The organism is Vicinamibacterales bacterium, assembly GCA_041659285.1.
Lineage (GTDB): Bacteria > Acidobacteriota > Vicinamibacteria > Vicinamibacterales > UBA2999 > 12-FULL-67-14b.
Genome location: JBAZYO010000009.1, coordinates 1 through 57,671, shown reverse-complemented (window position 1 = coordinate 57,671; position 57,671 = coordinate 1). Strand labels below are relative to the sequence as shown.

The 57,671-nt window shown below is 65.9% G+C and carries 54 protein-coding genes, 1 pseudogene and 1 riboswitch (1 of these 56 running past the window's edge); of the genes and pseudogenes, 41 read left to right on the top strand and 14 right to left on the bottom strand.

Translation table 11 applies throughout. The features are described from left to right. The 17 genes and pseudogenes from WC815_15575 to WC815_15495 all read left to right on the top strand — a co-directional run. Positions 1-43: the 3' portion of an SIMPL domain-containing protein gene (locus tag WC815_15575; GenBank protein MFA5910200.1), read on the top strand. The gene continues 653 nt to the left of window position 1, outside the view; only the last 43 of its 696 coding nucleotides appear in the window; its start codon lies beyond the left edge, outside the window; it ends in the stop codon at positions 41-43. Between the two features lie 133 nt (positions 44-176). Next, the gene (locus WC815_15570) at positions 177-1,130 is read left to right on the top strand and encodes a cysteine synthase family protein (protein MFA5910199.1); all 954 of its coding nucleotides are present in this window, start codon (positions 177-179) and stop codon (positions 1,128-1,130) included. Then, entirely contained in the window at positions 1,130-1,558 is a 429-nt protein-coding gene (locus WC815_15565; GenBank protein MFA5910198.1) for a M67 family metallopeptidase, read from the top strand. Before WC815_15570 ends, WC815_15565 begins: the two co-directional genes overlap by 1 nt. A 79-nt stretch (positions 1,559-1,637) precedes the next feature. Next, positions 1,638-1,895: pseudogene (locus WC815_15560) on the top strand (MoaD/ThiS family protein). 33 nt (positions 1,896-1,928) lie between these two features. Beyond that, the gene (gene moeB / locus WC815_15555; GenBank protein MFA5910197.1) at positions 1,929-3,092 is read left to right on the top strand and encodes a molybdopterin-synthase adenylyltransferase MoeB; all 1,164 of its coding nucleotides are present in this window, start codon (positions 1,929-1,931) and stop codon (positions 3,090-3,092) included. Between the two features lie 119 nt (positions 3,093-3,211). Next, entirely contained in the window at positions 3,212-3,679 is a 468-nt protein-coding gene (locus WC815_15550) for an SUF system Fe-S cluster assembly regulator (GenBank protein MFA5910196.1), read from the top strand. Positions 3,680-3,712: 33 nt separating this feature from the next. Next, positions 3,713-4,858: an aminotransferase class V-fold PLP-dependent enzyme gene (locus WC815_15545; GenBank protein ID MFA5910195.1), complete on the top strand. Its 1,146-nt coding sequence runs from the start codon at positions 3,713-3,715 to the stop codon at positions 4,856-4,858. A 2-nt stretch (positions 4,859-4,860) separates the two neighbouring features. After that, on the top strand, positions 4,861-5,241 hold the full coding sequence (locus tag WC815_15540; protein MFA5910194.1) for an iron-sulfur cluster assembly scaffold protein: 381 nt from the start codon (positions 4,861-4,863) through the stop codon (positions 5,239-5,241). Further along, positions 5,238-5,567: an iron-sulfur cluster assembly accessory protein gene (locus tag WC815_15535; protein ID MFA5910193.1), complete on the top strand. Its 330-nt coding sequence runs from the start codon at positions 5,238-5,240 to the stop codon at positions 5,565-5,567. The genes WC815_15540 and WC815_15535 overlap by 4 nt, the downstream gene beginning before the upstream one ends. 7 nt (positions 5,568-5,574) lie before the next feature. Next, positions 5,575-7,020 (top strand): Fe-S cluster assembly protein SufB, encoded by a 1,446-nt coding sequence (gene sufB / locus WC815_15530; protein ID MFA5910192.1) that lies wholly within the window; start codon positions 5,575-5,577, stop codon positions 7,018-7,020. Positions 7,021-7,023: 3 nt separating this feature from the next. Continuing rightward, positions 7,024-7,785 carry a Fe-S cluster assembly ATPase SufC gene (gene sufC, locus WC815_15525; protein MFA5910191.1) on the top strand — a complete coding sequence of 254 codons (762 nt, stop codon included), beginning with the start codon at positions 7,024-7,026 and terminating at the stop codon, positions 7,783-7,785. Between the two features lie 2 nt (positions 7,786-7,787). Next, positions 7,788-9,167: a Fe-S cluster assembly protein SufD gene (gene sufD / locus WC815_15520; GenBank protein ID MFA5910190.1), complete on the top strand. Its 1,380-nt coding sequence runs from the start codon at positions 7,788-7,790 to the stop codon at positions 9,165-9,167. Continuing rightward, a complete protein-coding gene (locus WC815_15515) occupies positions 9,167-10,444 on the top strand; it encodes a cysteine desulfurase (protein MFA5910189.1) in 1,278 nt (425 codons plus the stop codon). The genes sufD and WC815_15515 overlap by 1 nt, the downstream gene beginning before the upstream one ends. Continuing rightward, positions 10,444-10,893 (top strand): SUF system NifU family Fe-S cluster assembly protein, encoded by a 450-nt coding sequence (locus tag WC815_15510; GenBank protein MFA5910188.1) that lies wholly within the window; start codon positions 10,444-10,446, stop codon positions 10,891-10,893. Before WC815_15515 ends, WC815_15510 begins: the two co-directional genes overlap by 1 nt. Before the next feature lie 14 nt (positions 10,894-10,907). Beyond that, positions 10,908-11,297 carry a DUF59 domain-containing protein gene (locus tag WC815_15505; protein ID MFA5910187.1) on the top strand — a complete coding sequence of 130 codons (390 nt, stop codon included), beginning with the start codon at positions 10,908-10,910 and terminating at the stop codon, positions 11,295-11,297. 112 nt (positions 11,298-11,409) lie between these two features. Then, the gene (locus WC815_15500) at positions 11,410-12,765 is read left to right on the top strand and encodes an aspartate aminotransferase family protein (protein ID MFA5910186.1); all 1,356 of its coding nucleotides are present in this window, start codon (positions 11,410-11,412) and stop codon (positions 12,763-12,765) included. Positions 12,766-12,813: 48 nt separating this feature from the next. After that, on the top strand, positions 12,814-13,308 hold the full coding sequence (locus tag WC815_15495; protein ID MFA5910185.1) for a hypothetical protein: 495 nt from the start codon (positions 12,814-12,816) through the stop codon (positions 13,306-13,308). A 44-nt stretch (positions 13,309-13,352) separates the two neighbouring features. Here WC815_15495 and WC815_15490 read toward each other — a convergent pair whose 3' ends face one another. After that, positions 13,353-13,733, bottom strand: a complete 381-nt coding sequence (locus tag WC815_15490; GenBank protein ID MFA5910184.1) for an OB-fold nucleic acid binding domain-containing protein — start codon at positions 13,731-13,733, stop codon at positions 13,353-13,355. Between the two features lie 109 nt (positions 13,734-13,842). Between WC815_15490 and WC815_15485 the strand changes: the two genes are divergently transcribed. The 3 genes from WC815_15485 (at position 13,843) to WC815_15475 (ending at position 16,255) form a co-directional block, all read left to right on the top strand. Next, positions 13,843-15,216 carry a tryptophanase gene (locus WC815_15485; GenBank protein ID MFA5910183.1) on the top strand — a complete coding sequence of 458 codons (1,374 nt, stop codon included), beginning with the start codon at positions 13,843-13,845 and terminating at the stop codon, positions 15,214-15,216. Positions 15,217-15,296: 80 nt separating this feature from the next. Continuing rightward, positions 15,297-15,713 carry a hypothetical protein gene (locus WC815_15480; protein MFA5910182.1) on the top strand — a complete coding sequence of 139 codons (417 nt, stop codon included), beginning with the start codon at positions 15,297-15,299 and terminating at the stop codon, positions 15,711-15,713. A 35-nt stretch (positions 15,714-15,748) separates the two neighbouring features. Beyond that, entirely contained in the window at positions 15,749-16,255 is a 507-nt protein-coding gene (locus WC815_15475) for a DUF4333 domain-containing protein (protein MFA5910181.1), read from the top strand. Positions 16,256-16,261: 6 nt separating this feature from the next. Here the strand turns inward: WC815_15475 and WC815_15470 are convergent, their stop codons facing one another. Then, positions 16,262-17,365 carry a peptidylprolyl isomerase gene (locus WC815_15470; protein ID MFA5910180.1) on the bottom strand — a complete coding sequence of 368 codons (1,104 nt, stop codon included), beginning with the start codon at positions 17,363-17,365 and terminating at the stop codon, positions 16,262-16,264. A 61-nt stretch (positions 17,366-17,426) separates the two neighbouring features. Between WC815_15470 and WC815_15465 the strand changes: the two genes are divergently transcribed. Continuing rightward, positions 17,427-18,548: a hypothetical protein gene (locus WC815_15465; GenBank protein MFA5910179.1), complete on the top strand. Its 1,122-nt coding sequence runs from the start codon at positions 17,427-17,429 to the stop codon at positions 18,546-18,548. 29 nt (positions 18,549-18,577) lie between these two features. On the opposite strand, the gene WC815_15460 is transcribed toward WC815_15465, so the two are convergent. The 6 genes from WC815_15460 to WC815_15435 all read right to left on the bottom strand — a co-directional run bounded on the left by WC815_15460 (position 18,578) and on the right by WC815_15435 (position 25,146). Then, on the bottom strand, positions 18,578-20,875 hold the full coding sequence (locus WC815_15460; protein MFA5910178.1) for a Tex family protein: 2,298 nt from the start codon (positions 20,873-20,875) through the stop codon (positions 18,578-18,580). 90 nt (positions 20,876-20,965) lie between these two features. Further along, positions 20,966-21,751: a cobalamin-binding protein gene (locus tag WC815_15455; GenBank protein MFA5910177.1), complete on the bottom strand. Its 786-nt coding sequence runs from the start codon at positions 21,749-21,751 to the stop codon at positions 20,966-20,968. 6 nt (positions 21,752-21,757) lie between these two features. After that, entirely contained in the window at positions 21,758-22,432 is a 675-nt protein-coding gene (locus tag WC815_15450) for a hypothetical protein (GenBank protein MFA5910176.1), read from the bottom strand. 28 nt (positions 22,433-22,460) lie between these two features. Further along, the gene (locus WC815_15445; protein MFA5910175.1) at positions 22,461-23,363 is read right to left on the bottom strand and encodes a helical backbone metal receptor; all 903 of its coding nucleotides are present in this window, start codon (positions 23,361-23,363) and stop codon (positions 22,461-22,463) included. Then, on the bottom strand, positions 23,360-24,361 hold the full coding sequence (locus WC815_15440) for an iron ABC transporter permease (GenBank protein ID MFA5910174.1): 1,002 nt from the start codon (positions 24,359-24,361) through the stop codon (positions 23,360-23,362). Before WC815_15440 ends, WC815_15445 begins: the two co-directional genes overlap by 4 nt. Next, the gene (locus WC815_15435) at positions 24,358-25,146 is read right to left on the bottom strand and encodes an ABC transporter ATP-binding protein (protein MFA5910173.1); all 789 of its coding nucleotides are present in this window, start codon (positions 25,144-25,146) and stop codon (positions 24,358-24,360) included. The genes WC815_15440 and WC815_15435 overlap by 4 nt, the downstream gene beginning before the upstream one ends. A 60-nt stretch (positions 25,147-25,206) precedes the next feature. Continuing rightward, a riboswitch (cobalamin riboswitch) is annotated at positions 25,207-25,381 on the bottom strand. Between the two features lie 69 nt (positions 25,382-25,450). Between WC815_15435 and mqnE the strand changes: the two genes are divergently transcribed. The 9 genes from mqnE (at position 25,451) to WC815_15390 (ending at position 37,668) form a co-directional block, all read left to right on the top strand. After that, positions 25,451-26,557 carry an aminofutalosine synthase MqnE gene (mqnE, locus tag WC815_15430; GenBank protein MFA5910172.1) on the top strand — a complete coding sequence of 369 codons (1,107 nt, stop codon included), beginning with the start codon at positions 25,451-25,453 and terminating at the stop codon, positions 26,555-26,557. A gap of 183 nt (positions 26,558-26,740) precedes the next feature. Further along, a complete protein-coding gene (nadA, locus tag WC815_15425; GenBank protein ID MFA5910171.1) occupies positions 26,741-27,910 on the top strand; it encodes a quinolinate synthase NadA in 1,170 nt (389 codons plus the stop codon). 36 nt (positions 27,911-27,946) lie between these two features. After that, the gene (locus WC815_15420; protein MFA5910170.1) at positions 27,947-28,549 is read left to right on the top strand and encodes a superoxide dismutase; all 603 of its coding nucleotides are present in this window, start codon (positions 27,947-27,949) and stop codon (positions 28,547-28,549) included. An 88-nt stretch (positions 28,550-28,637) separates the two neighbouring features. Further along, a complete protein-coding gene (locus WC815_15415) occupies positions 28,638-30,080 on the top strand; it encodes an alginate export family protein (GenBank protein MFA5910169.1) in 1,443 nt (480 codons plus the stop codon). 57 nt (positions 30,081-30,137) lie between these two features. Further along, positions 30,138-30,542 (top strand): hypothetical protein, encoded by a 405-nt coding sequence (locus tag WC815_15410; GenBank protein ID MFA5910168.1) that lies wholly within the window; start codon positions 30,138-30,140, stop codon positions 30,540-30,542. A 168-nt stretch (positions 30,543-30,710) separates the two neighbouring features. Continuing rightward, entirely contained in the window at positions 30,711-32,288 is a 1,578-nt protein-coding gene (locus WC815_15405; GenBank protein ID MFA5910167.1) for a sigma 54-interacting transcriptional regulator, read from the top strand. 182 nt (positions 32,289-32,470) lie between these two features. Further along, positions 32,471-33,760 carry an ammonium transporter gene (locus WC815_15400; GenBank protein ID MFA5910166.1) on the top strand — a complete coding sequence of 430 codons (1,290 nt, stop codon included), beginning with the start codon at positions 32,471-32,473 and terminating at the stop codon, positions 33,758-33,760. Continuing rightward, a complete protein-coding gene (locus WC815_15395; GenBank protein MFA5910165.1) occupies positions 33,757-34,122 on the top strand; it encodes a P-II family nitrogen regulator in 366 nt (121 codons plus the stop codon). The genes WC815_15400 and WC815_15395 overlap by 4 nt, the downstream gene beginning before the upstream one ends. Positions 34,123-34,206: 84 nt before the next feature. After that, entirely contained in the window at positions 34,207-37,668 is a 3,462-nt protein-coding gene (locus tag WC815_15390) for a pyruvate carboxylase (protein MFA5910164.1), read from the top strand. Here the strand turns inward: WC815_15390 and glp are convergent. Further along, entirely contained in the window at positions 37,665-38,885 is a 1,221-nt protein-coding gene (glp, locus tag WC815_15385) for a gephyrin-like molybdotransferase Glp (protein ID MFA5910163.1), read from the bottom strand. The genes WC815_15390 and glp overlap by 4 nt on opposite strands. A gap of 5 nt (positions 38,886-38,890) precedes the next feature. Beyond that, on the bottom strand, positions 38,891-39,394 hold the full coding sequence (locus WC815_15380) for a MogA/MoaB family molybdenum cofactor biosynthesis protein (protein ID MFA5910162.1): 504 nt from the start codon (positions 39,392-39,394) through the stop codon (positions 38,891-38,893). A 22-nt stretch (positions 39,395-39,416) separates the two neighbouring features. On the opposite strand from WC815_15380, the gene WC815_15375 reads away from it, so the two are divergent. Then, positions 39,417-41,213, top strand: a complete 1,797-nt coding sequence (locus WC815_15375) for a glycoside hydrolase family 3 protein (GenBank protein MFA5910161.1) — start codon at positions 39,417-39,419, stop codon at positions 41,211-41,213. On the opposite strand, the gene WC815_15370 is transcribed toward WC815_15375, so the two are convergent. After that, positions 41,190-42,554: a sulfatase-like hydrolase/transferase gene (locus WC815_15370; GenBank protein MFA5910160.1), complete on the bottom strand. Its 1,365-nt coding sequence runs from the start codon at positions 42,552-42,554 to the stop codon at positions 41,190-41,192. The two genes, WC815_15375 and WC815_15370, sit on opposite strands and share 24 nt — an antisense overlap. Before the next feature lie 243 nt (positions 42,555-42,797). Between WC815_15370 and WC815_15365 the strand changes: the two genes are divergently transcribed. After that, on the top strand, positions 42,798-44,111 hold the full coding sequence (locus WC815_15365) for a hypothetical protein (GenBank protein ID MFA5910159.1): 1,314 nt from the start codon (positions 42,798-42,800) through the stop codon (positions 44,109-44,111). 191 nt (positions 44,112-44,302) lie between these two features. Here WC815_15365 and WC815_15360 read toward each other — a convergent pair whose 3' ends face one another. Then, positions 44,303-44,740, bottom strand: coding sequence for a peptidase dimerization domain-containing protein (locus WC815_15360; protein ID MFA5910158.1), 438 nt, complete (start codon positions 44,738-44,740; stop codon positions 44,303-44,305). Positions 44,741-44,757: 17 nt separating this feature from the next. After that, a complete protein-coding gene (locus WC815_15355) occupies positions 44,758-46,353 on the bottom strand; it encodes a hypothetical protein (GenBank protein ID MFA5910157.1) in 1,596 nt (531 codons plus the stop codon). Between the two features lie 653 nt (positions 46,354-47,006). Here WC815_15355 and WC815_15350 point away from each other — a divergent pair. Beyond that, on the top strand, positions 47,007-47,795 hold the full coding sequence (locus WC815_15350; protein MFA5910156.1) for a hypothetical protein: 789 nt from the start codon (positions 47,007-47,009) through the stop codon (positions 47,793-47,795). After that, positions 47,792-48,700: a hypothetical protein gene (locus tag WC815_15345; protein ID MFA5910155.1), complete on the top strand. Its 909-nt coding sequence runs from the start codon at positions 47,792-47,794 to the stop codon at positions 48,698-48,700. The genes WC815_15350 and WC815_15345 overlap by 4 nt, the downstream gene beginning before the upstream one ends. A 718-nt stretch (positions 48,701-49,418) precedes the next feature. On the opposite strand, the gene WC815_15340 is transcribed toward WC815_15345, so the two are convergent. Then, positions 49,419-49,886, bottom strand: coding sequence for a hypothetical protein (locus WC815_15340; GenBank protein ID MFA5910154.1), 468 nt, complete (start codon positions 49,884-49,886; stop codon positions 49,419-49,421). 92 nt (positions 49,887-49,978) lie between these two features. Between WC815_15340 and WC815_15335 the strand changes: the two genes are divergently transcribed. The 7 genes from WC815_15335 to WC815_15305 all read left to right on the top strand — a co-directional run bounded on the left by WC815_15335 (position 49,979) and on the right by WC815_15305 (position 57,634). Beyond that, positions 49,979-50,320, top strand: coding sequence for a helix-turn-helix transcriptional regulator (locus WC815_15335; protein ID MFA5910153.1), 342 nt, complete (start codon positions 49,979-49,981; stop codon positions 50,318-50,320). Positions 50,321-50,535: 215 nt separating this feature from the next. Next, positions 50,536-52,992, top strand: a complete 2,457-nt coding sequence (locus tag WC815_15330) for an ABC transporter permease (protein MFA5910152.1) — start codon at positions 50,536-50,538, stop codon at positions 52,990-52,992. Between the two features lie 350 nt (positions 52,993-53,342). Then, positions 53,343-53,981 (top strand): type IV toxin-antitoxin system AbiEi family antitoxin domain-containing protein, encoded by a 639-nt coding sequence (locus tag WC815_15325; protein ID MFA5910151.1) that lies wholly within the window; start codon positions 53,343-53,345, stop codon positions 53,979-53,981. Then, on the top strand, positions 53,978-54,895 hold the full coding sequence (locus tag WC815_15320) for a nucleotidyl transferase AbiEii/AbiGii toxin family protein (GenBank protein MFA5910150.1): 918 nt from the start codon (positions 53,978-53,980) through the stop codon (positions 54,893-54,895). Before WC815_15325 ends, WC815_15320 begins: the two co-directional genes overlap by 4 nt. A 181-nt stretch (positions 54,896-55,076) precedes the next feature. Further along, complete coding sequence (locus WC815_15315) at positions 55,077-55,727, top strand: hypothetical protein (protein MFA5910149.1); 651 nt, start codon at positions 55,077-55,079, stop codon at positions 55,725-55,727. Between the two features lie 389 nt (positions 55,728-56,116). Further along, a complete protein-coding gene (locus WC815_15310) occupies positions 56,117-56,944 on the top strand; it encodes a DUF429 domain-containing protein (protein MFA5910148.1) in 828 nt (275 codons plus the stop codon). 219 nt (positions 56,945-57,163) lie between these two features. Next, positions 57,164-57,634: a hypothetical protein gene (locus WC815_15305; protein MFA5910147.1), complete on the top strand. Its 471-nt coding sequence runs from the start codon at positions 57,164-57,166 to the stop codon at positions 57,632-57,634. Positions 57,635-57,671: the final 37 nt, after the last annotated feature.

Sequence of the window (57,671 nt, the reverse complement as noted above, 5' to 3'; positions counted from 1 at the left end):
GGAGATCCGCGCGCAGATCCGGCTGACGGCGTCCCTGAAATAGTCGGGCTTTACAAGACGGACCTTCCAGAACCAAAACTCATCCGAACCATCCTGAATTTGTCTGAACCGCTGCGAACGGACCAGGTTCGGTGGGAGAGGTTCTGACTTAAAATCGAAGACCGATAGAGTCGGACATGGAAACGCCTACGACCACGACGAACGTGACCCCGTCGATCATCGACTTGATCGGCGACACGCCGCTCATTCGCCTGCGCCGCATCGAGCGCGACCTGCCTGGCGTCGAGCTGTACGCCAAGGCCGAGTGGAAGAACCCCGGTGGATCGGTGAAGGATCGCCCGGCCTTGCGCATGGTGCAGGAGGGCATCGCCTCGGGCCGCCTCGTGCCCGAGAAGATCATTCTCGACGCCACCTCCGGCAACACCGGCATTGCCTACGCGATGATCGGCGCGGCCATGGGCTTCAAGGTGAGGTTGTGCATGCCGGAGAACGTCACGCCCGAGCGCAAGCGCATCCTGCGCGCCTACGGCGCGGAGCTGATCTTCACCAATCCGCTCGAAGGCTCTGACGGCGCCATCCGCATGGCGCAAGAGGTGAACGGCCAGGCGCCGGATCGGTTCTTCTACGCCGATCAGTACAACAACGATTTCAACTGGCGCGCGCACTACGACACCACAGGTCCGGAAATTATCAGGCAGGCCGGCTCGCGCCTGACCCACTTCGTCGCCGGCCTGGGCACGAGCGGCACGTTCGTCGGCACCGGCCGCCGCCTCCGCGAGTTCAAGCGGGACATCGTGCTCGCATCGGTGCAGCCCGACTCGCCGCTGCACGGGCTCGAAGGACTCAAGCACATGGAATCGGCCATGGTCCCCGGCATCTACGATCCGGCGCTGGCGGATGAAGACGTGCGGGTCGGCACGGAAGAGGCCTACGAGATGACGCGGCGCCTGGCGCAGGAAGAGGGTTTGCTCGTCGGCATTTCGAGCGGCGCCAACCTGGTCGGCGCACTGGAGGTCGCGCGCCCCGGCGCGGTGGTCGTCGTGGTGTTCTGCGACGGTGGCGAACGCTACTTGTCGGAGCGCTTCTGGGAGAATCCCCCGGAAGGCGCCTCGATTGGCGGCACCAACTGATGGCCGGGCTGGTGTTGCGGCCGGCCACGGACGCCGCCATTCGCGCGCACGGGCGGGAAACGTTCCCGCACGAATGCTGCGGCGCCCTGCTGGGCCGCGACGGCGTCGTGCACGCGGCGCACGCCCTGCCCAACACGACCGAAGAGGGCCCGAGGCGGCGCTTCCTGGTGAGGCCGGACGACTATCGGGGCGCCGAGAAGCGCGCCCGCGAAACCGGGCTCGACCTGCTCGGCTTCTACCACTCGCATCCCGACCACCCCGCCCGGCCCTCGCAGTACGACCTGGACCACGCGTGGCCGTCGTTCTCTTACGTGATCGTCTCGGTCATGGCGGGCGAAGACCAGTTGTTGACGTCGTGGCGCTTGAAAGAAGACCGCTCGGCCTTCGCTGAAGAGCCCGTGGCGATCACCGAGTCACCAAATCCCTAGTCCCTAGTCCCTAGATCCCTAGATCCCTAAATCCCGAAGCCCAAATCACCAACTCACCAAATCACCAGATCACCAAATCATGATCAAGATCTTCATCCCGACCCCGCTCCGCCCGTTTACCGACAAGCTCGACACCGTGGAGGTGGACGGGGCCACCGTCGGCGAGCTGCTGCAGAACCTGACCACCAAGTACGCGGGTCTGAAGCAGCACCTCTACGCCGCCGACGGCAAGCTTCGCAGTTTCGTCAACGTCTACGTCAATGACGATGACATCCGCTACTTGCAGAAGGACCAGACGCCGGTGAAGGCGGGCGACACGGTGAGCATCATCCCGTCGGTGGCGGGCGGCAGCCCCGCGGTCACCGAGGTGCTGCCGGAATTGTCGGGCGACGAGATCAAGCGTTACAGCCGGCACCTGATCATGCCGGAGGTGGGCGTCGAAGGGCAGCGCAAGCTGAAGGCGGGGAAGGTCCTGTGCATTGGCGCCGGCGGCCTGGGTTCGCCGGCGGCGATGTATCTCGCCGCGGCCGGCGTCGGGACCATCGGCATTGTCGACTTCGACGTGGTGGACTTCAGCAACCTGCAGCGCCAGTTGCTGCACGGCACGCCCGATGTCGGCCGGCCGAAGCTGGACTCGGCGAAGGATCGCCTGAACGCGCTCAACCCGAACGTGCACATCGAGACCTACGACGCGGCGCTCAGCTCGGAGAACGCGATGAAGTTCTTCGAGCCCTACGACGTCATTCTCGACGGCACCGACAACTTTCCGACGCGCTACCTGGTGAACGACGCCTGCGTGCTCAGCGGCAAGCCCAACGCCTACGGCAGCATCTTCCGCTTCGAAGGCCAGGCCTCGGTGTTCGCGACCAAAGACGGCCCGTGCTACCGGTGCCTGTATCCTGAGCCGCCGCCGCCGGGCCTGGTCCCGAGCTGCGCGGAAGGCGGCGTGTTCGGCGTGCTGCCCGGGATCATCGGGGTGATCCAGGCCACCGAGACCATCAAGTTGATCCTCGGCATCGGCGAACCGCTGATTGGCCGTTTCATGATCTACGACGCGCTGCGGATGCGCTTCCGGGAGTTGAAGCTGCGCAAGGACGCCGACTGCCCGGTGTGCGGGACCCACCCGACGGTGACCAGGTTGATCGACTACGAGCAGTTCTGCGGCGTCGCCCCGCACCAGCTCGCGGCGGAGGCCGCGAAGACGCCGGCGACGAGCGCCGACGCGCTCACGTCGCGCGAACTCAAGGCGGAGCTCGATCGGGGCGAGAAGCTGGTGATCGTGGACGTCCGGGAGCCGCAGGAATATCAGATCAACCGGATCCAGGGTTCGGTCCTGATTCCGCTTGGCGACCTGCCGAAGCGGTACGTTGAGCTGGATCCGAACGCCAACATCGTGTCGCAGTGCAAGTCGGGGGTGCGCAGTGCGAAAGCCCAGGAATTCCTTCGTTCTAAAGGGTTTACGAGCGTCCGGAACCTGACGGGCGGCATCCTCGGGTGGATAGACCAGGTCGATCCGAGCCAGCCGAAGTATTAGTCCGGCCAACCGCCTACGCCAAGGCTCCGGCGAGTCTCGGGGACCATTGCCGACTTGCGGTGTCGGACATCAGGGACTAATATAGGACTGCAGCGGTCGTATATGTGTAGCGCGCAAATATGCTGAGACTCTCGAAGAAGTCGGACTACGCCTTGATCTCGATGAAGCACCTGGCCATGCGGCCGGACGCCTCGTCCAGCGCGCGCGAGATTTCGGAGGCCTACGACATCCCATTGGAGCTGCTCGCCAAGGTGCTGCAGCGGTTGGTGCGTGCGCGGTTGCTGGCGTCGGAGCAGGGCACGCGCGGCGGCTATCGGCTGGCTCGCCACGCGGCCACCATCTCGGTGGCCGACGTGATTCAGGCGGTTGATGGCCCGGTGACCGTGACCGCCTGCTCGACCGACGATCACAACTGCGATCAGTACGGCAAGTGCAGCATTCGCGACCCGCTGTGGAAGATCAAGAACCGCATCCTCGACGCGCTCACCACGGTGAGCGTGGCCGAGATGGCGGTGGAGATGGATGCGCCGGTGCCGGTGCCGTCAACCGTGTCGCGCATGGTGTTCGTGCCGCCGATTGGTGAATGACAACGGCTTGGGACTTGGGGCTTGGGGCTTGAAATGATCTACCTCGACCATCACGCGACGACCCCCGTGGATGCGCGTGTGGTCGAGGCGATGCTGCCGTTCTTCTCCGAACGATTCGGGAACGCGGCGAGCCGGCAACACGCGTTCGGGTGGGCCGCGAACGACGCGGTCGAGCGGGCCCGGAAGCAGGTCGCCGCGTTGATTGGCGCCGGCGGCAAGGACGTGGTCTTCACGAGCGGCGCGACCGAGGCGAACAACCTCGCGATCAAGGGCGCGGCGAAGGCCAGGCGTGGCGAGCGCGACCATCTCGTGACGGTGGCCACCGAGCACAAGGCGGTGCTCGATCCGATGGCGCGGCTTCAGCACGACGGCTGGAGCGTCACGGTGCTGCCGGTGAACGGCGTCGGCCTCGTCGACCTCGCCGCGCTGGACGCGGCGATCACCGGGCGCACGGCGCTCGTGAGCGTGATGGCGGCGAACAACGAGATTGGCGTGTTGCAGCCGATCAGGGACGCGGCGGCGCTGGCCCACGCGAAGGGCGCGTGGTTCCACACCGACGCGGTGCAGGCGGTGGGCAAGGTGCCGTTCGACGTCGAGGCCCTGGACGTGGACCTGGTGTCGATGACGGCGCACAAGCTGTACGGCCCGAAAGGCGTTGGCGCGTTGTATGTGAGGCGGAACAGGCCTGAAATGCGGCTCGCCGCCGAGATCGACGGCGGCGGCCACGAGCGCGGCCTGCGGTCGGGCACCTTGAACGTGCCGGGCATTGTCGGGTTCGGGCGGGCGGCGGAGATCGCCCGCGCGGAGATGACCGAAGAGGCGGGCCGCACCACGGCGCTTCGCGAGCGTCTGCTCGCGGCCCTCCATGCGAAGACCGACGGGATGACGGTGAACGGCGCGCTGAACGCGCGGCTGCCCGGCAACCTGAACGTCAGCTTCGACGGAATTGACGGGGAGGCGCTGCTGGTGAGCCTCGACGACATCGCCGTGTCGTCGGGCGCGGCGTGCACCGCCGCCGAACCGTCGCACGTGCTGGTCGCGCTCGGCTTGTCAACGGATCGCGCGCTGGCCTCGCTCCGGTTCGGGATCGGGCGAACCACGACCGCGGCCGAAATCGATTACGCGGCCGCCAAGGTGGCGGACGTCGTGACCCGGCTTCGCGCGATGTCGCCGGTGTAGGCATGGGCCACTCGGACGAGGTTCTCAAGCGCGTCCGCGAGCCGCAACGGGTGGGGACGCTGCCCGCCGGCCTCGATGTCGGCTCGGGCGTGTCGGGAACGCTCGAGGAGGGCGCGGTCACTCGCATCGACGTGCGGGTGAGCGGCACCCGGGTGGTTGAAGCGCGGTTCAGGGTGTTCGGCTGCAGCGCCGCGATAGCGAGCGCGAGCCTGGTGGCCGAGTGGCTGGAAGGCGCATCGCTGGACGAGGCGCAGGCGCTCACGGCCGAGCGGGTCACGGAGACCCTGCAGCTGGCGCACGAACGCGAGCACGTCGCGCGCCGGGCGATCGAAGCCGCGCGCCAGGCGTTGGCCAGCGCGACGGCGGAAGGCGGAACGACATGATCGAGATCACTGAAAGCGCGGCGCGCGTCATCACGCGCCAGCTGGTCAAGAACCAGCAGCCCGAGGGCGGCCTCCGCATTGCGATCAAGGCCGGCGGGTGCTCGGGCTTCAGCTACCAGTTCGAGTGGGACGCCGCGGCCCGTGAGACCGACGCGGTGTTCGAAGGCGCCGGCGGCGCGAAGGTCTTCGTTGACCCTCGCAGCCTGAAATTGCTCGACGGCACGGTGCTCGATTTCGACGAGCACAACATGCTGGCGACCAGCTTTACGTTGAAGAACCCGCATGCGACGAGCACGTGCGGCTGCGGCACGTCGTTTTCGGCCTAGGAATGTCATGAGCACAGCAACCAAGCAAATCGAAGAACTGGCGAACACCGAATACAAGTACGGGTTCGTCACCGACGTCGAGCAGGACATCGTCCCGGTCGGCCTGAACGAGGACGTCGTCCGCTTGATCTCGTCGAAGAAGGGCGAGCCCGAGTGGATGCTCGACTGGCGCCTCAAGGCGTTCCGCGCGTGGCTCAAGATGGAAGAGCCGCACTGGCAGAACGTCACCTACGAGCCGATCGACTACCAGGGCGTGAGCTACTATGCCGCGCCCTCGGAGAAGAAGAAGCTGAACAGCCTGGACGAGGTTGACCCGGAGATCCGCGCCACCTTCGACAAGCTGGGCATCCCGATCGAAGAGCAGAAGCTGCTCTCGAACGTGGCGGTCGACGCCGTGTTCGACTCGGTGTCGGTGGCGACGACCTTCCGCAGCAAGCTGGCCGAGCTCGGCATCATCTTCTGCTCGTTCTCGGAAGCCGTGAAGAATCACCCCGGGCTGGTGAAGCAGTACGTCGGCTCCGTGGTGCCGCACACTGACAACTACTTCGCCGCGCTCAACTCGGCGGTGTTCAGCGACGGCAGCTTCGTCTACATCCCGAAGGGCGTGCGCTGCCCGATGGAGCTGTCCACCTACTTCCGCATCAACGCCAAGAACACCGGGCAGTTCGAGCGCACCCTGATCATCGCCGACGAAGGCGCGACGGTGAGCTACCTCGAGGGCTGCACGGCGCCGATGCGCGACGAGCACCAGCTGCACGCGGCGGTGGTCGAGCTGGTCGCCCACACCGACGCGACCATCAAGTACTCCACCGTCCAGAACTGGTACCCCGGCGACAAGAACGGCAAGGGCGGCATCTACAACTTCGTCACCAAGCGCGGCATCTGCAAGGGCGACCGCTCGAAGATCACGTGGACTCAGGTGGAAACCGGCTCCGCCGTGACCTGGAAGTACCCGAGCTGCATCCTGCAGGGCAACGACTCGGTTGGCGAGTTCTACTCGGTGGCGGTCACCAACAACCACCAGCAGGCCGACACCGGCACCAAGATGATTCACCTGGGCAAGAACACCCGCAGCACGATCGTGTCGAAGGGGATCTCCGCCGGCCGGGGCCAGAACACCTACCGCGGCGCCGTCAAGATCGGCCGGAACGCGGCCAACGCCCGCAACTACTCGCAGTGCGACTCGCTGCTGATTGGCGACCGCTGCGGCGCGCACACGTTTCCGTACCTGGAAATCAAGAACACCACCGCCAAGGTGGAGCACGAAGCCTCGACCTCGAAGATCGGCGAGGACCAGATCTTCTATTGCGAGTCGCGTGGCATCTCGAAGGAAGACGCGATCAACATGATCGTGTCGGGCTTCTGCAAGGAGGTGTTCAGGGAGCTCCCCATGGAGTTCGCGGTCGAGGCGCAGAAGCTGCTCGGAATTTCTCTCGAAGGGTCGGTCGGTTAAATCATGCTTGACGTCAAGAATCTTCAGGTTAGGGTCGAAGACAAGGCAATCCTCCGCGGCATCAACCTCACGGTGAAGGCCGGCGAAGTGCACGCCATCATGGGGCCCAACGGCTCCGGCAAGAGCACGTTCGCCCGGGCCCTCGCCGGGCATCCCGGCTACGAGGTCACCGGCGGCTCCGTCACCTACCAGGGCAAGGACCTGCTCGACATGGATCCGGACGAGCGCGCCCGCGAGGGCGTGTTCATGGCGTTCCAATACCCGGTGGAAATCCCCGGCGTCAACAACGCCTACTTCCTCAAGGCGGCGCTGAATGCCAAGCGCAGGCACCAGGGCCTCGACGAACTCGACGCCATGGACTTCATGGCGCTGGTCAAGGAGAAGCTCAAGATCCTGCATGTCGACGAGTCGATGCTGATGCGCTCGGTGAACGAGGGCTTCTCGGGCGGTGAGAAGAAGCGCAACGAGATCTTCCACATGGCGGTGCTCGAGCCGACCCTGGCCGTGCTCGACGAAACCGATTCCGGCCTCGACATCGATGCGCTGCGAGTGGTGGCCGATGGCGTCAATGCCATGCGCAGCCCGGAACGCGCGTTCATCGTCGTGACGCACTACCAGCGCCTGCTCGAGTACATCGTGCCGGACTACGTCCACGTGCTGGCCGACGGCCGGATCGTCCGATCGGGTGGCCGCGACCTGGCCCTGGAGCTCGAAGCGAAGGGCTATGCCTGGACCGAGCCCGCGGCGACCGGGGCGAGGAAGTAACGATGAGCCCCGTGGCGGAACGACAGGAAACCTATCTGGCCGAATATGGCCAGTTCACGCAGGACCGCGGCCACGCCGCGCCGGCGTGGGTGAAGGAGCGCCGGGCAGCGGCGTCCAGCCGATTCGCGGAGGTCGGCTTCCCGACCACCCGCCAGGAAGACTGGCGGTTCACCAACATCGCGCCGATTGCCGAGTGTGAGTTCGCGCTGGCATCCGGCGCGTTCGCCCAGGCGCCCGCGCTGGTGGCCGGCGTCAACGTGCCCGGCGCGGTCCGGCTCGTGATCGTCAACGGCCAGTTCGCCGCCAGCCTGTCGGACTTGCGCACGCTGCCCAAGGGCCTTCGCATTGCCAGCCTGCGGGACGGCGCGCGGGACGCCACCGACGGCCTGGAGAAGCACCTCGCCAGGGTCTTCAGCCTCGACGCCCATCCGTTCGCGGCGCTCAACACCGCGTTCCTGGACGACGGCGTGGCGATCATGGTGACCGCGGGCGCCGTCGTCGAAACGCCGGTTCACATCGTGATCGTCACCGGTAGCGACCTGCCCCCCGAAGCCTCGGCGAAGGGGGGCGGCCAGCCGGTGGTCGCGCATCCGCGCGTGCTGATCATCGCCGGCGCCAACAGCCAGGTGCGCGTGGCGCAGACCTTCATCGGCGCCCCCGGCGACGTCTACTTCAACAACGCCGTGGCCGAGGTCGTGGTGGGCGAAGGCGCGGTGGTTGACCTCTACACCGACCAGCGCGAATCGGACCAGGCCTTTCACCTGGCCAACATCCAGGCCCACGTCGAGGCGAAGGGCGTGTTTTCGTCGCACGCGTTTTCAACCGGCGGCCGGATCATGCGCCACGACATCGGGATTGGCCTGAAGGGCGAAGGCGCCGACTGCACCATGAACGGCGTCTACCTCGCCGACGGCGACCGCCTCATGGACACGCACACCTCGCTCGATCACGCCATGCCGCACTGCACGAGCCACGAGATCTACAAGGGCATCCTGGCCGGCAAGGCCAAGGCAGTGTTCAACGGCCGCATCATCGTCCGGCTCGACGCGCAGAAGACCGACGCCAAGCAGACCAACCGCGCCCTGCTGCTGTCGGATGACGCGACCATCAACTCGAACCCGCAGCTCGAGATCTTCGCGGACGATGTGAAGTGTACGCATGGCGCGGCGGTGGGGCAGTTGGATGAAGAGGCGCTGTTTTATCTGCAGGCGCGCGGCCTGACCCGCGCCGACGCCCGCGACATGCTGCTGCACGCGTTTGCCGGCGAGGTAATCGCCGGCCTCAAGATTCCGGCGCTGCGGGAACAGATTGAGGCCAACTTCTTCAGTGCGCTGGCACGGGACATCGCCCTTCGACCAGGCTCAGGGCAGGAGGGACGGTGATGGCGACCGGCATCAGCAGCGTGGCGGCCCACCTTCGCCAAGGCTTCGGCGGGCAGGCGGCGTTCGACGTCGCGAAGATTCGGGCCGACTTCCCGATCCTCACCGAGCGGGTGCACGGCAAGCCGCTGGTGTATCTCGATAGCGCCAACACCAGCCAGAAGCCCGAAGCGGTGCTGAAGGCGATGGACGACTACTATCGCCACGCCAACGCCAACATCCATCGCGCCACGCACCTGCTGAGCGAACGCGCCACGGCGTTGTACGAGGGCGGCCGCGCCAAGGCGGCGAAATTCCTCAACGCGACCGACCCGCACACCATTGTGCTGACCAAGGGCACCACCGACGGCATCAACCTGGTGGCGCAGAGCTACGGCCGGTCGACGCTGAAGCCGGGCGACGAGATCCTGCTGACGTGGCTCGAGCACCACTCGAACATCGTGCCGTGGCAGATGGTGGCCGAGCAGACCGGCGCAGTCATCACGGTGGTGCCGATCAACGAGGCGGGTGAGATCGACCAGGTCCAGTTCGCGGAGCTGCTGTCGGACCGCACCAAGATTGTCGCGGTCGGCCACGTCTCGAACGCGTTGGGCACGATCAATCCGATCAGGGCGATGATCGCCCAGGCGCACGCGGCCGGCGCGGTCGTGCTGGTGGATGGCGCCCAGGCCGCGCCGCACCTGGTGATTGACGTGCAGGCGCTCGACTGCGACTTCTACGTGCTCTCGAGCCACAAGATGTACGGGCCCACGGGCACCGGCGTCCTCTACGGCCGCGCCCAGTTGCTGGAGGCGATGCCGCCTTATCAGGGTGGCGGCGACATGATCGCGTCGGTCACCTTCGAAAAGACGATCTACAACCAGGTGCCGTACAAGTTCGAGGCCGGCACGCCCAACATGGCGGGCGTGGTCGGGCTTGGCGCCGCGGTGGATTACCTGGCGGCGATCGATCGGGACGCCGCCCTCGCGCACGAAGACGCGTTGCTGGCTTACGCCACCGGCCAGGTGCGGCAGATTCCGGGCGTGCGGATCATCGGCGAGGCCCGTGACAAGACCGGCGTGCTGTCGTTCACGCTCGACGGCGTGCATCCGCACGACGCCGGCACCATCCTGGATCAGCAGGGTGTGGCGGTGCGCACCGGCCAGCACTGCGCGCAGCCGGTGATGGACCGCTACTGCATTCCGGCCACCATTCGCGCCTCGCTGGGCATTTACAACACGCGCGCGGACATCGACGCCCTCGTGCGCGGCATCGACAAGGTGCGGGAAGTGTTTGCCTGATGTCAGAAGTCAACGAGCTGTATCAAGAGGTCATCCTCGACCACAACCGCCGCCCGCACAACTTCCGCGTGATCGAGGGCGCGACGACGACCCAGGAAGGCTACAACCCGCTGTGCGGGGATCGGCTGACGCTGTACGTGGCGATGGACGGCAGCGTGATCAAGGACGTGGCGTTCCAGGGGTCTGGCTGCGCCATCTCCAAGGCCTCGGCGTCGCTGATGACCGATGCGCTGAAGGGCAAGACCGTCGAGCAGGCGCGCGAGCTGTTCGACCAGTTTCACGCCATGATCACGTCGGACCATGCCGGTCCGACGGCGGACCTGGGCAAGCTGTCGGTGCTCGCGGGCGTGCGCGAGTTCCCCGCGCGCATCAAGTGCGCGAGCCTGGCCTGGCACACCATGAAAGCGGCGGTCGCCCACGAAACCGACGCGCCGGTCTCAACCGAATGACACAACTACCTGTAATGACCACCGGCGGACTGCCTGAAGACAGCGCCGCCAATGAGATCAGCCAATCGACGGCGGCCATCACCGCCGACCCGGCGAAGACGGACGAGCTCGCCCCGAAAGTGATCGAGGCGCTCAAGACCGTCTACGATCCGGAAATTCCCATCAACATCTTCGAGATGGGGCTGATCTACGACGTGATCGTCGACGCGGCCGGGTTGGTCGGCGTCAAGATGACCCTGACCGCTCCCGCCTGCCCCGCCGCGCAGTCGCTGCCCGTCGAGGTCCGCGACAGGACCCTCAAGGTCGAAGGCGTGACCGACGCCAAGGTCGAGATTGTCTGGGACCCGCCCTGGACGAAGGACCGCATGTCGGATGCGGCGAAGCTTCAGTTGGGGATGCTCTGACCGGTCAGCGCTCGATCCGATAGAACAGCCCGAGGTGGTCAGCCGGTTGCTGCTGGAGTTTCTGGCCAGTCCGGCCTGAGTCGCGCCCGCAGGAGTGTTACTCTCCTCCTTCATGGCCCATTCGCGACCCGGACTCGACGCTGACCGCGCCCATCTTCTGCATCCACTTCACCATCCGTCAGCCTATCCGCAGGCCAGAATCTGGGTCGAAGGGCGCGGCGCGGTGATCAAGGACTCCACCGGCCGCGAGTATCTGGACGGCCTCGCGGGGCTCTGGAACGTGACCATCGGCCACGGCCGCGAGGCACTGGCTGCTGCCGCGCACGATCAGATGGCGACGCTGGCCTACTGCTCGTCGTACGCGGGCTCGACCAACTACCCGGCCATCGCCCTGGCCGAGCGCCTCAGTGAGATCGCCTACCCGTCGATCAACACGTTCTTCTTCACCAGCGGCGGCGCTGAGGCGACGGAAAGTTCTTTTAAGACGGCGCGGTTCTACTGGAAAGCGCGTGGCAAGGCGGACAAGACGAAGGTCATCTCGCGTCATCGCGCCTACCACGGCCTCACGCTGGCGGCGATGAGCGCGACCGGCCTGCCCGCGTTCTGGCCGATGTTCGAGCCGCGGGTGCCCGGCTTCTTCCACATCGACGCGCCCGATCCGTACCGCTTCGTCAATCCCGACCCGGCGACCAGCCTCGGTGTGGCCGCGGCCAACCAGCTCGAAGCCGCGATTCTCCGCGAGGGCCCCGACACGGTCGCCGCCTTCATCGCCGAGCCGGTGCAGGGCGCCGGCGGCGTGATCGTGCCGCCGCCGGATTATTTCCCCCGCATCCGGGAGATCTGCAATCGTCATGACGTGCTGCTGATTGCCGACGAGGTGATCACGGGCTTCGGGCGAACGGGCAAGTGGTTCGGGCTCGAGCATTACGGCATCGAGCCGGACATCATGCAGTTTGCCAAGGGCATCACCAGCGGCTACGTGCCGCTCGGCGGCATTGGCGTGTCCGACGCCATTCGCGAAGTGATCAACGGCGTCGCGCCGGCCAAGCGCTGGATGCACGCGTATACCTACTCGGGACATCCCACCTGCTGTGCTGTCGCGCTCAAGAACCTCGAAATCATGCACGACGAACAACTGGTCGAACGGGCGGCGCGGTTGGGTGTGCAGCTGGCCGAACGGCTGCAGCGTCTTACCGGTCTCGACGGGGTCGGCCACGTGCGGTCGCTTGGCCTGATCGGTGCGGTCGAGATCGTCGCCGACCAGGCCACCAAGGCGCTCTATCCGCCGGAGGCGCAGATGGCGTCGCGGCTCACCGACGCGATGCTGGAGCGCGGGCTGCTCACGCGCGTGGCCCTGGACTGCATCTGCATCGCGCCGCCGCTGGTGATCAGCGAGGCGCAGCTGGACCGGGTGGTCGAGATCATCGCCGACGCGGTTCCTGCCGCGCTCGCGGCCGCAAGGAGTTGAGACCCAAGCCACCGGCCCTAAGTCCATTTCCAGCGTCATAATGGAGGTATGCGGGGTGTTGCGCTGTTGGCGCTTGTTGTGAGCCTGTCGTCGCCCGCGTGGGCGCAGGACTCAGCGCCCGCTCCGGCGGCCCAAGCCGATTCCCAGATCGACGCCACCAAGCTTGGCGTCTCTCTCGCCAGAATCCAGAAGGGCCTGCGCGTCACCGAATCGCGCGAGAAGCAAAAGCAGCCGGGCGCCGCCCTGCGGCTCGAGTTCCAAGTCCAGGTCTACGGCACCGCGCCCAGGATCGAGGTGCTCAAGGGCATCGACCTGTTCAACGGCCCGGTGCCCGGCTCCGCACCGACCCACCGGCAATTCATCGATTTCGTGACCCCGCAGATCTATCGCACGCCCGGGTTGCCGATTTCGGCGCTCGCCGGCTGGGCCGCCACGCAGTTGTGGCAGAAGAGCAAGAAGTCCAAGTGCGAGGAAGAGATCGAGGCCTATCGCGCCATGCTGATGCAAGGCATCAGCGTTTCGGCGCCGCGCTGCACCCAGTAGTAGCGACCACGAATGAAGGCGCCGACGGGCTGCCAGGGACGTGCTCACCTGGCCTTGTGAGACGACTCCACGAGCACGAGGCCGGAGCCTAGTCCCGCCGGCAGCCGGTCGCCCAACCCACTCAGGTTGTAGCCTTCGCGAATCTTCCCTTTGACCACGACCCGCGCGCCGTTGCGCGGAACGCCGTGCTCGGAGACGACCCAGAGCTGCCCGGAGCCGTCCTTGAGCCGATAGGCGCCACGAGACAAGACCGAGAAGCTGTCGGTGACTTCGCCCGACACGGTTACGTCCTGGTTGCGATAGCGCCCCGGGTCGGCGAGCACCTTGTTGATCGTGACCGAGGCGCAGGCGGCTGCGCCCAGCACCACCAGCACCGCCAGCGTGCCGAGCGGACGGATCCGTAGTTCGTGAGGTTTGGTAGCCATGGTCACCATCCTAGGCCTCTCGCCGGGGATGAGGTGTGCCGCATTGCACATCGCGATGGCGTGACCGGCGCTGTACGATGATGAATCTGCGTCAGCCGACGGACACCCCATGAACCCCAAGACCATCATCGAGCCGTTCCGCATCAAGTCGGTCGAAGCAATCAAGTTCACGACCAGGGCCGAGCGCGAGGTGGCGTTGGCAGGGGCCGGCTACAACGTGTTTGGGCTGCGCGCCGAAGACGTGCTGATCGACCTGCTCACCGACTCGGGGACCGGCGCCATGTCCTCCGCCCAGTGGGGCGCGCTGATGCAGGGCGACGAGTCATACGCCGGCAGCCGCTCGTTCTATCGGTTCGAGCAGGTCGTGCGCGACCTCACCGGCCTGGCGCACATCATCCCGACCCACCAGGGACGCGCCGCCGAGCGCATCCTGTTCCATACCGTCCTGAAGCCCGGCCAGATCGTCCCGAACAACAACCACTTCGACACGACCAGGGCCAACATCGAGGTCGAGGAGGCGGAGGCGCGAGACCTGGTGATCCCGGAGGGCCGCGTCCCCGCGCTGATCCACCCGTTCAAGGGCAACATCGACCTGGGCGCGCTGGAGCGGCTGCTCGACGAGGACGGCGACCGCGTCCCGCTCGTGATGGTGACGGTGACCAACAACTCCGGCGGCGGCCAGCCGGTCTCGCTCGAGAACCTGCGCGGCGTCCGGGTGCTGTGCGACCGTTACCGGAAGCCGTTCTTCCTCGACGCGTGCCGGTTCGCGGAGAACGCGTGGTTCATCAAGACGCGCGAGGCGGGCCAGGCCGAACGAACGCCAAAGGCCATCGCGCAGGAGATGTTCTCGCTCGCCGACGGCTGCACGATGTCGGCCAAGAAGGACGGCCTCGCGAACATCGGCGGCTTCCTGGCCATGAACGACGACCGCTGGGCCGAAAACGCCAGGAACCTGCTGATCCTCACCGAGGGATTCCCCACCTACGGCGGGCTCGCGGGCTACGACCTCGAGGCGATCGCCACCGGCCTCGAGGAGGTCGTCGAGGAGCCGTATCTGCACTACCGCATCCGCTCCACCGAGTACCTCGCCGACAAGCTGGTGGCGGCCAACGTGCCGATCATCCGGCCCGCCGGTGGGCACGCAATCTACATCGACGCCCGCGCGCTGCTGCCGGCGATTGCGCCGCTTGCCTACCCGGGCATCGCCCTCGTCAACGCCCTCTATCTCGAAGCCGGGGTGCGGAGCGTCGAAATTGGAACGGTCATGTTCGGCCTGCACCCGGACGGGTCGGAGACGCCCGCGGCGATGGACCTGGTGAGGCTGGCGATTCCCAGGCGCGTGTACACGCAGTCACACATCGACTACGTGGCCGAATGCATGCTGGAGGTGGCGCGCACGAAGGATCGCCTTCGTGGCTATCGAATCGTCTCGGCGCCCAAGGCGCTGAGGCACTTCACGGCCAGGTTCGAGCCGCTCGGATGAGGGCCGGCAATTCCAGGACGCGCGCGGGCGTATACTGAATCCAGACGCGATTCTCGCGCCTGGCACCAAGGGGGGTTCCTGTGGGCTGGGGAAAGAAGATCGGCATCGGCTGCGCCTCTGCGTTCGGCCTCCTTGCCGTCTTTGTCATCATCGTCTTTCTTGTCGTCCGAACGCTCACGTCCGAGCCCGAGCAGGTCGTGCGGCAGTTCCTGACGGACGCGGCAGCCGGCAACTACGTTGCCGCTCACGCCGCCTTCTCCGTTCCGCTCAAAGAACGCCAGTCGCTCGACGCGTTCACCGCCACGGTGAAGTCGAGCCCGTCGCTCTTCGCGGTCGCGGACACGACGTTCACCGAGCGCAGCATCGACACGGCCGGCGCCAAGTTCGTCGGCACCGTGACCATCCAGGCCGGCACCAAGGTGCCGGCTTCGTTCACCCTCGTCAAGGAAAACGACGCCTGGAAGCTCCTCGAGTATCACCTCGGCTCGAAGGAGTGAGGGTCCAGCCGCCCGCGTTTCAAGGAGCAGGCATCATGAAAACGCTAATGTTCGCAGGGCAGATGGTTCTGGTGTGCGCGCTCGCCGCGTGCACCAGAACACTGAATATGGACGCCGCCAAGACGGCGATCCGCACGGGGCTGGCGGAGCAGACCGGTATCGCGATTTCGGCGGTGACGTGTCCGGAGACCCGGGACATCAAGGCCGGCGACAGCTTTCAGTGCACGGCCACCGCCGAGACCGGCGGCGATCTCGCGGTCACGGTGACGCAGAAAGACGACGCCGGCAACATCACCTGGACGCTGGCCAGCAGCGCGAACTTGATCGACCTGGCGGCGCTCGAAACCGAGATCAAGACCGGCCTGAAGGCGCAACTCGCGGTTGACGCTCAGGTCAGCTGCGGCGGCGGCAAGTACCGCGTCGCGGTGCCGACGAAGACCTTCGAGTGCACCGCCAAGTCAGGCGACAGCCAGGCGCCCATCATCGTCACGATGAAGGACGACAAGGGGAACATCTCCTGGGAGTCGGGACCGGCGAAGTAGCCGGTCTCAGCTCTTCGGAGCGGTGCCGGGCGCGGCCGGCGACAGGCTCGGCATCACGCCCTTCGCCTCGAGCACGCGCTTCGCGAGGTGGTTGACCACCACGGCGTCGTTGCGGATGGCGCCGATGTAGGCGGCGCGCAGGAGTTGTTCCTTGCGGCCCTTCAGCGTGTTGACGATGCCGTCACGCACCGCGGGCATGCTCGGGTCCTTCTGGCCGGCGGTATCGCGCGCGACGAGCAGCACGATGGTGTGGCCGCCGCCCATGCTCACCACGCTCGCCGAGCCTGGTGCCAGCTTGAGCACCGCGTCCCGCAGTGGCGGCGGGGCCTGCTGGAGCGCCGACGCCGGCACGAAGCCGAGGTCGCCGCCGCGCGGCGCCGTCTGCGGGTCCTCGGAGAAATCCGCGGCGAGATCGCCGAAGGTGGTGCCCGACTTCAGGCGCTCCATGATCATCTGCGCCTTGGCGTTCGCCTCCTGCGGGGTCTTGGCGTCGTCACCGGTCCGGTTGGCGATCTCGGCGTCGCGGATCGGCGTGATCGCGATCTGCGCGATGTGGTACGCGTCCTCGGGGCGGTTGAACTGCGCCTTGTTGGCGTTGAAGAAGGCGGTGACGTCCTGGTCGCCGACGGTGACCTTGGCGTTGACCTCGCGCTCGATCAACTTCTGCGTGAGCAGGTCGCGGCGCAGTCCCTCGCGCATGTCGGCCGGCGTGAGGTTCCGCTTGGCCAGTTCCTGCTGGAAGCCCTCTTCCGGGATGTTCTTGCGGGCATCGGCGTAGGCGGCGTCCAGTTCGGTGTCGGGCAGCTCGATCTTCAGCTCGCGCGCCTTGGCCACCAGGATGTCCTGGAGGATGAGATCGTTGAGGAGGCTCAGCTTGGCGGTGAGCACTTCGTCGTCCGACGGCACCTGGGCCTGTGCGGCGCGGCGGTAGGCCTTTTCGACTTCCTCCCGCGTGATCGTCCGGCCATCGACCACCGCCCAGGTGTCCGCGGTCACCGGCGGCGCGGCGCCTGGTGTGGACCGGCACGCGCCGACAAGGCCGGCCAGCATGAGCGTGACCAGCAGGGTGGTGTGGGGACGGCGGACCAGCGACGGTGAGATGCGATTCATTGCGTCCATTGTAGTCATTGCCGTGACCTGCCTCCAACGTCTACTCTTGGCAGCCATGTCGATGACACCTCTCGCAGCCTCGGTGGCCTTGCTGGCCGCACTCGCACTCGCGCCGCCCATGCAGGCCCAATCCGCTCCGCCGGAAGGGCCGGTCGGCCCGAGTCCGTACGACATCGTGCGGGGGTGGCAGAAGCCGTTCGCGGGGCCGGGCTACGCCTTCGGCGGCAATTCCGGCGTCTTTGCCGAATCGCCGGATCGCATCTTCGTCGCGCAGCGCGGGGAGTTCCGGTTGCCGGATCCGATCCCGGCCGAGTTCGCCGGCTTTGCCGGCTCCCTCAAGATGAACGTGCTGAGCCTCGTCGAACGCCGCGAGTGGCGCAACTGCCTCTATACGCTCGACAGCGCCGGCAAGGTCAAGGAGCGGTGGACCCAGTGGGATCACCTGTGCGAGGGCTCGGCCGGTCCCGGCCCGCATCGTGTTCGGATCAGTCCGTACGATCCGGCACGCCGCGTATGGGTGATCAACGAGACGTTCCACACCATCCACATCTTCTCGAACGACGGCAGCAAGCTGCTGAAGACCCTGGGCGAGAAGAACGCGCCCGGCAGCGACGCGACGCATTTCGCCAAGCCGCAGGATGTGGCCTTTCTGCCGGATGGGCGGATCCTGATCGCCGACGGCCTCGACAACCACCGCGTGATGATCCTGGACCGCAACCTGAACTACCTGGCGGAGTTCGGCGGCAATGGCAAGGGGCCGGGCCAGTTCAACGGCGTGCATGCGGTCGCCGTTGGACCCGGAGGCCGCATCTTCGCGCTCGACCGATCCGGCGGGCGCGTCAACGTGTTCAAGACGACCGCCGATCCGGCGAAGGTGGAGTTCGTCACCGCGTTCCCGGGCTTCTCGCTGCCCCTCGACATCATCGTCAACGACGACAGCCTGTGGATCACCGACCTCAAGCCGCTCCGCTTCGTGAAGCTCGACTTCCAGGGCAACCACCTCTACACGTGGCTCGTGCCCGCCGACCTGCCGGACGGCTATCTCGAGGTGCACGCGTTCTCGGTGGACTCGGCCGGCAACCTCTATGGCGGCGACAACCAGTACGGCCGCACCCAGAAGTTCGTGCCCAAGCCAGGTGCGAATCCGGCGCAGCTGATCCGCGCGCCGTGGATGGCGCGGTGATTTGACGTCTATCCGGCTGAAGCCGGATGCTACTTTTGCGAGAGCTTCGCGAAGGCCGCGCCAAACGCGGTGTTGGGCGTAGCGGCCGGGCGTGGTGGGGCCGCGGGCCGAGGGCCCTGCGCCGGCCCGCCTAGCCTGCCCGCGGGCTTCGCACCAGGCGTCACCACGCCGCTTTTCATGGTCAGCGCAATGCGCTTGCGCTCCGCATCCACCTCGACGACGCGCACCTTGACGATGTCGCCAGCCTTGACGACCTCGCGCGGATCCTTCACGAACCGATCCGCGAGTTGCGACACGTGGACGAGGCCATCCTGGTGCACGCCGATGTCCACGAACGCCCCGAAGTTGGCGACGTTGGTCACCACGCCTTCCAGCACCATGCCCGGCACGAGGTCGCGCAGGTCCTGGACCCCGTCCTTGAACGCGGCGGTCTTGAACTCGGGACGGGGATCGCGGTTCGGCTTGTCCAGTTCGGCGAGGATGTCCTTGACGGTGGGCACGCCGAATTGCGCGTCGGCGAAGTCTTCCGGCTTCAGCGTGCGGATCACCGGCGACTTGCCGATTAGTTCCCCGACCGCCAGGCCGGTTCGCGCCGCGATGCGCTCGACCACCGGATAGGCCTCGGGATGCACTGCCGACGCGTCGAGCGGGTTGTCGCCGTTCATGACGCGCAGGAAGCCCGCCGCCTGCTGGAACGTGCGCTCGCCGACGCGCGGCACCTTCAACAACTGCTTCCGGTTTCGGAACGGACCATTCGCATCACGGAAGGCGACGATGTTGCCGGCCAGTGAGTCGGTGAGACCGGAGATGCGCGCGAGCAATGGCACCGAGGCAGTGTTGAGGTCGGCGCCCACCGCGTTGACGCAGTCCTCGACCACCGCATTGAGCGTCTTGCCGAGCTGGAACGGGCTGACGTCGTGCTGATACTGGCCCACGCCAATGGCCTTCGGATCGATCCGCACCAGTTCGGCCAGCGGGTCCTGCAGCCGGCGCGCAATCGAGACGGCGCCGCGGAGTGAGACGTCGAGGTCCGGGAACTCCTTCGCCGCCAGCTCCGACGCCGAGTAGACCGAGGCGCCGGCCTCCGACACCATCACCTTGGTCAGCGGCAGCTCGGGGTGTGCCTTCATCAGGTCGGCGGCGAGCTTGTCGGTTTCGCGCGAGGCGGTGCCGTTGCCGATCGAGATGAGCTGCACGCCGTGCTTCGCGGCGAGTTGACCCAGCGTCCGCAGCGAGCCGGCCCAGTCCTTGCGCGGCTCGTGCGGATAGATCGTCGCGGTGTCGAGCACCTTGCCGGTGCCATCCACCACGGCGATCTTCACGCCGGTGCGAATCCCTGGATCCAGGCCCATCGTCACACGCTGACCGGCAGGCGCGGCGAGCAGCAGGTCGTGCAGGTTGCGGCCGAACACCTTGATGGCCTCGACCTCGGCTTGCTCGCGGAGGCGCGTTTCGGCGTCTACCTCGAGATGCGAGAGCAACTTGACCTTCCATGTCCAGCGAACGGTGTCGGCCAGCCAGTTGTCGGCGGCGCGGCCCCTGTGCTCGATGTTCGCGCGGCCGGCGATGCGGCGCTCGGGCTCGGTGGGGCCGTCGCCGCCCTCGTCCGGCAGGCCGACCGAGAGGCGCAGGAACCCTTCCTTGCGTCCGCGCAGCAGCGCGAGGACGCGATGCGACGGCACGGTCTTGATCTGCTCGGTGGCGCTGAAGTAATCCGAGTACTTGACGCCCTCGGCCTCCTTGCCTGGCGCCACCGTGGATTTCCATTCGCCGCGCTCCCACAGCAGCGTGCGGAGGCCGCCGACCAGCTCGGCATCCTCGGCGAAGGTCTCCATCAGGATCCAGCGCGCGCCCTCGAGCGCCGCGGCGGCGTCGGCGACACCCTTGTCGCCGTCAACGTATGCCGCGGCGGCGGCTTCAGGGCTGAGCGCCGGGTCGTGCCAGAGCGCCAGCGCCAGCGGCTCGAGCCCGGCCTCGCGCGCGATCTGCGCCTTGGTCCGGCGTTTCACCTTGTAGGGCAGGTAGAGGTCTTCGAGGCGGGCCTTGGTGACGGCGTCGCGGATGGACGCGGCCAGTTCAGGCGTGAGCTTGCCCTGCTCGTCAATGCTCTTCAGGATCGCGGCGCGGCGCTCTTCCAGCTCGCGCAGGTAGCCGAGCCGCTCTTCGAGCGCGCGCAACTGGGTGTCGTCCAGCCCGCCGGTCGCCTCCTTGCGGTAACGCGCGATGAACGGCACCGTGGCCTTGTCATCGAGGAGCGCGACCGCCGCCTCCACCTGGGGCACGCGGACGTGCAGTTCTTCGGCAATCAGTTGTGTGATCGATTTCATGTGGGACAACGCGGTGACGTGAGCGGCAATCAGCAGGCGGAGTAATCGGAACCGCAACGGCTCCCTGCACCCATTGTATTCACGATCGCGTCACGAGATGGCGGCAATCCGAATAATCTCGTGGAGTTGCCGCACGCCCTCGGTGAGCGCCGCCGGGCCCGGCTGCAGGATGTAGGTGGACTTCACCTCGTGAATGCGGCTGTGCTTGACGGCGGGAATCTCGCTCCAACCGGGGCGGGCCGCGATCTTCGCGGGCCGCACCGGCTTGCCGCACCAGGAGCCGATGATCACATCGGGAGCGCGTGCGATGACCGCCTCGCCCAACACGATGCGGTCCTTCGCGAGGCTGGCCTTGTCCAGTTCGGGAAAGATCGGATCACCGCCGGCAACTCGCACGAGCTCCTCGACCCAGCGAATGCCGCTGATCAGCGGGTCGTACCATTCCTCGAAGAACACCCTGGGCCGCCACGGCAGGGCGGCGGCGCGCTCGCGGATCTCGTCGAGGCCCTGGGTTAGCCGGTTCGCCAGCGCTTCGGCCTTGTCCGGCACGCCGACAATGCCGCCGAGCACGCGGATCATCTGGAGGATCTCCGCGACGCTGCGCTGGTTGAAGGTGAAGACGGGATAGCCGCGCTTCACCAGGTCGGTGGTGATGCCGGCCTGCAGATCGGAGAAAGCGAGAATCAGGTCCGGATTCAGCGCTTCGATCTTCTCGTAGCGTGCGTGCAGGAACGACGACACCTTTGGCTTCTGCCGTGCCTCTGGCGGGCGTACCGTGTAGCCGGAGACGCCGACCACACGGTCACCCTCGCCGAGCAGGTAGAGCGTCTCGGTGGTTTCCTCCGTGAGGCAGACGATTCTATTCGGGTAGGACATCCGCCTTCATCCTTTGGATTTCGGCGAGACCAGGTCGGCAAACACGAAGCCATCACGGTCCACGACCTCGCCGAGGCGGACTGGAATGGGATGGTTGAACATCGGGCCGGTGTGCGCGAACGAGTGGAACTCGCCGTTCTCGCCGCATGGGTCCACGCCCGCCGGCAACCCGTCGAGGAGCGCTTGATCGAAGGTACGGCCCGCGAACGCGCGGTCGAGTTGTTTCGGATTCACGCAAGTCAGCGTGGCGCGGAGGCCGGCGGCGATCATGTCGTTGGCGAGGTCAGCGGTCGGCTTCGTTTTCCAAATCGGGAACATCGGCACCAGCCCGGAGCCGGCGAGCCGTTCCTCGCGATAGCGCCGCACGTCTTCAAGGAACAGATCGCCGAAGGCCACGTGCGTGAAGCCGGCCTCCACGAAGCCCCGGACCGCCGTCCTCATGATCAACTCGTATTGCTCGTTCGTGCACGGCCACGGCAACGGCACGACGTGCAGGGGGAGACCGGTGGCGTCCGCCTGCGCCTGCAGGAGTTCGCGCCGCACCCCGTGCATGGCGACCCGATCGAAGGCCTCGTTGGTGGTTGTCAGCAGGCCGCCGATGGCGCCGGGAAGCTGCTGTTGAAGGCTGTGAAGCATCCACGCCGAGTCTTTGCCGGTTGACCAACTGACAAGAATCTTCATGCTCTCTCCGCGCGCACCAAAGTGCGCCCTACGGGTGCAGCGCCAGAGCCATCCGCTCGACGGTGTCGGCGAGGCGCGGGCCGGGGACCGTGACGGCGCGGCCGGAAATGAAGATCACCCGCCGGTTGCGGACGGCGGGCACCGACGCGAGCCGCGACCACGAGGCGAGTTCCGCCTGCGTCGGCGTGCCCTCCGGGATGTCGTCCGGGCGCAGCTCGAGGATCACTTCCGGCGCGCGTGCCAGGAGCACCTCCGTCGAAGCCTGCATCGACTCCCGGTCGATGTCGCCGAACACATCGTCTCCGCCCGCAATCTCCAGCATGTCGTGGAGAAAGCCGCGTCCGCCGCTCACGTAGATGTTTCGCAACGCCCGCGGTTCGCGCGAGAACACGAGTAGCGTCTTCGGCCTCCGCGTGCCGGCCACCCGGGCGCGCACGGCGGCCAGCCTGGCTTCGATGGCGGCCACGGCCCGGTCGGCCTCGGCCGAGTGTCCGGTCCTGGCGCCAAGCGCCTTCATGGTCAGCAGGATGTCCCTCAGGTCCGCGTGGCGGTAGTCGAACGTCGGTATCGCGGCCCGCTTCATCTGCGCCCGCAGGTCCACCTGGCTGCCGTAGGTGATGACCAGGTCCGGCTCGAGGGAGATGATCCGCTCGGTGTCGGGATCCAGCAACGCGCCCACGCGCGGGAGCTTCGTCACCTCGGGCGGATACTCGTCGTAGCTGGAGACGGCCACCACCTGCGGGCCGGCGCCCATGGCGTAGAGCATTTCGGTGAGCGCGGGGACCAGCGACACGATCCGTTGCGGGCGTGATTGAAGCGCAACCACGAAGGACACGAAGGGAACCACGAAGGACACGAATAAGACAACCACGAGTAACTTCGCGTGCTTCGTGATTGTGGTCTCCGCGTCCATGGTGGTTCGAATTGTCATGACTTCTTCACCAGCAACCACAAGAAGAACGGCCCGCCAATCAGCGCGGTGACGATGCCCACCGGCAGTTCCAGCGGCGCCATGATCGTGCGCGCGGCGAGGTCGCAAATCACCGTGAAGGCGGCACCGAACAGGGTGGCCGCGGGCAGCACCACGCGGTGGTCCGACCCCACCATCAAGCGCACCAGGTGGGGCACGACGATGCCGATGAAGCCGATCGGGCCGCCCAGCGACACCGCCGCGCCGGTGGCCAGCGAGGCGCTGAGGAAGGCCAGGCGCTGCGCGCGAATCACCTCGACGCCGCGCGCCGCCGCCACGTCCTCGCCCATGGTCAGCAGGTTGAGCGTGCGCGGCAGGACGGCGAACATGGCGAACGCCGCCAGCAGGAAGGGCAGCGCGGCGAGGATCGGGCTGTAGCTGCCCACGTCCAGGTCGCCCATCAGCCAGCGCACGGTCCTGAACGACTCCGTGAAGTCCGCCATGTACTGCACGAAGAGGATCAGCGCGGAGAAGAACGAGTTGAGCGTGACGCCCGCCAGCAGCAGCACGTTGGTGGAGAGCCCTCGCTTCTGCGAGGAGGCCAGCCAGTAGACGATGCCGATGGCGACCAGCGAGCCGGCGAAGCTGGCGATGGGGACCGACGAGACGCCCAGCATGCCGAGGTCGAGGCCGAGCGCGATGGCCAGCATCGCGCCCAGCGCCCCGCCGCTCGACACGCCCAGCGTGAACGGCGTCGCCAGCGGATTGCGGAGCATCGCCTGCAGCACGACGCCGGCGGCCGCCAGCGCGGCGCCGACGATGGCGCCCGACAGGACGCGGGGCAGCCGCGCCACGAAGAAGATCTGCGCGTCAACGTTGTCTTCCCACGGAATCGACGAGTCGAACGCCCTCGACAGCGAGATGCTCGTGCTCCCCACCGTCGGCGCCCAAATCACGACGGCCACCGCCACGGCAGCGAAGGCCACAACGATGGTGACGATGCGGCGGCGGATGGTCACCGTGACACTCGCCGGACCGGCACCACGATCATGTGGCCGGTGTCGCTGTGCACGTGCACGTCGGCCTCGACGTCGTAGAGTCGTCGCACGTTGTCCGGTGTCAGCACTTCGTTGGTCGGCCCCATCGCGACCACGCGGCCGTCGCGCATCAGGATCAGCTCGCGGCAGATCGACGCCGCCAGGTTGAGGTCGTGCGTCGAGATGGCCATGGTCACCGCATGGTCCCGGTTCAACCGCCGCAGGAGGGCCGAGACTTCCAGCTGGTAGCCGAGGTCGAGCGACGCCGTGGGCTCGTCCAGCAGCAGGAGCGCCGCCGATTGCGCGAGCGCGGCGGCAATGATCACGCGCTGTTTTTCGCCGCCGCTCAGTTCGTGGAACTGCCGGCCGGCCAGGTGCGCCGTGCCGGTGGCGGCCAGGGCCTCGTGCGCAATCCGGATGTCATCGGGACCTTCCACCGTGAACACGCCGAGGTGCGGGTGCCGGCCCATCAGCACGATCTCGATGACCGAATACTCGAACGCGAGTTCGGTCTCCTGCGGCACCACGGCGATCCGCCGCGCCACCTCGCGCCGCGACATGCGATCCAGCGGCTGGTCGACGAACCGCACGCGGCCGGACGAGGGGCGCCGCGTGCCGCTCAGCAGGCGCAGCAGCGTGGTCTTGCCGGAACCGTTGGGGCCGAGAATGCCGACGAGAGAGCCTGCGGCGAGGCGCAGCGTGACGCCGTCAACGACGAGCGGGCCGTCGGGCGCGTAGCGGAACGAGACCTGGTCTGCGGAAAGCACTGCGCGTCGCCTCCCAGGCGTCTCACGCGCCTGAATGAGTGACTTGCCCGTGAACTGCCAGTCTCCTGACTCGCGGATCGTGGAGTGTCTGCTCGAGAGCGAAAGCGAGTCGTTCCTACGGAACGACCCCAGTACCGACGTTGAACTCCGTGGTCGATACTTTCGCCGTCGTTGACACGCTCCACTAGGAGCCGCTTACAGTGGCGGGACCGTGTGGGCTTCGCACCCAACTTCCCTGGCTGTCCTGGTACGCGTCGGTTGAACCCCGAATTGTAGCATTGTTGCTAGAATGGATTCGGGACACATGCGCGCACGTTTACAGGCGGCCGGACTCGCTGACATCGCCGACAAGGTCGAGGCGCGCGAACGGCTGTCGTTTGACGACGCGGTGACGCTGTTCGAGGCGCCGGACCTGCTCGCCCTCGGCTGGATCGCCAATCGCGAGCGCGAGCGCCGTCACGGCGACCGCACCTACTTCAATCACAACCTGCGGCTCGAGGCCACCAACGTGTGCGAGGCCTCGTGCCTGTTCTGCTCGTTCGCGCGGCTCAAGGAAGGCGACGCCGGCGCGCACACCATGTCGCTCGAGCAGATCTTCGCCAAGCTGCGGCAGCGCGGCGATCAACCCGTGACCGAAGTTCATATCGTCAACGGGCTGCACCCCGGCCTGCCGTTCAGCTACTACACCGACCTGCTGAGCGGCTTGAAGCAGATCCGGCCGGGCATTCACCTGAAGTGCTTCACCGCGGTGGAGATTGCGTTCTTCTCGGATCACTACGGCAAGACGGACCGGCAGGTGCTCGAGGAGTTGAAGGCCGCGGGTCTCGACTCGCTCCCCGGCGGCGGCGCCGAGATCTTCGCGCCGCGGGTGCGCCAGAAGATCTGCCATGACAAGTGCGATGGCGCCCGTTACCTGGTCATCCACCGCCTTGCCCATGAGCTGGGCATGCGCACCAACGTGACGATGCTGTACGGGCACATCGAGACGATCGAAGAACGTGTCGACCACCTGCTGCAGACGCGGGCGCTGCAGGACGACACCCGCGGGCTGCAGGCGTTCATCCCGCTGGCGTTCCATCCCGACAACAACCAGATGCGGAAGCTGCCGGCGCCGTCGGCGAGCGAAACGCTGAAGGTGCATGCGGTGGCGCGGCTGGTGCTCGACAACGTCGATCACATCAAGGCCTACTGGATTTCCTGCGGCGTCGAGGTGGCGCAGACGGCGTTGTGGTTCGGCGCCGACGACCTCGACGGCACGGTGCAGGAGGAGACGATCTATCACATGGCCGGCTCGTCGACGCCGACGGCGTTGTCCACCGACGACATCGAGCGGCTCATCCGCGACGCCGGCCGCGAGCCGATCGAGCGCGACACGCTCTACAACGTCGTCCGCATCCCGGTGGCGATGTAGCGTCCGGCGTCAGCCGGGCCTGGTCCGCCTGAAGGCGGACACGACATCTTTCTGCTACACTAATTGCAGGCCAAATTTCACCCAGGCAATAGCCGCAAGTGGAGTTTGGTCTTTTCGCGCCCGGAGATTGCGAAAACTTTCACAAGCTCGCAAGCCGGCGCGGCTACGGAGTTTGATAACGCCATGGCGACAGGCACATTTTTGCCGGTCCTCAACGAAGTCGAGAAGGCCTCCATCCACGAGCGGCAGCCGCTGCCCGAGGCCTACCTCGGGCTGCCAGACGACGAGATGGCGGTGCGCATTGCCGCGGCCCGCGCCGCGCTCGGCGACCGCCTCGTCATCCTCGGTCACCACTACCAGCGCGATGAAGTGATCCGCTTCGCCGACTACACCGGCGACTCGTTCAAGCTCGCGCGCGAAGTGGCGAAGCACCCGCGCGCCGACTACATCGTGTTCTGCGGCGTGCACTTCATGGCCGAGAGCGCCGACATCCTCGCCATGCCGCACCAGCGGATCATCCTGCCGGACCTGGCCGCCGGCTGCTCGATGGCCGACATGGCGCCCGCGGATCAGCTCGAGGTCTGCTGGAGCGAGCTCGGGCAGTTGGGCCTCGTCGCACCTGCCCTGAGCGGAGTCGAAGGGCGCGTCGTGCCGGTGACCTACATCAACTCGGCCGCGTCCATCAAAGCGCTGGTCGGCGAGAACGGCGGCACGGTCTGCACCTCGTCCAATGCGGCGGCGACACTGAAGTGGGCGTGGGCGCAGAAGGACAAAGTGCTGTTCCTGCCGGATCAGCACCTCGGGCGGAACACCGCGTTCAAGATGGGCGTGCCGCTCGACCAGATGGTGGTGTGGGACCCCTTCGAACCGTTCGGTGGCCTCACCAGGGAGCAGCTCGAGCACGCGAAGCTGATCCTCTGGAAGGGCCACTGCTCGGTGCACGTGCGGTTCACCGCCGGGCAGATCGACAAGGTGCGGGTCGAGCATCCCGGCATCAAGGTGATCGTGCATCCGGAAGTCCCGTTCGACGTGGCGCAGGCCGCGGACGACATGGGGTCCACCGAACACATCCTCACGACGGTGCGCGACAGCGCGCCCGGCTCAGTGTGGGCGGTCGGCACCGAAGTGCACCTCGTCCACAGGTTGGCAGAAGAGGTGGCGCCGGACAAGACCGTGGTGTCGCTCGACCAGTTCGGCTGTCTCTGCTCGACCATGTTCCGCGTGTCGCCCAACCACCTCCTGTGGGTGCTGGATTCGCTCATTGACGGCGAGGTGGTGAACGAAATCGTGGTGCCGGAAGAGCAGAAGAAGTGGGCTAAGATCGCGCTAGATCGAATGCTCTCGATCACATAGGCCCCCCATAAAGGGGGGCCCTACAGGAGAGGTTTCATGGCTCACACACTTCCCGCGCTGCCCTACGACGCCGCAGCGCTCGAACCGCACATCGACACCCAGACGATGCAGATCCACCACGGCAAGCATCATCAGGCGTACGTGACCAACCTGAACGCGGCGCTCGACAAGCACCCCGCGCTGCACGACAAGAGCCTGGACGACCTGATCAAGGGCATCAACAGCGTGCCGGACGACATCAAGACCGCCGTGCGCAACAACGGTGGCGGCCACTGGAACCACTCGTTCTTCTGGAAGCTGATGGCGCCCACCGCCGGCGGCGCGCCCACGGGTTTGGTCGCCGATGCCATCAATAGTTCATTTGGGGATTTCGAGAAGTTCAAGGCCGGGGTTAACCAGGCCGGCGCCACCCGCTTCGGCAGCGGCTGGGCCTGGGTGATCGACAACGGCGGCAAGCTCGAAGTGATGAGCACGCCGAACCAGGACAACCCGTTGATGGAGGGGAAGAAGGCCATCCTCGGCATCGACGTGTGGGAGCACGCCTACTACCTGAAGTACCAGAACCGCCGCCCCGATTACCTCGGCGCGTGGTGGAACGTGGTCAACTGGGCGGAAGTGAATCGCCTGCTCAAGGGCTAACCGCGGGAATTCAAGACCACCACGAAGAGCACGAAGTAGATACCACGAAGGACGCGAAGCATCTTTGGGCGGCCCAAGAGAATTCTTCGTGTCCTTTGTTTGTTACTTCGCGTGCTTCGTGGTGGCATGGCCATCGGCCGCGCGCGCGCAAGATCCTCCCCACGTCACCGCCACGCTGTCGAACGTCACCCGTGTCGAATCCTGGTCGTATTTTCAGCCTCGCCTTGATCCCCTCGCGCTGACGCGCGAGCCGATCGGCGATCCGGAATACACGTTCCTCGGCGATCGCGCCGAACTCGGCGTACGGGTGGACGGTTCGCGCTTCGACCTGAGCGGCGCCTTCAATTACGTCCGCGTGGAGAACCTGCCGGCCAGGGCGATCGGCCCCGGGGGCCTGGGCACCGGCGCGTTCTATTTCGCATCGTCGGGCGTCCGCTACAGTTACCAGCTCTATCTCGGCGAGCTGGCCTTGAAGGTCAAGGCCGGCGACGGCCGCGCCTCGATCGCGATCGGGCGAATGCCGTTTGCGTCGGGTGCCGAAACCCTGGCGGCCACCGCCTCGCTCGAGACGCTCAAGCGCGAGCGCCTGCACTCGCGGCTGATCGGCAACTTCGAGTGGTCGTATTACCAGCGCCGGTTCGATGGCCTGCGGCTGGACCTCGACCGCCCGCGGTGGCACGTCACCGCAGCGGCGTTGGTGCCGACGCAAGGCGGGTTCGAAGAATCCACCAACCTGTCGATGCCCAAGGTCCAGGTCGCGACCGCCGCGTTCACCATGAAGGGATCCGCCGCCACCGGAGAGTGGCAGGTGTTCAACACCCTGTATCGCGATCACCGCGGCACTGCGGCGGTCGTGGACAACACCGGCTCGAACGATCGCCCGATCGACGTGGACGTGATCGCGATCGGCGGGTCGCACGCGCGCGTGACGCCGACGCCGGCCGGGGAACTCGACACCGTGCTGTGGGGCGCCGGCGAAGGCGGGCGCTGGTACGGCCAGGCTCACCGGGCCGCCAGCGTCGCCGCCGAAATCGGACATCGCTGGACGCGCGCGCCCTGGCGGCCCTGGCTTCGCGCCGGTTACCTGTGGGCCTCCGGCGACCGCAATCCGGACGATGGGCGGCACGGCACGTTTTTCCAGATGCTGCCGTCGACGCGCAAGTACGCCTTGTCGTCCACCTACGCGCAAATGAACCTGAGCGACGCGTTCGCGCAAGCCTGGTTTGAACCGCATGGGATGAAGGCGCGTATCGAAGTACATGCGCTCGGGCTGGCGAGCGGACGGGACCTCTGGTATCACGGCAGCGGTGCCACCGCCAGCCATGGGCGCTTTTTCGGGTTCTCCGGCCGCGCCGCCGGAGGCGAGACGCGAGTGGGCACGGTGCTGGAGGGCGCGGTGGACGTGCCCATCCGGAAGCACTGGTCGGTGAACGCGTATGCCGGCACGATGTGGGGCGGGGCCGTCGTGACGCGGCAATTCAGCGGCCGGCGCCTCGGATTCTGGTACCTCGAGAACGTGATTCGATTCTGACCCGGCGACCGTCCTGCGGATTCCCTCAGGGCCGGCCTGATCGAGATGGAGGTTGAAGTGACCGAGACGACTTACCGTGAGCCCGACCCGTCGCTGGTGACCATCACCCACGTGACCTACGCGCTGCACGCGCTCGGCCTGGCGATTGGCGCGTTCGGCGCCTCGACCGTGGTCGGCGCGTTCCTGTTCGGGTGGCCGTCGATCATCGCCGTGATCATCAACTACGTGAAACGCGGCGACGCCCGCGGCACGTGGCTGGAGTCGCACTTCACCTGGCAGATCAACACGTTCTGGCTCGCCATGGGCGCCGCCTGCGTCGTCTTCGTGCTCGGCCTGCTGCTGGTGATCGTGCTCGTCGGGTTTGCGATTTGGGCGGTGGGGCTGTTCGCGATTGGCTGCTGGGCGATCTATCGGATCGTGACCGGATGGCTGCGGCTGCAGGATCGCCGCGCCATCGCCTGACGGCAGCGGCCCCGTGGGAGGGGCCGGTGGTACGGCTGGCAAGGGCGGCTGAACCGGCGATGACGGGAATGTCGCAAATGAGAAAAAGGGGACAGTTTTGTCGTCTTGCTCAGTGACGGCTTCATTTATGTTGTAAGTCTTCGCCTGCCCGTGATGTAGTCGACTGTCATGCGGAGCAGCCGACCAAAGGGGCCGATGAGCGAGCTGGCGGCGCTGGCCGAGCTCGGCCGCCTGTTGGGCACCGGCGCCCACTTGCGGGCCGCCCTGGCGCGCGGGGTCGAGCACCTCGAGGAACTGGTCGGCGCCTCGAGCGTCGGCGTGTGGTTGCGCGACGAAGCCGATTCCGAAGTCCGGCTGGTGGCGACCACCGGCGTGGCGTGGCAGGCGCGGCACCGCGGGCGTCATCAATCAGGCGACGCCGTGACCAGCCGCGTGGTCGAGAGCGGCCGGCCCGTGGTGGTGCCGCGCGTCAGCAAGGAACCGCTGTTCGTGACGCGCGGCAGCGGCTTGCGCCTGAGCGGGACCCGCGACGCGTCGTTCGTGTCGGTGCCGGTCACCGTGGGCGGGCGCACCGAGGGCGCGATTGGTGTGCTGCTGCCGTTTCGCGCCGACGCCGCGCTCGGGCACACCTGTGAGCTGCTGGTCGTGGCGGGCACCCTGGTGGGCCAGGCGGTGCGCGTCGAGCGGCTGGTCCAGTCGGAGCGCCAGCGGCTGCAGCAGGAGAACACCCAGCTCCGGCAGGAGTTGAAGGAGCGCTACGACTTCCGCAACATCATCGGCACGAGCCGTCCCATGCAGACCCTCTACGAGCAGATGGCGCAGGTGGCGGGCGTGACCACCACCGTGCTGATTCGCGGCGAGTCGGGCACGGGCAAGGAACTGATCGCGCACGCCCTGCACTACCACTCACCCCGGGCCAATAAGCCCTACGTCAAGGTGAATTGCGGGGCGCTGCCCGAGGAGCTGGTCGAGTCGGAGCTGTTCGGCTACGAGCCCGGCGCGTTCACCGACGCCAAGGTGACCAAGAAGGGCAAGTTCGAGCTGGCCAACGGCGGCACGTTGTTCCTCGACGAGATCGGCGAGTTGACGCCGGCGACGCAGGTCAAGTTGCTGCGGGTGCTGCAGGAACGCGAGATCGAGCGGCTGGGCGGCACGCAGACCATCAAGATCAACGTGCGGCTGATCACCGCGACCAACAGCGACCTCGAGGCGGCCATCCGCCAGCGCACGTTCCGCGAAGACCTGTTCTACCGGCTCAACGTCTTCAGCCTGTACGTCCCGCCGCTGCGCGAGCGCAAGTCCGACATCCTGCTGCTCGCCGATCACTTCGTCGAGAAGTACGCGCGCCTGCACGAGAAGGAAGTGCGGCGCATCGCGACCACGGCGATTGACCTGCTGATGAGTTATCACTGGCCGGGCAACGTGCGCGAGCTCGAGAACGTGGTCGAGCGCGCCGTGCTGGTGTCGTCCGGCGGGGTGATGCACGCGCACGACCTGCCGCCGTCGCTGCAGACTGCGGAGGTGTCGGGCACCCTGCCGCGGGTGTCGCTCGAGCAGGCGGTGGCGGCGCTCGAGCGCGACCTGATCCAGGACGCCCTCAAGTCGGCGCGCGGCGGCATCGCCCGCGCGGCGCGCCTGCTGGATTCCACCGAGCGCGTGGTCGCCTACAAGATTCGCCAGCTCGGGCTCGACCCCGCGCGGTTCAGGGCCGTGACCAGACCCCACATGATTGTCGAGTCGGAATAGCCGCTCAGACAAAAATGTCGTCCTGAAAACGCCCTCGATCCACCTGCCACGCCAGCCGCAATCCGCCTGTCTTCAACGAGTTATCGCCCCCCGCCTCGCGCGCCCCGCGGCGTGTCCCGATTCTTGCACTGAGGAGCCGCACGCGCGTACTGCGCGGGGCCGGATTCACGGCAGGAGGGGTGATGAACAACGCGGATATTGGGTGGATGCTGGTGTCCACCGCGCTGGTGCTGTTGATGACGCCGGCGCTCGGCTTCTTCTATGGCGGAATGGTCCGGGCGAAGAACGCGCTCAACACGATGATGATGAGCTTCGTCTCGCTGGGCCCGGTCGCGGTGGTGTGGGCGCTGGTCGGGTACTCGCTGGCGTTCGCGCCGGGCTCGCCGCTGGTCGGCGGGTTGGGCTTTGCCGGCCTGCGCGGCGTCGGGCTGGAGGCGCAGGGCGCGATTCCGCACCTGCTGTTCATGGTGTTCCAGGGCACGTTCGCCATCATCACCGCGGCGCTGATCTCGGGCGCGATCGTCGAGCGCATGCGCTTCGGCGCCTACCTGGCCTTCATCCTCGCGTGGATGGTGGTGGTGTATGCCCCGGTCGCGCACTGGGTGTGGGGTGGCGGCTTCCTCGCCACGGCCGGCGCGCTTGATTTCGCCGGCGGCGCCGTCGTGCACGTCAACGCGGCGTCGGCCGCGCTGGTGGCGGCACTGGTGGTTGGCCCGCGCAAGGACTATGGCCGGCATGCGATTCTGCCGCACAACGTCCCGTTCACCTTGCTCGGCGCCGGACTCCTCTGGTTCGGGTGGTTTGGGTTCAACGCCGGCAGCGCCCTCGGCGCGACGCCGATTGCGGCGCTGGCGTTCGCGAACACCCTGCTGGCGCCGGCGGCGACGCTGGCGGTGTGGACGCTGCTTGACTTCGTGCGCGGCGGGCGCGCAACCGCCATCGGTGCCGCGACTGCGATCGTCGTGGGATTGGTCGTGGTCACGCCGGCGGCCGGCTACATCGGACCGGCCTCGGCCCTGGCGCTCGGCGCGCTCGGCGCGTTCCCCAGCTACTTCGCGTTGATCTATCGCGCGCGCACCAAGCTGGACGATTCGCTCGACGTGGTCGCCGCACACGGTGTGGGCGGCGCGACCGGCGCCATCCTCACCGGCGTGTTTGCCGACGCCGCCTGGAGCGGCGGACCGAGCGGCATGTTGTCGGGGAACCCCGCGCAGGTGATCACCCAGATCTACGGCGTGGTCGCGGTGCTGGCCTACAGCGGCGTGGCCACGTTCGTCATCCTCAAGCTGATTGCCCTGGTGATGCCGCTGCGCGCCGAAGGCCGCGTTGAAGGCATCGGCCTGGATGTGACGGATCACGGCGAAGAAGCGTACACCGGTGGCGATGGCGCCATTCTCATCACGCCGCGGGCCGGCGGCCTGCCGCTCGCGGCCATGGATCCCGCGCCGCTGCGGGAAGGAGTCCGATCGTGAAACTCATCGTCGCAGTGATTCGACCCGAGCAACTGAGCGACGTGCTCGAAGCGCTCTTTCATGCCGACGTCCGCGGCGTCACCATCAGCCGCGTGCAGGGGCACGGCGGCGAGATCGAGCAGGTCGAGAACTACCGGGGCACGACGGTGAAGATGGCGCTGGCGGAGAAGGTGCGCCTCGAAATCGGCGTCTCGAACCACTTCGTGCAGCCGACCATCGACGCCATCATGGGCGCGGCCCGCACCGGCGAAGTCGGCGACGGCAAGATCCTGGTGCTGCCGGTCGAGCGGATCGTCCGCATCCGCACGGGCGAGCAGGACCAGGACGCCGTCACCCCGGTGCCGGCGCTGGAGCCGGCGTAAACGTTCAATCCGTTATTGATATCGGTTGTATCAATACATTGCGCTTTGATTATGCGTCGAGGTGCTTTCTAATGCGCTGTTGTCGTGAGCGTCATCAAGAAGCTACTCGTTGCCAATCGTTCGGAGATCGCCATCCGCTGCCTTCGCGCCGGCACCGAGTTGGGGCTCCGGACCGTGGCGGTCTACAGCCACGAGGATCGGTTCTCGCTTCATCGCTTCAAGGCTGATGAAGCATTCCTGATTGGCCCCGAGGGCGGCGGCGAGCCGGTTCGCGCCTACCTGGACATCGACGCCCTCGTGCGGCTCGCGGTCTCGGTCGGCGCGGACGCGGTGCATCCCGGCTACGGTTTCCTGTCGGAGAGCGCCGAGTTCGCGCGGCGCATCGAGGCCGCCGGCCTGCGCTTTGTCGGCCCCACGCCGGAACAGCTCGACACCTTCGGCGACAAGACCGCGGCCAAGCGGTTGGCCAAGCTGGCGGGCGTGCCGACCGTGCCCGGCACCGACACCGCCGTCGAGACCGACGAGGCGGCGGTCGCGGCGATGGCGGCGATCGGGTTTCCCCTGATCGTCAAGGCCAGCTTCGGCGGCGGCGGTCGCGGCATGCGTGTCGTGCACGCCGCCGGTGAACTGCTGGCCCGCATCGCCGAAGCGCGTCGCGAGGCGGCCGCGGCGTTCGGCCGCGCCGAGGTGTTCCTCGAGCGCTACATTCCGCGCGTCAAGCACCTGGAAGTGCAGGTGCTTGGCGACGCGCACGGCAACCTGGTGCACCTGTGGGAGCGCGACTGCTCGGTGCAGCGGCGGCACCAGAAGCTGGTCGAGATTGCGCCGAGCGTCGGGCTGCCGCGATCGCTTCGCGAAGCGGTCTGCCAGTCGGCCGTCGAACTCTGCCGGCGGGTCGGGTATCGGGCCGCGGGCACCGTGGAGTTCCTCGTCGATGCCGATCGGGGCGACTTCTACTTCATCGAAGTCAACCCGCGCATCCAGGTGGAGCACACCGTCACCGAGATGGTCACGGGCATCGACCTGGTCCAGGCGCAGATCCTCGTGGCGGCGGGGCATCGTCTTCACGACGCGCCGGTCAACATCCCCAGGCAAGAGGCGATCGAACCACGCGGCGTGGCGGTGCAATGCCGCATCACCACCGAGGATCCGCAGAACGGGTTCATCCCCGACTACGGACGGATCACGACCTACCGGTCGCCCGGCGGGTTCGCGATCCGGCTGGATGGCGGCAACGGCTTCGGCGGCGCCGTGATCACGCCCTACTTCGACTCGCTGCTGGTCAAGCAGACGACGTGGGGGGCGACGCTGGGCGAGGCGATCGGCCGCGCCGACCGCGCCCTGCAGGAGTTCCGCATCCGCGGCGTCAAGACCAACATCGCGTTCTTACGGAACGTGATCCTGCATCCCACGTTCGGTGACGGCACCGCCACCACCGACTTTGTCGATCGCACCGCTGAGCTCCTCCAGTTCCCGGCCGCGCGCGATCGCGCCACCAAGCTGCTGGGCTACCTGGCCGAGGTGATCGTCAACGGGCGTGACGACGTGCGGCAGGGCGGCCAGGCGCCGGTGGCGCTGGTGACACCGGTGCCGCCGGCGGTTGACCGCAGCGTGACGCCGCCGCCGGGGACCCGCCAGCAGTTGCTCGCCCTCGGCCCCGAACGCTTCGCCGACTGGGTGCGGGCCGAACGCCGCCTGCTGATCACCGACACCACCTTCCGCGACGCGCACCAGTCCCTGCTGGCGACGCGGGTGCGGACCTACGACCTGCTCGCCGTCGCGGATGCCGTCGCGTGCCAGTTGCCGAACCTGTTCAGCATCGAGATGTGGGGCGGCGCGACCTTCGACACCACCATGCGCTTTCTCCAGGAGGATCCCTGGGAGCGGCTGATCGAGCTGCGCAAGCGCATTCCCAACGTCCTGTTCCAGATGTTGCTGCGGGCCAGCAACGCGGTCGGCTACACGAGCTATCCCGACAACGTCGTCCGCGAGTTCATCCGCGTCAGCGCGCACAACGGCATCGACGTGTTCCGGATCTTCGACTCGCTCAACGCCACCGGCAACATGCGTGTGGCCATGGAGGCGGTGCGCCTGGACACGGCGGCGCTCTGCGAAGCGGCCATCTGCTACACCGGCGACATCCGCGATCCCGCCCGCACGAAGTACAGCCTCGACTACTACGTGCGCATGGCCCGCGAGCTGGTGGCCATGGGGGCCCACATCCTCGCCATCAAGGACATGGCCGGATTGTGCAAGCCGTACGCCGCCCGCGCCCTCGTCACGGCGCTCCGCGACGAGGTCGGCGTGCCCATCCACTTTCACACGCACGATACCAGCGGCATCAACGGCGCCAGCGTGCTCTACGCCGCCGACGCCGGGGTGGACATCGCCGACGCCGCGATCGCGTCGATGAGCGGCATGACCAGCCAACCCTGCCTCAACGCAATAGTCGCGGCGCTCCGCCATGGCGAGCGCGACACCGGCCTCGACCAGGCCACGCTCGATCGCATGAGTCACTACTGGGGCCAGGTCCGGCAGCTCTATTACCCGTTCGATGAAGGCCTCGATGCGCCGGCGCCGGACGTCTACCGCCACGAGATGCCGGGCGGGCAGTACACCAACCTGCGGCAGCAGGCGAAAAGCCTTGGGCTGGACGCCCGCTGGCCCGACGTGTGCGATGCCTACGCCGCCGCCAATCAGTTGCTCGGTGACATCGTCAAGGTGACGCCGTCGAGCAAGGTGGTGGGCGACCTGGCGTTGTTCATGGTGACCAGCGGCCTGTCGGCCGACGACCTGGCCGTGGGCCGCGGCTCCGCCAATGTCCCGCGCAGCGTCGTCGAGATGATGCAGGGCCTGCTGGGCACTCCGGATGGGGGATGGCCGCCGGCATTTCGCGACCGCGTGCTGGCCGCCGCTCGTGTCGAGGCGGTCGCCGACCGGCCGGGCGCGATGTTGCCGGCCGTGGACTTCGCACAGGAAGCCGCCGGACTCGAACGTGAAATCGGCCGCCGTCCCACCACCGAAGACGTGCTGTCCGCCGTGCTCTATCCACAGGTGTTCCGGGACTTCGCGAAGCGGCAGCAGGCGGCGGACAACACCTCCGTGATTCCGACCGCGAACTTCTTCTACGGCCTGCGCGCCGGTGAAGAGGTGTCGGTGGAGATCGAGCGGGGCAAGACGCTGATCATCAAGTACCTCACCACCGGCGACGTGCACAAGGACGGCACGCGCACGGTCTTCTTCGAGCTCAACGCCCAGCCGCGCGACGTCACCGTGGTCGATCGATCGGCGGAATCCACGGTGAAGCGCAACAGCAAGGCCGACCCTCGCGACGCCAACCAGGTGTCGGCGCCGATGCCCGGCAAGGTCTCGACCGTGGCCGTGAAGGCCGGCGACAGCGTCAAGGCGGGCGACCGCCTGCTGTCGATTGAAGCGATGAAGATGGAGACCGCGATCACCGCGCCGGCGGATGCCGACGTGCTCGACGTGACCGTGGCGTCGGGCGGCTTGGTCGAGGCCGGGGATCTGCTGGTCGTGCTGGCCTAGAAGAGACGGATGTCCACGACCTCGCCCTTTTCGACGATGTCGGTCTGGGCGGGGATCTCGATGTAGCCGTCGGCCTGCGACATCGAGGTGATGTCGCCGGAGGCCTTGAACGCGGGCATCGCCTGGCCATCCACGATCTTCACCGTGTAGAACTGGTGCCGGCCGGTGGTTGACACGATGCGCTGGCCGAGCGGCAGGCTGACGGTCGGCGTGAAGCGCGGACCGAGGCGCGCGATCTCGCGCAGCGCCGGCACCAGCAGCAGGTAGGCGTTCGACAAGCACGACGTCGGGTAGCCGGGCATGCCGAACATGGGCTTGCCCTGGATGGTGCCGAACACCGTGGGCTTGCCGGGCTTCACCGCGATGCCGTGAAACAGGATCTCGCCTTTGCGGCCGATCACGTCGAGGATGAGGTCGCGCTCGCCGACCGAGCTGCCCCCGGAAAACACCAGCACGTCGCAGGCCATGCCGGCATCAATCGCCTGCTCGAGCGCGTCGATGGTGTCTTGCGCCGTCGCGAACGGCTTCGGGACGCCGCCGTGCTCCTGGATGATCGCGCTCAGCGTGAACTTGTTGATGTCGTAGATCTGCCCGGGCAGCAGCTCGCGGCCGGGATCGACGATCTCGTTGCCCGTGGAGAGAATGGCGACCAGCGGCTTCGCGTAGACCTCGACGTCGCCGACGCCGAGCGCGGCCAGCGCGCCGACGCGGCTGGGATTGAGCACGTCGCCGCGGCGGATCACCGTCTGGCCGACCACGATGTCGGCGCCCTGGCGGCCGACGTTCTGCCGTGGATACACCGGCGTCAGGATGCGGACGTCGTTTCCCGCCTTCTCCGTTTCCTCGACCATCACCACGGCATCGGCGCCGGCGGGCATCGGCGCGCCGGTGGCGATCTCGACGGCGGTGCCGGGCTCGAGGTGCCGCGTCGGAACCTGGCCGGTGTAGACCTTCTCGATCACCCGCAGCGTTTTCGGCTCGTAGCGGCTGGCGCCGAAGGTGTCGTCGGCGATTACGGCGAAGCCGTCCATGCCGGCGCGTGAGAACGGCGGCACGTCTCGCGTGGATTGCACGTCCGCGGCGCAGACGCGGCCGTTGGCGTCCACGAGCGCAACGCGCTCGGTCCGCTCGATCGGCCGGCACGCGTCAGCAATCAGCTGGCGGGCCTCCTCCAGCGGAATCGTGTCTTTGATGGGCCGCATTTCGGTTTTTGCCATGGTCGCTACTTTTGTGCCTGTTGAACCAGGTGGCCCAGTTCCGGAATCACGAGCTTGGTCATCGCCAGCCGGACCGCCTTCTCGGATCCCGGAAGCGAGATGACAACCACGCGGCCGATGGTGCCGGCGCCGGCGCGGCTCAGCATGGCCGAGGCGCCGATGTCGTGATAGCTCAGCATGCGGAACAGCTCGCCGAAGCCGGGGAGGCGCTTTCGCAGAAGCGTGTCGATCGCCTCGAAGGTGCTGTCGCGGCTGGTGAGCCCGGTGCCGCCGGTCGTGATGATGGCGTCAACGTCGGCAATGGCGGCCTGCTGCCGGACCAGCTCGGCGACGCGCGCCGGTTCGTCGGGTTCGATCGCCTTGCCGGTCACCTGATGGCCGGCCGCCAGCAGCAGCTCGATGATGGCCTGGCCCGAGGTGTCGGTCTCGTCGGTCCGGGTGTCGCTGACCGTCAACACGAAGACCCGGACGCGCTCCGGCCCTTGCGCCTTGTGCTCGGTGCTGCTCACGCGTCGATTATAGTGGTGGGCGATGAAACGGCTGCTGCCCGTGATGGCGGTCCTGCTGCTGGCGAGCAGCGGCCCGGCCGCCCAGCCGGCCCTCGACAAGGCTGCCCAGCAGTGGGTGGAGGCGACGCTCAAGAAGCTGACCCTCGAGCAGCTCGTGGGCCAGATGATCTTCGCCCCGCTCAACTCCACCTACCTCAGTAGCGACACCGACCAATACGAGGCGCTGGTCAAGCTGGTGCACGAGTCCCACATCGGGGGACTGATCGCATTTGGCGGCACCGAGCCGGTGCCGAACGTGATGCTCAACAACACCTACGGGCCGGTGATCCTGGGGCAGCCGCTCGAGGTGGCGTCGCTCTTCAACCGCTTGCAGTCGATCTCGTCGTTGCCGCTTCTGACCACCTCGGACTTCGAATGGGGCGTCGCCATGCGCATTGCCGGCGCCACGAAGTTCCCGCGCGCGATGGCGTTTGGCGCCACCGGCGATCCGCAACTCGCGTACGAGGCGGGCAAGGTGGTGGGGATCGAGAGCCGCGCGATCGGCGTGCACGTCGACTTCGGTCCCGTGGCCGACGTCAACAACAACCCGCGCAACCCGGTCATCAACATCCGATCGTTCGGCGAGGATCCGGCGCGCGTGGGCGCCATGGTGTCGAGCTGGGTGAAGGGGCTGCAAGACGCCGGCATGCTCGCCACCCTCAAGCACTTTCCCGGTCACGGCGACACCGACGTGGACTCGCACCTCGGGTTGCCACTGGTCGCGCACCCGCGGGCCCGGCTCGACGCCGTGGAGCTGCCGCCGTTCCAGGGCGGCGTGGCCGCCGGCGCCGCCGGCGTGATGGTGGCGCACATGGAAATGCCGGCGATCGATCCGGAGAAGCGCCCAGCCACGTTCAGCCCCACCGTGATCGGCGGCCTCCTGCGAGAGCAGATGCGGTTCACCGGCCTGATCTACACCGACTCGATGAAGATGCAGGCGATCACGAAGATGGCCTCGCCGGGTGAGGCCGCGGTGCGCGCCGTGCAGGCAGGCATCGACGTGGTGCTCGACTCGCCCGATTCGGCGGTCGCCGCCCTCGCGCTGGCCGCGGCGGTGAGAGACGGCACCATTCCGCGCGCGCAGGTTGAGCGCTCGGTGCGGCGCATCCTCGAAGCGAAGGCCCGGCTCGGGCTGCACCGCGCGCGCACGGTCAACATCGAGTCGGCGCCACTGTCGGTCGGCGGGCGCAAGCACGAAGCCATCGCGCAAACCGTGAGCGATCGCGCCCTCACGCTGATCAAGGACGAGCGGGCGATGGTGCCGCTGCCAACGCCGAGGAACGGCAGCGTGCTCTACCTGTCGGTCCTCGACTACCCATCGGGCTGGCGCATCGCGGCGCCCAGCCGGACGATGATTCCGGAGTTGCGCGCGAGGTGGGCGGCCACCGAGGCGTTCGAGATCTCGGATCGGACGACGCCGTCGGAACTCGACCTGGTCCGCGCGCTGGCGGCGAAGTACGACGCGGTGGTCGCCGGCATCTTCGTGCGGGCCTCGTCCGGGAGCGGGCGATTGGACCTGGCGCCGCAGGTTGAGCAGTTCCTCAAGGACCTCGCGCGCGCCAGCGAGCGCCGCAACCAGCCGTTCGTCTCCGTGTTGTTCGGCAATCCGTACACGGCGATGGGCATTCCCGAATTGCCGGCGATGCTGCTGACCTATGACTTCTCCGACGGCGCCGAGCGCGCCGCGGTGCGCTCGCTGGCGGGGGAGATTCCGATCGGCGGCAAGCTGCCGATCGCGCTGCCTGGACTTTACCCGTTAGGGCACGGGCTGACGCGCTGACCCGCCGGCCTTGGCTTCCTGGTCCACGTCGTTCTCCCATCCCGACAGGAGTTGATGCAGGCGCCGGACGATGGCGGTGTTGGACGGCGCCAGGTCGTCGCGCTCCGACACATCCTTGCGAACATCGAACAACAGGACCCGGGCAGCGCCGTCGCGCAGCAGCTTCCAGTCTCCGCTGCGCACCGCGCGCTGATCGAGCCCTCCCGCCCTGACGCGCCAGAACAGCGTGCGTTCCGCTGCCGGCGCCCGCCCCTCGAGGATGGGAAGCAGGTTGATGCCCTCCAGGCGCGCATCCGGCGGGACCGCCGTGTTGGTGGCGGCCAGGATCGAGGCGCTCAGATCCATGGTGATGCCGACTTGCGGCGAGACACGGCCAGCCGGCACGCGGCCGGGCCAGCGGACGATGGTGGGCACGCGGATGCCGCCTTCCCACAATGAGCCCTTGCGGTGGAACAACGGCGCGCCGCGCGAGAGCCACTCACCGCCGTTGTCGTTCGTGAAGATCACCAGCGTGTTGGACGCGAGGCCCAGCCGGTCCAGCGCCTGCAGGATGTGGCCGACGCCTTGATCCGCCCGTTCGAGGATCTTCACGTAGTCGGCGCGGGTGCTGGGGTCCTGGTCGAACGGCTGCACGTGGCGTCCGTTGTTGGCCGCCCGTGTCGGATGGTCCGGCACCTGGTAGGGCCAATGGGCGGCGTTATAGGCCACTTCGAGAAAGAAGGGCTTCCGCGCGTTCTCGGTGATGAACTTCACCGAGTGCTCGGTGATGAGGTCCGTCAGGTATCCCGTCGCCACGGTCGGCTCGTCATTCTCGAACAGGTCAGGCGCGCCGTCGCCATCGGTGTGCTGGTAGTAATCGAGAAAGCCGCTCTTGAAGCCGAAGAACGCGTCGAAGCCGTGGGCGTGCGGGCTGAATTGCGGCTTGTAACCCAGATGCCACTTGCCGACGAGCGCGGTGGCGTAGCCGTTGTTGCGGAGCAGTTGGGGCAGGGACCGGCCGGTCGGGGATAGCCCCATCTCGCCGTCGGCGGCCACGCCGGTGATCGGGCGCTCGAGCGCGAACCGCTGCTGGTAGCGCCCGCTGATCAGGCCGGCGCGGGTCGGCGTGCAGGTGGGGCCGTTGGCGTAGAAGTCGGTGAGCCGCGTGCCGGCCTTGGCGAGGCCGTCGATGTTGGGCGTCTTGATGTCGGGGGCGCCGTAGCTGCCGATATCGCCGTATCCCACATCGTCCGTGATGATGAGGACGACGTTCGGACGCGCGGTGCCGCCGCCTTGCGGCTGGGCCCACAGCGCGATGGCGGACACCGCGGTGACGACCAGACTGACGGCAAGCCTACGCACGATCACCCCCTCGATGAAGTTGTTGACGACGGGCGCATCGTACACGACGACGGCGGTTCGTGCTTAAGCCAGAGATAAGGGCGCAGACCCGATTGCGCCTCGGCGGACCCACTAATGCGGGTTCGTGCCTGTTTCGGCAGTTCCGCTCAACGAACCGTGCAGCCGATCCCGTTCACCCGCCTGCGAATCCACGACAATGCGCCCGCACTCTCCGTCAACCCGTTCGTGAAAGTGAGGTTGAGCATGCGTAGCAATCTGGTGCGCGTCGCAGGCGTGATGAGCCTGGCAGTGGCGCTGGCGGTCCTGGGGCTCTGGTTGCCGTCGGTCAAGGCCCAGTCCGGCACCTTGACCCCTCTGTTGCCCGCGCCGGCGGGCGAGAACGTCTTCCTCCGGTTCCTCGAATCCTGGAACACGGAAAATTTCGACACCGGGAAGGCCTACTACGACGCGGTGGATCCATACGGCAAGCGCACGAACCTCAAGGATTGGCTGGTGGTGAATGGATTTCTGGCATCCTCGACTAGCGCGTTTGGACCCGGCACGCTTGCATCCACCGGCGACGAGAACATCCAGACCGATGCGATGGCCGTCTACCAGAACGCAGCTGACCTGGGCTTCGGACGCCGCATGTATTTGCGGCGTAATGCCGACGGAGCCCTGGCGTCCTACGTGGAGAACTACGGGGACGATGCGCAGCAGTTCTTTGATGCGGATTTAGCCGACGAGGACCAGATTCTCGATAACGCATCGACGCGACGGAAGGGACTGCTCGCGACGGTGGCCATGGAGTATGTGGCCCCCGATGACGAACCGAACGGAGAGAAGCGCGTGACGTTCTACACGTTCGGCGGGAACGGCCAGCGCACCGAAATCGCAAACATCAATCTCGATGGCCGCGGCGACAAGGCCAACCCGGGCGTCTGCCTCGTCTGTCATGGCGGGAAGCCGCAGCCGGTGGTCGGCGGGATCTATCCCAACAAGGGCGACACCGGGGCGCGCTTCCTGCCGTGGGACGTGGGCACCTTGGTCTTCGGCACGGATCCGAGGTACGGACGCACCGCCCAGGAACCGGCGTTCAAGAACTTCAACGCTGCGGTGCGCGATCATCACACGCAGGCCCGGACCTTGGACGAGGTGTCCGGACTGAGGCGTCAAATCGCTCCGGTCGAGCTGATCAACGGCTGGTACGGCGGTCCCACCCTCCCGAACGACACGTTCGATGACTCGTTCGTGCCCAGAGGATGGCGGCCATCGGAGGCACTCGGCATCCCGGCCGGCTCGGCGGCGATCTATCGAGACGTGATCGGCCCGACCTGCCGTTCGTGCCATGCCCAGCGCGACGCGGCACTCGACTTCGCCACCTACAAGGGGTTCGCCGCCCATCGCGACACCATGCTGGACGTGGTCTACGAAGTGCCGACGAATACGTTCCTCAACGGGCTCCGGCCCGGTGATGAAGGAGCGGTGATGCCGCTGGCCCTGCGCACCTACGTCAACTTCTGGGAGACCAACGGTCCACAGAGGCTGCGCAATTTCATTCGTAACATCCCACACTGACGCCTGACCGCGGGTCGCACCCGCACTGCAACCGAAGCGCTGGCCGCGACTGGCGGCCAGCGCCTTCGATCCCATTTCTCGCGGCCGTCAGGACCGTGAGAGGCGATTCCGCACTCTGAGCTCACCGATTCGCCAGTCGAAAATGAGTTTGTCCTGGTGCCTTGCCGCAAATCCATCACAACAGCCCTGCTTCAGAGCGGCGTGACGACAGACCGGACCGTCGCAGGCGCTCCGCTCGTCAGGTCTCCGGCCTTCACGCCTCGAAACGCATTCTCAGCGGCGGCGCCTTCAGCCGCCGCTTTCGTTACCGCCTCCACCAGCGCCTTGTATGCGGCGGCATTGGCGGCGGTCAGCTTCAGCTCGATGAGACCGTCGGACGCGATCGAATTGACCGAGTTCCCGCCGGTCAGGTTCGTGATCTGGTAACTGCCGGAGGGCAGTGCCTGTTGGATCAGGATGACCGCACGAGCGGCGGCGTGCAGGGCGCTGACGCGCCCATAGGCGCCGGAACTATGGCCCCCAGGTCCCTGGAACTCGACGCGCAACCCTCCCGACTGCTGGGCGAAGGCGGGCGTCCCGGCGGCGGCGACAGCGGCGGCGAATGCGATGGAAAGGATCAAACGCTTCATGATGTGAGGCTCCACTGTTATCGGGCGACTTCGCGGGTCCGCTTGCCAATCGGGCCGATCGAGGGCTGCACGACGGTTCCGTCCGCAGCGTGGAACCCCGACACGATCAACGCTGCCGTGAGCACGCGGTGCATGCGGGCGACCTCCGTCGCAGGCGCGCCTCGAGTCCCCCACTCCCAGAACGCATGTCCGCCGGCGCCGGCGGCCGAGGAGGCCAAGCTGAATTGATAGGTCGGGATGCCGGTGTTGGCTGGCACGTTGTCGTTCAAGCTACCGGATCCCGTGCCGACCATCGGAGACGTGAGAACCCCCAGTTGGATGCCCGATTGAAGGCCCGCATGCACAGCCACGTTATCGACGCTGTCTGCCACGAACGCCGGCCGCAAGCCATACCACATCAGCTCCAAGGTGATCCCTTCCGGGGAGCCATCTTTGCGCCCATACCTGGCGTTCTCCGCCGACGCGCCCGCCTGGAACATGGGCTCGATCGTCTGGCGCATCTCGTCGAGCGGTTCCTTGCGCGTCGAACGCATGTCAACCTCGAGCGAGCAACTCGGCACGACCGTGGCGCCGGCCGGCGGTGGCTCGCAGCTCGCGCGGCCGACGGTGTAGGTGGTGCGCGGCGCGCCTTCCCGGAGATCCGAGGGGGTCTTGACGTCGGCAATCTTCGCGATTGCGGCGGCCATTGCCTCGGGCGCACTTGGACTCTTCCCGCCTCCGCGGGGCAGAGGCGCCTTGAACTTCATCTCGAAACGGTAGCTGCCGATGAAGTTGACGGTACCGCCGCCCTCGAGGCCGAAGTTGGCGACGATGTTGAGGGGATTGGATCCGGTGCCGGCCTTCTGGTCGAAGCCGTAGAGCTGCTTGACGCCCGCCAGATTGCCCTTGCCCTCTTCACCGGCGGTGCCGCAGATCCAGATGTCGTAGACCGGCTGGATCTTGTGTTTTTTCATCGCGGCCGCGAGGATGAATGCGTTTGAGGTGCTCGGCATCATGTCGCCGTAACCGGGCACGTAGATGCGCACGCCTCCGCCGGCTTCGGCTTCTTTCGCATTGGCGAAGACCTGGCTGGCCGTTGCGTACTTGTCGTTCTCGACGACGCGGCCGCGAGCGTCGAATGACAGCTCGTCGGGGATTGCGGCCAGCTCCTCAGGCGTTGCGACCACCGGCTGTGCGTACGGCTGCAGCTTGATACGGATGGATGGGTCACCCGCCTTCGGCAGTTCTTCGGGGTTGACGACGTCGATGTGCCCTTCGACGAGCACCTTGGGGAACTGGCCCTTGTAGTGCTGCGCGTCAGCGCGACCCGAGTACGACCCCTTGATCACCACGCACGCGTTGTAGACCGGCAGGCCATCGACGATGTTCGTATCGCTGGCTTCGATGATCCCATCGGCGCGCGTCATCACTTCGGACCGAGAGAACCCCCATTCCCCCACCAGCCGCCGATGAATCTCGGCCGCCTTCAGATGCTCCTCGCGCGACGGCGAGGGGATGCGAACCAGTTCCAGGAACTGATTCCATCGTGCCTTGGCCGCCGCATCCGTGCTCTGATCTTTGACCAGCGCCATGACTTGCGGATCGCTGGCGATCTTCTCCGCCGCGGCGACCACTGAAGGTGGAATCGTCGCTGGTGTCCCGGCTGGAGGTTTCTGGCCGCCTGCCTGACTAGCGAGAGCGACGACCGTCGTCAGGACGACCGCTGCTGCTGTGAAGAGTGCCTTTGCGTGCTGAGGCGTCATGCTCCGAATTATGCACGATCAGCGGAGCCGAGGCACGAGGCCCGCGTGGCTGAATTGATGTGGGAAACGGAGTGGGAAACGGAGTGGGAAAGAAGGTTGCCCTTCGACTCGTTCGGTCCTCGGAAGCCTCGGACCTCACTCGCTCAGGACATTCGATTGCAGTCGAATGGCTTGCCATGAGTAAACCTTCGGCTTGCCGTTAGGCAACCTGGAGGTGAATCGAATGGTGCGCCCAGCATGATTCGAACATGCGACCTCCTGGTTCGTAGGGCGAAAAAAGGCGACCGCACGGGGCAGCATAAGACCGCTGCCCCGGTTTTTTCTAGGGTTTTCGACAACCTGAGTCAACCCGACTCTACCCCCAACCGCCACCGATTGTCAGTCATTTGTCAGTCAGTTTTCATCCACAGACGACTGACAACTCGACCTTAGAACAGAAGGGCGGACCCGTGGATTTTGATCCCCGCGACTACGACTCACGCGACCGGGACGGTCGAGACGTTGGCGATCCTCGCGATGCATTTATGCGCGATCTCGACTTGCCCCGCGGTGAGGACCGAGAGCTCGTCAGAGACCGCGACCGCCAATACAGCTTGAGGGGCTCGGAGACGCGCACGCTTTCGACTGTCGGAGCGTTCCGGGTTGTGCCAGCCAGTCGGCTGCGTGATGACTCTGGCCGTCCGGCCGATCCGCGATCTGGCGACCTGCGAAATCTTCGCGAGCAAGGTCTGGTCGAGACCGTTCGGATTCCTGGCCACCGCGACCATGCCGTGGTCCTCACGAAGTGCGGCCGGGAGCTTCTGGAGCGGCATCGCGATCCTGACCAGGGTGGCCGCCAGACCTTCTACGCGGGCCTCAAACGGACGCGTGAGCTCGAACATGACTCGCAGGTCTATGACGCGTACCTTCACGTCGCCGGTCGCCTGGAGCACCAGGGTGCCCGTATCGATCGGGTCGTCCTAGATTACGAGCTGAAGCGCGATTATCAGAAGTGGCTGCACGAGCACGACGCCGACCGTGACAACTACGACGGGCATCCCGATCGCGACGAGGAGGACATCCGCGCGTGGGCACTGGCGCATGACCTGCCGTACTTCGATGATCAGGTGCACTTTCCGGACGTTCGAATTGAGTACGAGGATGTCGACGGGGGCCGCGAACACGAGGATGTGGAGGTGCTCACCATCCACTATCGCGGAGCGCACGGATCGGCCGCCGCGCAGTCTGGATTCACGTGTTACGGCGCAGGCTCGGCGCGCAGCGGAGGAGGACGATCGCCGGATCCGCGCCTCGCTGAGGAGCTGTTGAGATGACCTTCAACGAGCGCGTTCATGCGGTATCAGAGTTTGGTTTCACGACACGCCAAGCACGCTTCCTCGTGACCGTCATGCTGCATGGTGGCGTCTGTCTGCCGAGGCAGTATGCGAGGCTTGCCGGCACGGCCTACGGGCACAAGGTCAACGTGTTCTTCAATAAGCTGGTGAGCCTTCGGTACGCCGTAAGGTGTCGCTGCGTCCACAACCGCGCGGCGGTCTATCACGTGCGGCACCAGCCTCTCTATCGCGCGATTGGTGTGCCGCACAGCCGCAACCGGAAACCCGTGGCGGCATCTCGCGTCATCGAGCGTCTGATGCTTCTGGATGCGGTCATCTCGCACCCCGATTTGGACTGGCTTGCGACGGCTACAGACAAGGTCGCTTACTTCAGCAGTGATGCCTCATCGGACATGAGTCGGTGGCCCCAGCAAATGGTCGCCGGGAGGCGCCGCTACTTCCCGGATCACCTGCCGATCGGTGTAAGCCCGGCTGGGCAAATCGTCTTTGTGTTCCTGGCTGCGAGTTCTCTCACGGATGATCTCAAGGCATTCCTTCAACGTCACGCGGAGCTATTGAGAGCGCTCCCTATATCGACTGTGCGGCTAGTATTGCCGCCGTCTGTTGCGCCTCTGACGTCGTCGCTCGAAGCAGTCGTGCGGGACGAGTTAGCGAAGTCACAGTCACCGGTAACAGGGCGCATCGAGTCTGAGGTCTTGCCGGTCTCGTATCGACATCTCTCGCCGCTGACCAAGCTCGCGCGTCCGATTACCAAAGGGGTTGAGGAGGGGGAACGCAGGGGGGAACACACCCCTGCACGTCCTCAACCCCCTCAAGTCGAATACGACGCTGATGATCCGGCAGGCTGTGCACGCGATTGGCGCCGCTTGATGGATGCTCGTTAGCGCAATCCTGTCAATGACATGCGAGCCGACGCGCCACGTTCGAAAGGGCGGCGTTCTATGCCGCCCTGGCCGCGGAACCGAGTTGTGATGGCAAGGAACCGTGGCGTGAACGACCCCACCTGGCGCGCGAGAACACGTCCCGCGCCCCGTTCCGGGGTCGTTCACGCCACGGTTCCCGATGACCGCAGTCGTGTCACTGACGCGGCCCGGAGGTGGGCCAATGTCGTGACCCAGTTCTGGTTCGCACTTAGACCAAGATCGTGGCGCGCCGCAGCGGAAATTCGAGACCCAGCGTCAGGCCCCGCGCAAGGCCGACCCGATGTCTACCAGACGCTCGCAGCGCGTCCGCGTCGCGGGTTGGCATCACCGGGTGCAACTCAGCGAGCGCACTTGGCTCCTCCAATGCAGCGACAGCCTGTTCGCTTGACACAGTAGGAAGTCTTCCAGGAATTCGGAGAGCGGCTGCCCAGCTTCGAGGTAGTCGATGAGCGTCTCTCTGGTCAGTCAAACTGCCCGACGCGCCCGAACAATGTGGGCGAATCGTTCTGCACAAGTCGGGCCCGAAAATGGCGGCCAATTGTGCTTGGCGAAGGGGTCCGAAGCCGCTAGCGCGAAGCCGTAGGCGAGTGCGGCATGAGTCGAACCCGACAGGAACATCTTCAACGCCGTAGCGTATGCCCGCGCCAATGCGCCCGACTGACGCTCGCCTGTCCGCGAATCAGCGCCGTGTCGCCACGAAAGTTGCGTCCCCACGCATATACGTGCCCGGTCCCGTGGAGATGCGCATCACGTGGCCCTTGATCGTTCCGTCCGCGTCGAGCGTGCCGGTGAAGTCGGCAATCTGCGTCACGCCGGGACGCTTGGGGTTCTTCAGGACGGTCGTGAACGTCACCGCCTTGTTACTTGCAAAACCCATGAACGCCCCTTCGCTGCGGTCCTGGAACGTCACGTAGCCGTCGAACGGAACCGGTTTGGATTCCTCCATCACGTCGCCGAGCTTGAAGGTGACTGTGGCGCGAAAAGAAACACCATCCGGCATGCCGGGGGGCCCCTTGTGCGTCGCGATCAGCGACCACGTGCCGGACACGCCGGTTGCGGGCTTCTTGGTCTGGTCGGCGCGCATCGGATCGGGCAGCGCCAACGCGAACACGATGAAGAGAAGAGCGGCGCGGTGTGTCACGGTCACCTCCGTACGATCGCGAACGTTTTGCCGACAACGCGCGCATTGTAGGGAAGTACGATTGATTTGTCCAACATTGTTAGTGTATCGTCCGCTGAATGGCTGACCCCGGGTATCTCGGTGAGTTCGAGCAACTCGTGTTGCTGGCCGTCTTGCAGGCCGATCAGATGGACGCCGGCGCCTATGGCACGACCGTGTTCGACGAGCTCGTCGCGCGCACGGAGCGCCGGATCGCGCGTGGGGCGGTCTACATGACGCTCGATCGACTCGAGAAGAAGGGCCTGCTCGAATCCTTTGAGAGCGCGCCAACCCCGCAACGTGGCGGACGGACGAAGCGGTGCTACTCGGTGACGAAGCGGGGCATGGCCGCACTCCAAGCGTCGCGGAGGGCGCTCGTGCAACTCTGGAAGGACCTCGACGCTTTCGGGCCTATCCGATGAGCTGGCTGTTGCGTCGCCTGATCGGTCGCGATCTCGCCGAGAGCATCCTTGGCGACTTCGAGGAGTGTGCGCGCCAACGCCACCCGCGTTCTCCAGTCCGTGCCGCGTTGTGGATATGGCGCGAGCTGGTTGGGGTCCTCATCGCCGCGATCGCTGAACGCGCCCGAGGCAAGGTCCTTTCGTCAGTTCCGACGAGCCGCCACGAGACGAGTTCGGTGTCGCGCTGGGCCGCCGACTTCGGCCTGGACATTCGCCATGCCGGACGAATGTGCCGCCGCAATCCTGGCTCCAGCCTGGCCGCTGTTCTCACGCTCTCGCTCGGTATCGGCTGCACGACGGCCATCTTCAGCATCGTCAACGTCCTGCTGCTGCGATCGCTTCCGTACGAAGGCGCGGATCGCCTCGTGCGAATCGCGGAGCGTCTGCCGAGGGGCGTCGGCGGCGGCCAGGCTGGCGCGACGAGCGCGATTGAGGCGGCTGACGTGCCCGAGCTGCGCGCGCGTTCAAGTACCCTCTCGCATGCCGGCATTCATGCGCGGAGCACGCACACGCTGGTTGGGCAGGCAGAGACCGTGCGGATTGCCGGCGCACGCGTGTCGCCCGCGATCTTCGACATGTTGCACGCGCAGCCGCTCCTCGGACGTCGCTTTCGCGCGGACGAAGAGACGTTGGGTGCGGAACCATCGGTCATTCTGAGCTTCGGTGCATGGCACCAGTACTTTCATGCCGACCCGGAGATCCTGACTCGGCGCCTGGTTGTCGACGGCGAGTCCTTCAGCGTCGCCGGCGTCATGCGCGAAGACTTCTATTTTCCTGATCGACAAACGGAGGTCTGGACCCCCTTCGTTCTGGGCCCGGTCGTGGGGGGACGATGGCCGGTGCTGGCGCGCCTGCGGGATGGCGTCTCACTTCAGACGGCGCAGGACGAGATCAATAGCCTTCTCTCGGGTCTGAGACCTCAGTCGTCATCCGGCCAGGGATCGATCGACGGTCTTCACCGTTTCGCGGTCGTTCATGCGCAGGACGCGTTGTCCGCGCCGGTGAGACCTGCGTTGACGGTGCTGATGATCGCCGTGGGTCTCGTCTTGTTGATCGCGTGCACCAACGTGGCGAATCTGCTCCTCGCACGTGCGGTCGGCCGGGCGCGAGAGATCTCGGTGCGCAGGGCACTTGGTGCGGGGCGATTCCGGCTGGTTCGCCAGGCATTGACCGAAAGCGTGCTGCTCGCCGTCGTCGGAGGGATCGCCGGCATCGTGCTCGCGATGGGAATGATCGAGATCCTCCAGATCATCGGCGTTGGACTGACGCGCCGGGATCTTGGCCCAGCGTTGAGCATTCCGCGCCTCGAAGAAGTGCGCGTCGACGTGTTCGTCCTGGCCTTCACGTTGATCGTCTCGGCTTTCGCAGGCGTGGCGTTTGGACTGATCCCCGCGATCGCCCAGTCGCAATCGAACGCGATGGATCTTCTACGGAGCGACAGCACGAGCCGTTTCGGCATGTCGGGACGCAGTCCGATCCAGGGCGTCTTGATCGTGGGGCAGATGGCGATGGCGATGGCGTTGCTCGTGGCGGCAGGCCTGCAGATTCACAGCTTCGCGAAGCTGTCGTCGATCGATCCAGGGTACGACCCGAGCGATCTTCTGACGTTTCAAGTGCTGTTTCCGGACGACATGGGGCCGCCGACGTTTGCCGAAGAATTCGTCACGGAAGTGCAGCGGCTGCCCCGCGTTCGCGCGGCTGGGTACTCGAGCTCGCTGCCGATGGTGCAGAACGCCTTCATCTCGCCAATCAGCAGGACGCCCGGACCACCGCGACCTCCCGCGCCTGGATCGTCACCGACGCCGGAGTTTCCCGAGAGCCGCATTGTCAGCCGCGATTTTCTCGATGCGCTTGGCGTGCGCATCATTGCCGGTCGAGGACTGTCATCGGAAGGGCAGTCCTCGGGCCAGCGTGAAATCCTGATCAATCGCGCCTTCGCGCGCACTGGTTATCTGGGGAGCGATCCGGTCGGCCAGCAGGTGTACTCGAGCGAGCGCCTGGTCGAGGTCGTCGGCGTCATCGAAGACGTGCGGCAGTTTGGTCTGGATCAACCGGCCGACCCACAGGTGTTCGGCTTGGCCGTCGGCGGCGGTGGGCAGCTGTACTACGCGGTCAAAAGCAGCGGATCGCCAACGTCGCAGCTCGCCGACATCCGGCAGATCGTGCGTCGACTCGTGCCTGGCGCAGGCCTCTACAACGTCGCGACGATGGATCAGATCGTGGCGAGCTCAATTGGACGGCGCCGGTTCTATGCCGTGCTGATGGCGACCTTCGCGGCCATCGCCGCGACGCTGGCCGCCGTTGGTTTGTATGGAGTCGTCGCGTATGCCGTGTCGCGTCGCACACGCGAGATCGGCATCCGCGTTGCGCTTGGCGCGCATCCCCGGCGCGTGCTGGGTTTGATCATGCGTGACGCCGCCGTGCTGATCTGCACCGGCCTGTTGCTTGGCGTCGCCGGTGCGATCGCGTTGACGCGGTCGTTCGACGCCATGCTGTTCGACCTCACGCCGCTCGACCCGGCGACCTATGCGGTGGTCGCAATCTTCTTTACGCTCGTGTCAGTGACCGCGGCGTTTGCCGCCGCGCGGCACGCGGCGAGTGCCGATCCCGTCGTCGCCCTTCGCTCGGAGTGATGGCCAGCCCGGACAAGCAGGCTCGTCAGTCGGGGGCGAGCGAGGCCGAACTGCTGCGGTCGAATCCGGCCCTACGGGCTGGGGATCTGGCCAGCGCGCGTGGGCGTATGTGCGCGCGCACCGCGACCAGATCGACGCCCAGATTCGAGAGAACGAAGCAGCTTAGCTGCGCAGTCGTATCTCGTCGCTCCGGTGAAGTCATTTTGCGGGAGGGCTTGGGCGCGTCAAGGGTCCGCTCGCTCCGCTCGCCGCTATCGCGCCCTTGACCCGCCCAGCGCCCTCCCGATCCGGAGCAATTACCGGCGCGACCGGGATCGATGCTCAGGTCCAATGCGGTGATATGCTTACAGATGAACATGAGTGTAAGCAAAACACCGACGCCACGCGCCGCAACCCGCAGCCGCGTGCTGAAGCTCGCCAGGACCCAGTCCCTTCTCAGGACTCGTGATGTCGCCGCACTCGGTATTCATACCGGGGCGCTGACCCAGATGGCGAGATCGGGTGAACTTGAGAAGGTGGGGCCGGGCCGATATCGGCTGGCTGCGAAGCGGCAGATCTCGGAACACCATGACCTTGTGATTGCAACCAGTGCCGTCCCAAGTTCCGTCGTGTGCCTGGTATCAGCGCTCCGTTTCCACGGCATCGGAACCCAGCTTCCGCACCAGGTCTGGATCGCCGTTCCGCGCGGAACGCGCGTCCCTCGGCTCCAGACCCCACCCCTCCGTGTGGTCAACATCTCACCCGCGCTGTTCGATCTTGGCCGGGCCGTGCATCGCATCGAGGGCCAAGCCGTGAACGTCTACAATGTCGCCCGCACAGTCGCGGACTGTTTCAGATTCCGGAACACGATCGGCCTCGACGTGGCGCTCGAAGCGCTTACCGAAGCGTGGCGAAGCAAGCGCCTCAACCTCGACGAGCTCCATCGAATAGCAAAGCGTCTGCGGGTGAATCGAGTCATGCAGCCCTATCTAGAAACGGTGGTGCTGTGAAACGCGAGCCGAAGAACATCTCTGCGTCTGTCCAAGCGCGCCTCCTCCAGCGCAGCCGTGACCTCAACGTCGAGCACCAGCTCACGCTCGCGCGCTTCGGAGGTGAACGCTTGTTGTACCGCCTTGCGAAGTCGGAGTTTGCGGACCGCTTCATTCTCAAAGGTGCAGCAATGCTGCTCGTGTGGATGGGCGACGCCATCCGACCAACCAAAGACATCGATCTACTTGGTTTCGGCGACACGTCCGCCGAGGCGCTCCAGAGCATTTTCGCTGCCATATGCCAAGTCGAGGCGCCCGACGACGGCCTCACGTTCGTGACCGAAACGGTTCGCGTTGAGGCGATTCGCGAGGGGCAGGAGTACGGCGGAATGCGCATCACCTTGATGGCGCTGCTGGGCAAGGTCCGCATCCCACTGCAGGTGGACGTCGGAGCGGGCGATGCCGTTGTGCCGCCGCCGGACACAATTGACTATCCGGGTCTGCTTGACCTTCCGCGCGCTCGGCTACGTGTCTACAGGGCGGAGACGTCCATCGCCGAAAAGACCGAAGCGATGATTCGTCTCGGCCTGGCGAACAGCCGGATGAAGGACTTCTTCGATATTCGAGGGCTCGCGATGACCAAGCCGTTCGACGGTGAGACCCTGCGTCTCGCGCTCGCCGCGACTTTCGAACGACGACAGACCGCTCTCCCTTTGGAGATGCCACTCGGCCTGACGAACGAGTTCAGCGAAGACCCGCAGAAGCGTCAGCAATGGGACGCGTTCGTCGGTCGCATCCCGGGAGCGGAGCGGGCCGAACTATCCGATGCGATCGGGCTGCTCGGAGCATTCCTGTGGCCCGTCCTGCAGGCGGCAGCGAGAGGTGTCCGATGGCGCCGGCGGTGGGAACCTGGCGGTCCTTGGATATCGGCCTAGCGGCGGACGATTCTCCGTGAGTGGCTAGGGCGCTTCAAGGGTTCGCTCGCAACGCTTGCCGTTCCGGTTCATTGCCCGCCCGACGCATTTGTCAGGACGCAGTCTACCCGTGATCTCCTGTCACCCGATGATTTGATCGGCCTGCTTTGGACAGCCAACGCAAAGGGCCTAAGCTGGAAGTATGAAATTCCGAGTCACGGCACAATTCGCTGGCGATACTCGTATTGCAAGCTCTCCCCTCAGAGTGTCCTGGCCTCCATATCTCATCTCCTTCGAGGCCGACGATAGCGGTGCGGTGATTTCAATTGCTGCTGAAGTTACAGTCGATGATTACAAGCCGCTACTTCCTATCTACGATTCCTCTCGCGATCCGATCGTTCTCAAGTACCCAGACAATCCCTTTCATGCGGATTTGTTATCCCTCCTGCAGTACTTCGAATCCGTCGGTGCCTTTTGGTGCAGCGTGCACGAGATCAAGTGGGAGAGTGCCGACTTCGACTGGGTGCCGGAAAGCGATACAGAGGAGTCTCAGCTGGCGGTCTGGAATCTTCGGATTGAACAGAAGTATCCACCGGCAACAACCACAATCGACGACAGTTACGTAAAGACTCTGATCTATCGCAGGGCTAAACATGAATGTCTAACAGTTCCACTGGCGTTCTACCGGGAAGGCAAGAATGAATTCCGCCGATTTCGATATATACAAGCCTTCGTCAACTTCTACTTCATGATTGAAGGACTATTCGGCGGTGGCAGACCCAACTATAGAGTCCGTGAGCAGTTTGCAAACGCGCCGACACTCGTGAAAGCCGCCGATGCCGCAGCCGAGTAATTACGGGGTCAACCGAAACATTGGGAAGGAGTGCGTGCGGCTTTGCCATCCGCAAGTTATTCGCTCAATGCCGATGGCCTGTTGGACCTTCTCGTGGACTGCCGCGGCGTGCTCCATCACTTCTCAACGCGTGACTCGCGCCCGAAGGCGCATCCTCACAACCAGAGAACGTTTGAATCAGTTGCCTATATCGCGATGACCGTCTGTATCAAGTTGCTCCCAAGCCTCATTGCGGATCAGCCGATACCAAGCGACGTGCAAGTGTAGGAGCGGCCTACCAGCCGCAGCCGTCGCCGCAGATGGACTATGCTCGGCCGAATTGTCGCGACGGCTGGTTGGCGCTGAGTGGACTTCCTTCGCCTGAGCGTTGACGCGTGCGAGCGAAATTTATGGATGGCTTCGTTGGTATTGATGTTGCCTTTGCGAAAAGGAAACGGCTGCCGGTCTGCGTCGCGACCTGGATGCATGGTCGGCTTGTGCCATTTCCGGTCGCTGACCGACGTGCCCCCGCGCCGCCTCGAGGCTCGGGCAATGTGGCGACCTTGAATTCTGAAATCGTCGCGAAGTTCGCAAACGACACCGCTGCCTACCTCCGTCAGCTCGAAGCATATTTCGGTGTGACGATTCGCCGCATCGCCATCGACGCGCCCAGCGAACCTAGGAGCAGTGGTGGCAAGCGGCGGCAAGCCGAATGCGCGTTAGACGACCGCAGCATTAGTTGCTTCACTACGCCCAGCGCCGAAGAGTTCGAAAACATCAAGAGTAAGGCGCGGCATCACCTCGAGGCCGGCGGCGAAGAATCCCGTCTGCCTCACGCCAACCAATTGTGGATGTTGGTTGGGTTTGCATTATTCGAGCGACTGCGGCGCGAATGGGAGTGCTTGGAGGTCTTCCCACAAGCTACGGCGGCAGTCCTGAACGCAAACGATACGCACAAGTCTGACGTGAACGGCGTTGAAATCCAACTCAGGGCAGCGTCCAGGTTAACGCGGTGGCCAGAGCCGTTTAGCCTGCACGAGTTGCGGAAAGTTGTGTGCGGCCCCGCCCACGATGGTCTTGACGCGTTCTTGTCAGCATGGGTTGCAGCATTGGACGAACGCGATCGTTCTGAATTTGGCGCCGCACCGGATCACGTGATTTGGGTGCCTAACGTGGCACTGCTGTCTAACAAGGCGCTGCGGGCACCGAGCGGCGCGACTTCTGACACACTAGAGTAGCGAAAACGCCGCTCGTGGCGCAGCGTCAGATCGTTCGGCATTGGTATGCCTAGATTCACACTCAATTACCTGGTTTCGCCCCCGTGGGCCTTCGGATTACCGGACGGCAAGAAGGTGGTCGTTCCGGCAGGCTCTCAAAACGTTACGAGTTCATCGATTGATACACGGACTGGCCAAGTGGCTAGTCACGGGACTCTTCCTATTTACCGGCTACCAGAGGTGGCCCTGAATCTCGTGGTGCCGGGAGCGGGACTAGAACTTCGGTTTCAAGACAACTACTTAAGTCTGGGTGTCGAGGCCGACTCCATTCAAGATGCCATAGAACGCGGCGAAGATGTTGTCGACCTTTTGTGCCAGGCGCTCTCTGTTCATTACGGTGTTCGTTTCTCAGCCTCGCTGCGCCATCTCGAAGATTCAGAAGGCAATCCGAAGCAGCTCGTCAGGCCGCGTGCCATCCCTTTGATGGACATGGCCTCCTTCAACCTCGAGGAGTTGAAAGATCGAATTGGCATCGCGTTCAACTGGGCACAGACGGTTGACGACCGGGCGCGAAAGGCGCTGCTGTACTTCGAGCATGCATGTCTGTTGCGAGAGTTCTCTCAGTCTCTTGAACTCTTCTCGCCCCATGTGACCTGCCGGGTTTCTTCGGACCAATCGTTACTGGAGAATGGCCCCTTCGGGGTTAGTTAGTACGTTCGGTTCTTCTGCCCTGACTTCATCTTGTTCA

What these genes read in the sequence shown, in the direction of transcription:
- WC815_15570 (MFA5910199.1), top strand. Translation starts at nt 177, where the DNA reads ATGGAAACGCCTACGACCACGACGAACGTGACCCCGTCGATCATCGAC.
- WC815_15565 (MFA5910198.1), top strand. Translation starts at nt 1,130, where the DNA reads ATGGCCGGGCTGGTGTTGCGGCCGGCCACGGACGCCGCCATTCGCGCG.
- WC815_15550 (MFA5910196.1), top strand. Translation starts at nt 3,212, where the DNA reads ATGCTGAGACTCTCGAAGAAGTCGGACTACGCCTTGATCTCGATGAAG.
- WC815_15545 (MFA5910195.1), top strand. Translation starts at nt 3,713, where the DNA reads ATGATCTACCTCGACCATCACGCGACGACCCCCGTGGATGCGCGTGTG.
- WC815_15540 (MFA5910194.1), top strand. Translation starts at nt 4,861, where the DNA reads ATGGGCCACTCGGACGAGGTTCTCAAGCGCGTCCGCGAGCCGCAACGG.
- WC815_15535 (MFA5910193.1), top strand. Translation starts at nt 5,238, where the DNA reads ATGATCGAGATCACTGAAAGCGCGGCGCGCGTCATCACGCGCCAGCTG.
- sufB (MFA5910192.1), top strand. Translation starts at nt 5,575, where the DNA reads ATGAGCACAGCAACCAAGCAAATCGAAGAACTGGCGAACACCGAATAC.
- sufC (MFA5910191.1), top strand. Translation starts at nt 7,024, where the DNA reads ATGCTTGACGTCAAGAATCTTCAGGTTAGGGTCGAAGACAAGGCAATC.
- sufD (MFA5910190.1), top strand. Translation starts at nt 7,788, where the DNA reads ATGAGCCCCGTGGCGGAACGACAGGAAACCTATCTGGCCGAATATGGC.
- WC815_15515 (MFA5910189.1), top strand. Translation starts at nt 9,167, where the DNA reads ATGGCGACCGGCATCAGCAGCGTGGCGGCCCACCTTCGCCAAGGCTTC.
- WC815_15510 (MFA5910188.1), top strand. Translation starts at nt 10,444, where the DNA reads ATGTCAGAAGTCAACGAGCTGTATCAAGAGGTCATCCTCGACCACAAC.
- WC815_15505 (MFA5910187.1), top strand. Translation starts at nt 10,908, where the DNA reads ATGACCACCGGCGGACTGCCTGAAGACAGCGCCGCCAATGAGATCAGC.
- WC815_15500 (MFA5910186.1), top strand. Translation starts at nt 11,410, where the DNA reads ATGGCCCATTCGCGACCCGGACTCGACGCTGACCGCGCCCATCTTCTG.
- WC815_15495 (MFA5910185.1), top strand. Translation starts at nt 12,814, where the DNA reads ATGCGGGGTGTTGCGCTGTTGGCGCTTGTTGTGAGCCTGTCGTCGCCC.
- WC815_15490 (MFA5910184.1), bottom strand. Translation starts at nt 13,733, where the DNA reads ATGGCTACCAAACCTCACGAACTACGGATCCGTCCGCTCGGCACGCTG.
- WC815_15485 (MFA5910183.1), top strand. Translation starts at nt 13,843, where the DNA reads ATGAACCCCAAGACCATCATCGAGCCGTTCCGCATCAAGTCGGTCGAA.
- WC815_15475 (MFA5910181.1), top strand. Translation starts at nt 15,749, where the DNA reads ATGAAAACGCTAATGTTCGCAGGGCAGATGGTTCTGGTGTGCGCGCTC.
- WC815_15470 (MFA5910180.1), bottom strand. Translation starts at nt 17,365, where the DNA reads ATGAATCGCATCTCACCGTCGCTGGTCCGCCGTCCCCACACCACCCTG.
- WC815_15465 (MFA5910179.1), top strand. Translation starts at nt 17,427, where the DNA reads ATGACACCTCTCGCAGCCTCGGTGGCCTTGCTGGCCGCACTCGCACTC.
- WC815_15460 (MFA5910178.1), bottom strand. Translation starts at nt 20,875, where the DNA reads ATGAAATCGATCACACAACTGATTGCCGAAGAACTGCACGTCCGCGTG.
- WC815_15455 (MFA5910177.1), bottom strand. Translation starts at nt 21,751, where the DNA reads ATGTCCTACCCGAATAGAATCGTCTGCCTCACGGAGGAAACCACCGAG.
- WC815_15450 (MFA5910176.1), bottom strand. Translation starts at nt 22,432, where the DNA reads ATGAAGATTCTTGTCAGTTGGTCAACCGGCAAAGACTCGGCGTGGATG.
- WC815_15445 (MFA5910175.1), bottom strand. Translation starts at nt 23,363, where the DNA reads ATGACAATTCGAACCACCATGGACGCGGAGACCACAATCACGAAGCAC.
- mqnE (MFA5910172.1), top strand. Translation starts at nt 25,451, where the DNA reads ATGCGCGCACGTTTACAGGCGGCCGGACTCGCTGACATCGCCGACAAG.
- nadA (MFA5910171.1), top strand. Translation starts at nt 26,741, where the DNA reads ATGGCGACAGGCACATTTTTGCCGGTCCTCAACGAAGTCGAGAAGGCC.
- WC815_15420 (MFA5910170.1), top strand. Translation starts at nt 27,947, where the DNA reads ATGGCTCACACACTTCCCGCGCTGCCCTACGACGCCGCAGCGCTCGAA.
- WC815_15405 (MFA5910167.1), top strand. Translation starts at nt 30,711, where the DNA reads ATGCGGAGCAGCCGACCAAAGGGGCCGATGAGCGAGCTGGCGGCGCTG.
- WC815_15400 (MFA5910166.1), top strand. Translation starts at nt 32,471, where the DNA reads ATGAACAACGCGGATATTGGGTGGATGCTGGTGTCCACCGCGCTGGTG.
- glp (MFA5910163.1), bottom strand. Translation starts at nt 38,885, where the DNA reads ATGGCAAAAACCGAAATGCGGCCCATCAAAGACACGATTCCGCTGGAG.
- WC815_15375 (MFA5910161.1), top strand. Translation starts at nt 39,417, where the DNA reads ATGAAACGGCTGCTGCCCGTGATGGCGGTCCTGCTGCTGGCGAGCAGC.
- WC815_15365 (MFA5910159.1), top strand. Translation starts at nt 42,798, where the DNA reads ATGCGTAGCAATCTGGTGCGCGTCGCAGGCGTGATGAGCCTGGCAGTG.
- WC815_15360 (MFA5910158.1), bottom strand. Translation starts at nt 44,740, where the DNA reads ATGAAGCGTTTGATCCTTTCCATCGCATTCGCCGCCGCTGTCGCCGCC.
- WC815_15350 (MFA5910156.1), top strand. Translation starts at nt 47,007, where the DNA reads ATGCGCGATCTCGACTTGCCCCGCGGTGAGGACCGAGAGCTCGTCAGA.
- WC815_15345 (MFA5910155.1), top strand. Translation starts at nt 47,792, where the DNA reads ATGACCTTCAACGAGCGCGTTCATGCGGTATCAGAGTTTGGTTTCACG.
- WC815_15335 (MFA5910153.1), top strand. Translation starts at nt 49,979, where the DNA reads ATGGCTGACCCCGGGTATCTCGGTGAGTTCGAGCAACTCGTGTTGCTG.
- WC815_15325 (MFA5910151.1), top strand. Translation starts at nt 53,343, where the DNA reads ATGAACATGAGTGTAAGCAAAACACCGACGCCACGCGCCGCAACCCGC.
- WC815_15315 (MFA5910149.1), top strand. Translation starts at nt 55,077, where the DNA reads ATGAAATTCCGAGTCACGGCACAATTCGCTGGCGATACTCGTATTGCA.
- WC815_15310 (MFA5910148.1), top strand. Translation starts at nt 56,117, where the DNA reads ATGGATGGCTTCGTTGGTATTGATGTTGCCTTTGCGAAAAGGAAACGG.